At 71.0% G+C, this 57671-nt stretch carries 45 protein-coding genes and 1 other RNA gene (1 of these 46 running past the window's edge); 14 read left to right on the top strand and 32 right to left on the bottom strand.

Annotated features, from left to right (window positions below):
- Window positions 1–683 (bottom strand): nitronate monooxygenase (locus AB0H84_RS26885; RefSeq protein ID WP_357609603.1); only part of this gene is annotated, 683 nt, incomplete at its 3' end.
- A 161-nt stretch (window positions 684–844) separates the two neighbouring features.
- Complete coding sequence (locus AB0H84_RS26890; protein ID WP_357609605.1) at window positions 845–1762, bottom strand: DUF3068 domain-containing protein; 918 nt, start codon at window positions 1760–1762, stop codon at window positions 845–847.
- A 167-nt stretch (window positions 1763–1929) separates the two neighbouring features.
- Here AB0H84_RS26890 and AB0H84_RS26895 point away from each other — a divergent pair, with 167 nt between their 5' ends.
- Window positions 1930–3078 carry an acyltransferase gene (locus tag AB0H84_RS26895; protein WP_357609607.1) on the top strand — a complete coding sequence of 383 codons (1149 nt, stop codon included), beginning with the start codon at window positions 1930–1932 and terminating at the stop codon, window positions 3076–3078.
- Here the strand turns inward: AB0H84_RS26895 and AB0H84_RS26900 are convergent.
- The 5 genes from AB0H84_RS26900 to AB0H84_RS26920 all read right to left on the bottom strand — a co-directional run bounded on the left by AB0H84_RS26900 (window position 2999) and on the right by AB0H84_RS26920 (window position 11130).
- Window positions 2999–7456 (bottom strand): alpha-(1->3)-arabinofuranosyltransferase family protein, encoded by a 4458-nt coding sequence (locus AB0H84_RS26900; protein ID WP_357609610.1) that lies wholly within the window; start codon window positions 7454–7456, stop codon window positions 2999–3001. The two genes, AB0H84_RS26895 and AB0H84_RS26900, sit on opposite strands and share 80 nt — an antisense overlap.
- Entirely contained in the window at window positions 7453–8547 is a 1095-nt protein-coding gene (locus AB0H84_RS26905) for a glycosyltransferase family 4 protein (protein WP_357609613.1), read from the bottom strand. The genes AB0H84_RS26900 and AB0H84_RS26905 overlap by 4 nt, the downstream gene beginning before the upstream one ends.
- Window positions 8544–9347 carry a glycosyltransferase gene (locus tag AB0H84_RS26910; RefSeq protein WP_357609615.1) on the bottom strand — a complete coding sequence of 268 codons (804 nt, stop codon included), beginning with the start codon at window positions 9345–9347 and terminating at the stop codon, window positions 8544–8546. Before AB0H84_RS26910 ends, AB0H84_RS26905 begins: the two co-directional genes overlap by 4 nt.
- Before the next feature lie 11 nt (window positions 9348–9358).
- Window positions 9359–9493, bottom strand: coding sequence for a hypothetical protein (locus AB0H84_RS26915; RefSeq protein ID WP_357609617.1), 135 nt, complete (start codon window positions 9491–9493; stop codon window positions 9359–9361).
- A gap of 104 nt (window positions 9494–9597) precedes the next feature.
- Complete coding sequence (locus AB0H84_RS26920) at window positions 9598–11130, bottom strand: hypothetical protein (RefSeq protein ID WP_357609620.1); 1533 nt, start codon at window positions 11128–11130, stop codon at window positions 9598–9600.
- Window positions 11131–11215: 85 nt separating this feature from the next.
- Between AB0H84_RS26920 and AB0H84_RS26925 the strand changes: the two genes are divergently transcribed.
- Window positions 11216–13048 carry a hypothetical protein gene (locus tag AB0H84_RS26925; protein WP_357609622.1) on the top strand — a complete coding sequence of 611 codons (1833 nt, stop codon included), beginning with the start codon at window positions 11216–11218 and terminating at the stop codon, window positions 13046–13048.
- Here AB0H84_RS26925 and AB0H84_RS26930 read toward each other — a convergent pair.
- Complete coding sequence (locus AB0H84_RS26930) at window positions 13045–15207, bottom strand: acyl-CoA dehydrogenase (RefSeq protein ID WP_357609625.1); 2163 nt, start codon at window positions 15205–15207, stop codon at window positions 13045–13047. The genes AB0H84_RS26925 and AB0H84_RS26930 overlap by 4 nt on opposite strands.
- 63 nt (window positions 15208–15270) lie before the next feature.
- On the bottom strand, window positions 15271–16278 hold the full coding sequence (locus tag AB0H84_RS26935) for a hypothetical protein (protein WP_357609628.1): 1008 nt from the start codon (window positions 16276–16278) through the stop codon (window positions 15271–15273).
- A gap of 47 nt (window positions 16279–16325) precedes the next feature.
- Here AB0H84_RS26935 and AB0H84_RS26940 point away from each other — a divergent pair, with 47 nt between their 5' ends.
- Complete coding sequence (locus AB0H84_RS26940; protein WP_357609629.1) at window positions 16326–17756, top strand: AMP-binding protein; 1431 nt, start codon at window positions 16326–16328, stop codon at window positions 17754–17756.
- Between the two features lie 17 nt (window positions 17757–17773).
- On the top strand, window positions 17774–18853 hold the full coding sequence (locus AB0H84_RS26945) for a trypsin-like peptidase domain-containing protein (RefSeq protein ID WP_357609632.1): 1080 nt from the start codon (window positions 17774–17776) through the stop codon (window positions 18851–18853).
- A gap of 13 nt (window positions 18854–18866) precedes the next feature.
- Here the strand turns inward: AB0H84_RS26945 and AB0H84_RS26950 are convergent, their stop codons facing one another.
- The 3 genes from AB0H84_RS26950 to AB0H84_RS26960 form a co-directional block, all read right to left on the bottom strand.
- Window positions 18867–19409, bottom strand: coding sequence for an OmpA family protein (locus AB0H84_RS26950; RefSeq protein WP_357609635.1), 543 nt, complete (start codon window positions 19407–19409; stop codon window positions 18867–18869).
- Window positions 19393–19989, bottom strand: coding sequence for a hypothetical protein (locus tag AB0H84_RS26955; protein ID WP_357609638.1), 597 nt, complete (start codon window positions 19987–19989; stop codon window positions 19393–19395). The genes AB0H84_RS26950 and AB0H84_RS26955 overlap by 17 nt, the downstream gene beginning before the upstream one ends.
- A 91-nt stretch (window positions 19990–20080) precedes the next feature.
- Window positions 20081–21043 carry a GlxA family transcriptional regulator gene (locus tag AB0H84_RS26960; RefSeq protein WP_357609641.1) on the bottom strand — a complete coding sequence of 321 codons (963 nt, stop codon included), beginning with the start codon at window positions 21041–21043 and terminating at the stop codon, window positions 20081–20083.
- Between the two features lie 98 nt (window positions 21044–21141).
- Here AB0H84_RS26960 and AB0H84_RS26965 point away from each other — a divergent pair, with 98 nt between their 5' ends.
- Window positions 21142–21549, top strand: coding sequence for a hypothetical protein (locus AB0H84_RS26965; RefSeq protein ID WP_357609644.1), 408 nt, complete (start codon window positions 21142–21144; stop codon window positions 21547–21549).
- Here the strand turns inward: AB0H84_RS26965 and AB0H84_RS26970 are convergent.
- From AB0H84_RS26970 to prfB, 10 genes are all read right to left on the bottom strand, one after another.
- Window positions 21494–22657: a hypothetical protein gene (locus AB0H84_RS26970; RefSeq protein WP_357609647.1), complete on the bottom strand. Its 1164-nt coding sequence runs from the start codon at window positions 22655–22657 to the stop codon at window positions 21494–21496. The genes AB0H84_RS26965 and AB0H84_RS26970 overlap by 56 nt on opposite strands.
- Window positions 22654–24033, bottom strand: a complete 1380-nt coding sequence (locus AB0H84_RS26975) for a hypothetical protein (RefSeq protein ID WP_357609650.1) — start codon at window positions 24031–24033, stop codon at window positions 22654–22656. The genes AB0H84_RS26970 and AB0H84_RS26975 overlap by 4 nt, the downstream gene beginning before the upstream one ends.
- A gap of 151 nt (window positions 24034–24184) precedes the next feature.
- Window positions 24185–24835, bottom strand: a complete 651-nt coding sequence (locus AB0H84_RS26980) for a hypothetical protein (protein WP_357609653.1) — start codon at window positions 24833–24835, stop codon at window positions 24185–24187.
- Window positions 24832–25695, bottom strand: coding sequence for a hypothetical protein (locus AB0H84_RS26985; RefSeq protein WP_357609656.1), 864 nt, complete (start codon window positions 25693–25695; stop codon window positions 24832–24834). Before AB0H84_RS26985 ends, AB0H84_RS26980 begins: the two co-directional genes overlap by 4 nt.
- 213 nt (window positions 25696–25908) lie before the next feature.
- Window positions 25909–26292: a transfer-messenger RNA gene (ssrA, locus tag AB0H84_RS26990) on the bottom strand.
- 289 nt (window positions 26293–26581) lie between these two features.
- Complete coding sequence (locus AB0H84_RS26995; RefSeq protein ID WP_357609659.1) at window positions 26582–28441, bottom strand: penicillin-binding transpeptidase domain-containing protein; 1860 nt, start codon at window positions 28439–28441, stop codon at window positions 26582–26584.
- A 19-nt stretch (window positions 28442–28460) separates the two neighbouring features.
- The gene (smpB, locus tag AB0H84_RS27000; RefSeq protein ID WP_357609662.1) at window positions 28461–28928 is read right to left on the bottom strand and encodes an SsrA-binding protein SmpB; all 468 of its coding nucleotides are present in this window, start codon (window positions 28926–28928) and stop codon (window positions 28461–28463) included.
- Window positions 28929–28953: 25 nt separating this feature from the next.
- Window positions 28954–29862, bottom strand: a complete 909-nt coding sequence (gene ftsX / locus AB0H84_RS27005; protein WP_357609665.1) for a permease-like cell division protein FtsX — start codon at window positions 29860–29862, stop codon at window positions 28954–28956.
- A gap of 21 nt (window positions 29863–29883) precedes the next feature.
- Window positions 29884–30573 carry a cell division ATP-binding protein FtsE gene (gene ftsE, locus AB0H84_RS27010; protein WP_091079803.1) on the bottom strand — a complete coding sequence of 230 codons (690 nt, stop codon included), beginning with the start codon at window positions 30571–30573 and terminating at the stop codon, window positions 29884–29886.
- 392 nt (window positions 30574–30965) lie between these two features.
- Window positions 30966–32090, bottom strand: coding sequence for a peptide chain release factor 2 (gene prfB, locus AB0H84_RS27015; protein ID WP_357609668.1), 1125 nt, complete (start codon window positions 32088–32090; stop codon window positions 30966–30968).
- Between the two features lie 339 nt (window positions 32091–32429).
- On the opposite strand from prfB, the gene AB0H84_RS27020 reads away from it, so the two are divergent.
- A complete protein-coding gene (locus AB0H84_RS27020; RefSeq protein WP_357609671.1) occupies window positions 32430–33455 on the top strand; it encodes a hypothetical protein in 1026 nt (341 codons plus the stop codon).
- 381 nt (window positions 33456–33836) lie between these two features.
- Here AB0H84_RS27020 and AB0H84_RS27025 read toward each other — a convergent pair whose 3' ends face one another.
- The 4 genes from AB0H84_RS27025 to AB0H84_RS27040 form a co-directional block, all read right to left on the bottom strand.
- Entirely contained in the window at window positions 33837–38711 is a 4875-nt protein-coding gene (locus AB0H84_RS27025) for an NAD-glutamate dehydrogenase (protein WP_357609674.1), read from the bottom strand.
- Between the two features lie 38 nt (window positions 38712–38749).
- Window positions 38750–39553, bottom strand: a complete 804-nt coding sequence (locus AB0H84_RS27030; protein ID WP_357609677.1) for a tryptophan 2,3-dioxygenase family protein — start codon at window positions 39551–39553, stop codon at window positions 38750–38752.
- A gap of 83 nt (window positions 39554–39636) precedes the next feature.
- Window positions 39637–39834: a zf-HC2 domain-containing protein gene (locus AB0H84_RS27035; RefSeq protein WP_357609680.1), complete on the bottom strand. Its 198-nt coding sequence runs from the start codon at window positions 39832–39834 to the stop codon at window positions 39637–39639.
- Window positions 39834–40388, bottom strand: a complete 555-nt coding sequence (locus AB0H84_RS27040; protein WP_357609683.1) for a sigma-70 family RNA polymerase sigma factor — start codon at window positions 40386–40388, stop codon at window positions 39834–39836. The genes AB0H84_RS27035 and AB0H84_RS27040 overlap by 1 nt, the downstream gene beginning before the upstream one ends.
- A gap of 108 nt (window positions 40389–40496) precedes the next feature.
- On the opposite strand from AB0H84_RS27040, the gene AB0H84_RS27045 reads away from it, so the two are divergent.
- The 5 genes from AB0H84_RS27045 (at window position 40497) to AB0H84_RS27065 (ending at window position 46721) form a co-directional block, all read left to right on the top strand.
- The gene (locus AB0H84_RS27045) at window positions 40497–41141 is read left to right on the top strand and encodes a DUF4142 domain-containing protein (protein WP_357609686.1); all 645 of its coding nucleotides are present in this window, start codon (window positions 40497–40499) and stop codon (window positions 41139–41141) included.
- Entirely contained in the window at window positions 41138–42649 is a 1512-nt protein-coding gene (locus AB0H84_RS27050) for a DUF1996 domain-containing protein (protein ID WP_357609689.1), read from the top strand. Before AB0H84_RS27045 ends, AB0H84_RS27050 begins: the two co-directional genes overlap by 4 nt.
- Before the next feature lie 69 nt (window positions 42650–42718).
- Window positions 42719–43567, top strand: coding sequence for a hypothetical protein (locus tag AB0H84_RS27055; protein ID WP_357609692.1), 849 nt, complete (start codon window positions 42719–42721; stop codon window positions 43565–43567).
- Between the two features lie 25 nt (window positions 43568–43592).
- Window positions 43593–45212, top strand: coding sequence for an NADH-ubiquinone oxidoreductase-F iron-sulfur binding region domain-containing protein (locus AB0H84_RS27060; RefSeq protein ID WP_357609695.1), 1620 nt, complete (start codon window positions 43593–43595; stop codon window positions 45210–45212).
- A gap of 87 nt (window positions 45213–45299) precedes the next feature.
- Window positions 45300–46721, top strand: coding sequence for an FAD-binding oxidoreductase (locus AB0H84_RS27065; RefSeq protein ID WP_357609697.1), 1422 nt, complete (start codon window positions 45300–45302; stop codon window positions 46719–46721).
- Here AB0H84_RS27065 and AB0H84_RS27070 read toward each other — a convergent pair.
- The gene (locus AB0H84_RS27070) at window positions 46718–47500 is read right to left on the bottom strand and encodes a L,D-transpeptidase family protein (RefSeq protein ID WP_357609700.1); all 783 of its coding nucleotides are present in this window, start codon (window positions 47498–47500) and stop codon (window positions 46718–46720) included. The two genes, AB0H84_RS27065 and AB0H84_RS27070, sit on opposite strands and share 4 nt — an antisense overlap.
- Before the next feature lie 173 nt (window positions 47501–47673).
- On the opposite strand from AB0H84_RS27070, the gene AB0H84_RS27075 reads away from it, so the two are divergent.
- Window positions 47674–48312 carry a GNAT family protein gene (locus tag AB0H84_RS27075; protein WP_357609702.1) on the top strand — a complete coding sequence of 213 codons (639 nt, stop codon included), beginning with the start codon at window positions 47674–47676 and terminating at the stop codon, window positions 48310–48312.
- A 9-nt stretch (window positions 48313–48321) separates the two neighbouring features.
- Here AB0H84_RS27075 and AB0H84_RS27080 read toward each other — a convergent pair whose 3' ends face one another.
- From AB0H84_RS27080 to AB0H84_RS27090, 3 genes are read right to left on the bottom strand one after another with little or no spacing between them, the layout of a single operon-like run.
- A complete protein-coding gene (locus AB0H84_RS27080; protein ID WP_357609706.1) occupies window positions 48322–49098 on the bottom strand; it encodes an ABC transporter permease in 777 nt (258 codons plus the stop codon).
- Complete coding sequence (locus tag AB0H84_RS27085; protein WP_357609708.1) at window positions 49095–50669, bottom strand: ABC transporter permease subunit; 1575 nt, start codon at window positions 50667–50669, stop codon at window positions 49095–49097. Before AB0H84_RS27085 ends, AB0H84_RS27080 begins: the two co-directional genes overlap by 4 nt.
- Window positions 50666–51583 (bottom strand): ATP-binding cassette domain-containing protein, encoded by a 918-nt coding sequence (locus tag AB0H84_RS27090; RefSeq protein WP_357609711.1) that lies wholly within the window; start codon window positions 51581–51583, stop codon window positions 50666–50668. The genes AB0H84_RS27085 and AB0H84_RS27090 overlap by 4 nt, the downstream gene beginning before the upstream one ends.
- Window positions 51584–51718: 135 nt before the next feature.
- Between AB0H84_RS27090 and AB0H84_RS27095 the strand changes: the two genes are divergently transcribed.
- Both AB0H84_RS27095 and AB0H84_RS27100 read left to right on the top strand, forming a co-directional pair.
- Window positions 51719–53164, top strand: a complete 1446-nt coding sequence (locus AB0H84_RS27095) for a sensor histidine kinase (protein WP_357609714.1) — start codon at window positions 51719–51721, stop codon at window positions 53162–53164.
- Complete coding sequence (locus tag AB0H84_RS27100) at window positions 53161–53838, top strand: response regulator transcription factor (RefSeq protein WP_357609717.1); 678 nt, start codon at window positions 53161–53163, stop codon at window positions 53836–53838. Before AB0H84_RS27095 ends, AB0H84_RS27100 begins: the two co-directional genes overlap by 4 nt.
- Before the next feature lie 31 nt (window positions 53839–53869).
- Here AB0H84_RS27100 and AB0H84_RS27105 read toward each other — a convergent pair whose 3' ends face one another.
- Both AB0H84_RS27105 and AB0H84_RS27110 read right to left on the bottom strand, forming a co-directional pair.
- Window positions 53870–56260 carry a prolyl oligopeptidase family serine peptidase gene (locus AB0H84_RS27105; RefSeq protein WP_357609720.1) on the bottom strand — a complete coding sequence of 797 codons (2391 nt, stop codon included), beginning with the start codon at window positions 56258–56260 and terminating at the stop codon, window positions 53870–53872.
- On the bottom strand, window positions 56260–57671 hold the 3' portion of the coding sequence (locus AB0H84_RS27110) for an N-acetylglutaminylglutamine amidotransferase (RefSeq protein WP_357609723.1). Its footprint extends 388 nt past the window's final position; only the last 1412 of its 1800 coding nucleotides appear in the window; its start codon lies off the right edge, out of view; it ends in the stop codon at window positions 56260–56262. The genes AB0H84_RS27105 and AB0H84_RS27110 overlap by 1 nt, the downstream gene beginning before the upstream one ends.

A 57671-nucleotide genomic window follows, 5' to 3' on the forward strand; every position in this document is an offset into this window, starting at 1 on the left:
CGGCCGTTGCCGATGCCGCCGGCGGCCAGGACGGGCACGTCCACGGCATCCACCACCTGCGGGATCAGCACCATGGTCGAGATCTCGCCCGTGTGGCCGCCGGCCTCCGTGCCCTGGGCGACCACCACGTCCACCCCGACCTCGACCTGCTTGAGCGCGTGCCTGGGCGTGGAGGCGAGGGCGGCGACCTTGACCCCGTGCGCGTGAGCGAGGTCCACCACGTCGGCGGGCGGCGGGCCGAGGGCGTTGGCCAGCAGGGCGATGGGGTGGCGGAGTGCGACCTCCACCTGCGGCCGGGCAGTGGCGTCCGTCCAGCCGAGCAGCACCTTGCCGGGGTCGGCGTCCGAGGACAGCTGCGGGACACCGTGCTTGGCCAGGAGGTTCTCGACGAACGACCGGTGGCCCGCGGGGATCATCGACTGCAGGCGGCCCACCAGCTCCTCGGGCGCGAAGTCGGCGCCCTCGTAGGAGGCCGGCATGACGACGTCCACGCCGTACGGCCTGCCGTCCACGTGGTCGTCGATCCACTTGAGCTCCGTCTCGAGCTCGTCAGGGGTGAAGTAGAGCGCTCCGAGCACTCCCATGCCGCCCGCGCGGCTGACGGCGGCGACGACGTCCCTGCAGTGGCTGAACGCGAAGATCGGGAACTCGATTCCGAACATGTCCGTGACACGTGTCCGCATGGCCCCGACAATACGTCCGCCGGATGGCGAACTGCAACGCGTTCTAGACTAGAACCTTTCGTCTGGTACCGGTGAGTAACCTAGGACGATAACGTGTTCTAGTTCGGCCTTCCTGGGGCATGAAAAAGGGGCCCGCATATCGCGGGCCCCCGAATGCGGGGTTACTCGCCGCGGGGACGCCGGCCGAGGACGACGCCGGTCAGCACCAGCGCGGCGCCCACGATGAGCAGGACCAGCGGGATGATGTTGCGCAGCAGGTTGATCTGGCTCTTGCCCGACTGCGCCTGCTTGACCAGGTCGTTGACGGTCTGCTCGGTCATCTTCGCGGTGCCGACGAAGGCCGGCGACCGCTCGATCCCGTCCTGGGTCTTCAGCACCTCGTGGCGCTGCACCTCCTGCTTGACCGGGGAGCCGGTGACCGGCTCGACCCAGAACGTGGTCTTGCCGTCGTACCACCGGTCGACCTGCACGTCCCCGGTGGTGCCCGTCATGCCGAGCACGTTGGCGGGCGCGCTGCGGGTCTCGGTCTTGGTCGGCGGGACGTTCTGCTCGAAGACGTAGACGGGCAGGCCGTTGACGTTGTCCTCACGCACGAAGGCGGCGTCGAACGCCTTGCCCGCCGTGGCGTTGAACACCTTGTACGTCTTCTTCTCCACGTCGAAGGGGAACTTGTAGATCTGCCCCTCCAGCGTGACCGGCTCCTTGTCGATGCTGTCCCCGCAGCAGTTGAGCGCCACCCCGGTGTAGCGGTCGAAGGCGCTGCGGCGCTCGGAGAGGTCGATCTGCGGCCGGCTGTTGGTCACGTCGTTGACGACCGTGGCCTCGTCCCAGACCACCCTCTTGGAGTTGGCCTCCTTCACGTCCCCGCGGGTGGTGACGAAGATCTGCAGGTCACCGGTGAGCACCTTCAGGTCCTGGAGCGAGAAGTAGCGAGCGCCCTTCGCCTCCAGCCGCGCGATGCCGAACTGGTCCGCGGGAGCGGCGATGATCTGGCCGGCCGCCCAGAATTTCAGCAGCGGAGCCAGCGCGATGAAGAAAGCCCCGAACCCGATGAGGACGAGCGTGGAGATACGACCCATCGAGGCCTCCGGATTTGTAGAACGTGTTGTCGTCTAGCGCGATCGTCGAGCAACAAAGTATGACAATGGGTGATGCGCGTCACGGGCGGCCATACCACCGCAATCAAATCGATAGAAACAGGTTCTATCGTGGTTTCCGCCGGCCGAGCGAGAGGGTGTGAGCAGAGGTGAAGAGCAGGGACGCGGCCCTCGACGGCATCCGCGCGTTCGCCGCGCTGGGCGTCTGGCTGCTGCACGTCGGCAGCAACACCGGCGTCATGTACCGCGAGGGCATGTACGCCTGGATGCTGGCCCGCCTCGGCATCGCCGTACCCATCTTCTTCCTCCTGTCGGGCCTGCTGCTCTACCGCCCGTGGGCGCGCGCGGTGATCGAGAATACGCCACGCCCGAAACCCCTGCTCTATCTGTGGCGCAGGGTGCTGCGGGTGATGCCGGTCTACTGGCTCGTGGTGGTGCCGGCGCTGTGGGCGTGGAGTTCGCCCGACTGGCTGGGCTGGGTCAAGTGGCTGCTGCTGCTGCAGAACTACTTCCCCGGCGAGCAGGCGGCCGAGGGGCTGTACCAGATGTGGACGCTCCCCATCGAGATGGCCTTCTACCTGGTGCTTCCGGTTCTGGCCTGGCTGCTGCACAAATGGGCACGCCGCGGCGGCAACCCGCCGGTCAGGCTGCTGGCAGGCATCGGGGTGCTGCCGGTGATCTCGGTGGCCACCGTGGTCGTGACGCGGGAGTTCGGGCAGCCGCAGCTCGCCCTGCTGCTGCCGTACCACCTGGTCTTCTTCGCCTGCGGCATGGCGATGGCCGTGCTGTCGGTGTGGATCGGGCACAGCAGGGTGATCGACGCGCTGACGCCGCAGCTCCTGGTGCTGGCCCTGCTGCTGTACGCCGTGCTGAGCACCGGGCTGGCCGGGCCGCGCACGCTGACGCTGCCGACCCTGTGGGAGTCGCTGCTGCGGATCAGCCTGGAGGCGGCGGTGGCGATGCTCCTGGTGGCGCCGTTCGCGCTGGCGCCCAGGGGCGACTCGCTCAGGCACCGGCTGGTCGGCAACCCCGTGACCGCCTACCTGGGCCGCATCTCCTACAGCTTCTTCCTGTGGCACGCGCCGCTGATCACGTTGCAGCTCAAGCTCACCGGGGCGCCGCCGTTCGGCGGCGACTTCCCCAGCGTGGCGGTGGTGTCGTTCCTGGGCACGCTGCTGCTCAGCGTCGGCAGCTACCATCTGATCGAGGTCCCGGCGCTCAAGCTCGGCCGGCTCCCGTCAGCACCTGCTCGGCCGCCGGCCGCTCCATCTCCGGCGCCGGTCGCTCCGGCTCCTTGACGAGCTGGCCGAAGAGCACGCCCATGGCCGCGCAGGCGGCCAGCTGCGGCAGCACGTCCAGCAGCAGCTCGCTGCCGGGCCACGTCATGGCCGCCGCCAGCGACAGCGTGGCCGCGCCGAAGGCGGCGGCGGCCGCCCAGTGCGCGGGCCGGCCCCTGTCCCGCAGCACGAGCGTCACGAGCAGGGCGCCGAGGACCGCGAGCATGCCCTGCCAGTTCGCCACCCAGCCGCCGAACGCCAGAGCGAGCACGACGGCGTACGGCGCCCGCAGGTGCCGCAGCCGGGCGGCCGAGGCGGGCGCGGTCTCGAGCACGTGCTCGGGGCGCGGGCCGCGCATGACCAGGGCGATCAGGGTCAGCAGGGCGATCCCGGCCAGGCCGAGGACGAGCGCGAGCCAGTAGGCGCGGTCCGGCACGTATTCAAGGCGCGCGGTCCCCGTGGTCCCGGCCGGCAGCTCCCAGCCCTGCTTCCAGCCGTCGATACGCACTGATTTGAGCGTCTTGCCGGCGATCTGTGCCCGCCAGCCGGCGTTGTAGTTCTCGTTGACGACGAGGAAGGAGTCCTTCGGGGCGGTCACCTTGACCTCGCGTACGGACGGCGTCCAGGTGCTCTGCACGGCCGCGCCCTCCACGCCGCGCGGTTTGACGGGCAGCGCGCCCGCCACGAGGTCGTCGATGACGAACGACTCCCAGCCCGCGACCCGCACCCGGTTGTCGCCGGCCACCAGCCTGGCCTTCGAGCACCCGTAGATCTGCACGGGCCGCTGCTCCAGCAGGTCGGCCTGGGTGCCGGCGACCTTGGTCTGGATGGCCCGCCCGTTCACCTCGATCCGGGGACCGGAGCCGCAGGGGAGCCTGAGCGGGACGCCGGCGAGCCTGCCCACGGGAGCGACGCCGGGCACCACGATCTCGGTCACCTGCAGCCGCTTCGAGATCGGCGTGAAGCGGAGCTGGAGCCGCGAGGTGGACAGCGGCTTGAACGTCAGGAGGCCCCGCGGATCGACCCGTCCCGCGCGGACGGCGCCGCGGTCGCCGGTCAGGACCACGTCGAGCGCCTGCTTGTCGCCCCCGGGGCGGCCGATCCGGAGCTGGGAGATCGTCCGCCGGCCCTTCCAGGCGATGGCGAGCGCGGGCTGGGCGTCGTCGGTGGCGGGAATCCAGGTGGTGCTCGCGTCCCCGTCGAACGCCGACCGGGGCGAGACCACCGCGTCCAAGGTGAGCTGGGACGAGCCGGTCACGCTGGTCAGATCCGCACTGATGCGCGTGTACCGGTCGACGAGCAGCGGATCCTTCAGCACGGCCGATCCCCGCACGTTCACGGTCGCGGCGGAAGCGGCGCTGAAAGTCCGGTCGAACCCGGTCTCCTCCCCCGGCTTGGCCAGCGCCGTCGCGTTGCAGATCCACCGGTACTGATTGCGCATGCAGGCGGGCCGCTCGTCGAGCCCCCGGTCCATGACGAACACGTCGCCGCCCTTTCCCGGCAGCCTGATCGTGCGCTCCGGCGTGACGCCGGGGATGGACAGCTCGACGATGCCGACCCGCTGGCCGTAGCTCCACTCGCCGGTGACCGTCCGCAGCACCTTGACCCGCACCCAGCTCGTGGGCCCGTCGGGGACGCGCAGCCGCTGCGGCTCCGTGATCCGCCGTACGTCCTGCGCCAGGCTCCCCGACTCGGTCTCCACGGCCACCCGCTTGATCGCCTGGCCGAGCAGCAGGTCGGGGGCGAGCATCACCTGCACGTACGGGATCCGCATCCGGCTGGGCAGGTCCACGCGGAGCCATTCGCCCTCCGCGGGCTTCGAGCCGTCGCTCTCCCAGCCGGTCTGCCCGTTGCCGTCCAGGGCTGCCCACGGGCCCCGGCCGGTCGTGCTGAGCCCGGCGATCGCGTACGGATCGGCGACCGAGGAGGAGGCCGTCACGCCTGCGATGCCGCCGTACTCGGCGGTGGCGGTGTCGTCCAGCCAGCCCTTCTCCAGCAGGTCCAGCGCCCTGACGCCGGAGAAGTCCGCCTTGCTGTCGGCCGTCAGCGTGGGCGACCAGTTCGACCTGATCTCGCCGAACGAGCGCTCGCGCAGCCGCAGCGCGTCGCTGACCACAGTCGGCGTTTCCCGCTTGCCCGCGTCGCCGTTCACCAGCACCGGGCCGTCGCCGAGCAGGCCGAGGTCGCCCATCGCGAGTAGCGAGTCCGGCCCGCCGCGCACGGCGAGCGCGTCGGCCACCGGCTGCACCGAGACCAGGTCCGAGCCGCCCGTCACCTCGTACAGGTCCAGCGCGGGGAACGGCGCGTCCAGCGACTCCACGGCGTCGTCGCTCTCCTTGTCGCCGACGAGCTCGCCGAACGAGCGCACCCGCTTGATGCCGGGCGATTCGCGCAGTGCCTCGAAGATCCGCGCGGGCCAGGCGCCCTGGAGGTTCGCCCTGTTCAGGTCGTTCCTGACGAGCAGGTACCGCACGCCCATCCTGCGCAGCACGGCGGTCAGCCCGGCCGAGCCGTGGCCCGCGGTGAGCCGCTGGTCGATGGCGTCGAGCAGCCTGGTCAGGCCCACCGAGCCGGGGGGCGTGATCTGCCTGGTGGTCCAGCGGGCCGTGGACAGCGCCTGCATGGGCTCGTCCAGCGGCCGGCCCCAGACGTACTCGCCGAACTTGGCCCCCGGCACGATGAGGACGCCGTCGTCGCCGGCGTTCTCGTCGAGCCAGGCCGCCGCCTCCCGCCAGTGCGACGGCACCTGCTTGAAGTCTCCGGGCGCGGCCAGGCCCTGGTTGAACACGGGCAGGACGAGGGCCGCGAACGCCACCGCCGACACCGTACGCAGCGGCAGCCTGGCCCGCACGAGCAGATGGGCGAGCCCGAAGGAGAGCGCGAGGCGTACCAGCGGGTCGAACTTCCGCAGGTTGCGCAGCGGCGCGAGCGGGCCGTCGAGCAGCCAGCGCACCGGCTCGGCCACGACCGGCTCCAGGGCGCTGATGTGCCCGGCGACCAGCGCCGTCACGCCGACCAGGAACAGCGCCACCACGAATCCCCTGGCAGGCAGGTCCCGGCGGGAGAGCCCGGCCAGGCCGAGCGCCGCCAGCACGCCGGTGACCACGACCATGGCCGCGGAGGTGGCGATCGCGAAGCCCGGCGGCTGGTCGAAGACGCCGTTGACCGGCAGGTAGCGCACCCAGTCCGAGGCGCCGCGCAGGACGTTCGTGAGCGAGGTGACCTGGGTGGTGGTCTCGGAGGTCTCGGTGTACGGCAGGAACGAGAACGCGTACCGGCCGACGAGCAGCAGCGGCAGCGTCCAGAACAGCGTGGCGACCGACACGGCCGCCGTCCACCAGGCGAGCAGCCGCCAGCGCGGCACCGGGCGCGGCCTGGTGAGGATGTAGACGACGGGGGCGACGAGCACGGCCAGCACGGCGACCGCGTTCACGCCGCCGCACAGCGCCACCGCCAGCGCCGACCTGACGGCCCCGCGGGCCCGCTGGCCCGTCTCCGAGGCGGTGAGCAGCGGGATCAGGATCCACGGCAGCATCGCGGCGGGCAGCCACTCGATCGAGATCTCGCCGAGGATGGAGAGCGTCCGCGGGGCCAGCGCGTACGCCAGCGCCCCCACGATGCGGGTGCCTTCGGTGCCGATGCCGAGCTGCCTGCCCAGCCGCTCCACGCCCAGGAACGCCACGCACATCAGCAACGTCAGCCAGAGCCGCTGCGTCACCCACGGCGTCACGCCTACCAGGTCGCCCAGGGCGAAGAACGGGCCCATCGGGAAGATGTAGCCCGCGACCTGGTTCTGGAGCTGGCCGAAGTGCTGGATGTCCCACAGGTGGGAGGCGCGCTCCAACCAGCCGAGCGGGTTGAGCGCGAGGTCCATCTTGGTGTCGGAGATCAGGTTGCCCGGCTTGGTGGTGAACGCCAGCACGGCGAAGCCGAGGCAGCACACCACCAGCCACCACCGCCGCCGCACCCGCTCACTGACCAGCCCGGGGGCCGCGGCACGCCCACCCCGCTCACCGACCGGCTCCGGGGCCGCAGCACGCCGGTCATCGGAGGGCCGCGCATTCGCGCTCCCATCGGCGGGAGGGAACTCGTCCGGCGGCGTAGAGGCACCAGAGGCCGACGGAGCAGACGCAGGCGCGCCGGGCACCAGCGGCGGCGTCCCGGACGAGTCCGCCATTGGCGGGGTGGCAGGCACCGGCCGCGTGACGGCGGGCACCGGCGGCGGGGTGGCAGTCGGCGTGACGGCGGGCACCGGCGGCGGGGTGGCGGGTGTGTCGGTGGGCGGTGGTTCGGGTTTGGTGCGGCCGGTGCCGGGGCGGCCGGCCACCAGGCGGTCGGTGGCCGGTTGCCTGGGAGAGCGGCCGGCCACGATCCGGTCGATCGGCGGCTTGCGGGTCACCACGCCTCCCAACCCGGCTCGACGTCATGGCCCAGCATCAGCGCGGTGAGGCGCCGCGCGCTGCGGTCCCAGGAGAAGCGGTCCGCCCATGCCCGACATTTCACGGCATAAGTCTGGTCCAGCTCGGTGAGTGCCGCGGCTATGCCCTTGGCCAGCTCCGTGCCCTCGGGCACCAGCCACCCCGTCTCCCCGTGCCGTACGGCATCCCGGAGCCCGTCCACGTCGAACGCCACGGTCGGCACCCCCAGCGTGGCCGCCTCGAGCACGCTCAGCCCCCATCCCTCACCTTGCGAGGCGCTCACGTGTATCCACGCCCGCGCGACCACCCGCGCCTTCTCCTCCTCCGTCAGATAGCCGTGGAGCGTGACGCCCTCAGGCAGCCGAGCGCGCAGCCGCTCCTCCTCGGGCCCGCGGCCGATGATGTCCACGGCCAGGTCCGGCCAGCGCTCCCTGAGCTCGGTCACGGCGTCGAGCAGCAGGTGAACGCGTTTGTGCGCGACGAGCCGCCCCAGGCAGACGAGCCGCGGCGCCGGGCTCTTGGCGACATCGCCGGGCCGGGCGATGCTCACCCCGTTCGGCACGATGTGCACCGGGCCGTCCCACCCGAGCCGCTCCCGCATGGCCCGCACCGTGGACGGCGACACGGCCACGCTCACCTGCCGCCGGTAGCTCCACCGGGCCACCGGCCCCTCCAGGAAGCGCCCGAACGCCGCCAGCCACCGCGGCAGGTGCAGGCCGAACTGCCGATCGTGCACGTGGTGGACGACGCAGAGCACCCGGGTACGCCGCCGCACGACCCACGGGGTGAAGAACGGGATCCCGTTCTGGCAGTCGAGCACCACGTCGAAGCGGCCGCGCCTGAGCAGCAGCCAGCAGAGCACCAGCGGATAGACGGTGAACGCCCCGCCCATCCGCACGATGCGCACCCCGTCAACCCGCTCCCCCCGGCTTTGGCCCGGCGCTCGCGCGGTGACGAAGCACACCTGGTGCCCCGCGCCCACGAATCGGCGGGCCATCTCCCAGGCGAACGTCTCGGCGCCGCCCGCCAGAGGATGCCAGGGGTCACGCCAGTTGACGACAGCGATCTTCACGGATATCCGACGGGGTCGAGCGGCGGCTCCCAGGCCGGGTCGGCGGCGGCCCGCGGCCGGGTGCGCAGCCGCAGCCAGATCCTGCCGAGCTCCATCACGATGCCGAACGTGTGCCGGGCCGGGGAGAAGCGCGAGCCCGGCATGTCGTGCCAGCGCACGGGCACCTCCTTCACCGCCGCGCCCTGCCCGACACAGCGCGCGAGGAGCTCGACGTCGAAGGCGAAGCCAGGGGTACGGAGCAGGACGGCGACCTCGCGGGCCAGCACCCCGTCGAAGAACTTGAACCCGCACTGGGTGTCGCTCACCCCGCGCACCAGCGCGCCGGCCAGCGCGCGGAAGGCGAAGGCGCCCAGCTCGCGGACCTTGCTGTGGCGGTTCTCGACGTGGGAGTCCCGGTGCCCCCTCGACCCGACCACCACCCGCTCCCCGGACAGCAACTGCCCGAAGGCGATGTCGATGGCGTCGAGGTCGGTGGCCATGTCGGCATCGACGAACCCGACGAACGGAGCGCTGGTGCCGAGCAGCCCGGCACGTACGGCGGCGCCCTTGCCGGGAGCCGGACACCGGATCAGCCGGACCGCCACCGGCCCATGCGGCCAGTTCGTGACGATCTCGGCCGTACGGTCCGTGCTGTTGTTGTCGACCACGATGACGGCGGTCGGGAACGGCATGCGGGCAAGCTTCGCGCACAGCTGCAGGAGGCCCCCGGGAAGTCGGCGTTCCTCGTTGTAGGCGGGAACGACGATCTCAAGCAGTGGTGGTCGGCTCGTCCCCCCGTCCCCATGCGGAGAGGGCGGCATGTCGGCTCGGGTTACCGGTCGCCGTAGAAGTAGAGCGGCTGGTTGACCGGCGTGGCGGTGGCGCCGGTGAGAGAGACCGTGGTGACCGTCGCCACGAGCGCCGCCACGGCGATGCCGATGATCGCTGCTAAGAGGATCTTTATCACGGGGGGTTCCTCCTCGAGCGGACAAATGGTGCGGGTCCGTCCCAACCTAGAACCAATTCTTGCTACTCGGAAGTAGCTCTGCGAAATCTTTATAAATCCCCTGATCAGGGCACGTGTCGATGCGGCACGGGCCCGTCGAATCGATAGAGCCGCAGGTCACCCGTACTTATCAGCACTCTCGCACTCCGTAGCCATACGCCGAACCGTTGCCGCTCTTCAACTGTCCCCGCGTTGACTATCACGTAGCGAAATCCCGCCGCGGGAAGATCGGGCGAGGACCCTTCTAGTACGTGTTCTACCGCCTGGGCCCGTGTGTCCTCGCTCTTCACGACCATGTCTCCGACCCGTACGACGTCGTTGGAGAGCACCCTCCGCCCCGGCACGGCGAAGAAGCGCTGCGCGGGATCCAGCACCGCCCGCCCCCCGTTCCACGGGAACCTCCGGTAGGACTCGAACGGCAGCACCAGCACGTCCCCGGGCTCCGGATCCCGCCGGATCACCTCACGCGCGGCGCTCCAGCTCTCCGGATAGGAGACGGCCCCCAGCGTCCCGAGCGACCCCCACGCCATGGTGGGCAGCACGGCCACCGGCACCAGCGCCATCGCGACGACCCACCCCCGCTCGCGCGCCACCGACTCGACGAGCAGCCCGAGCCCCAGAGCCGCCACCAGCGCCAGCGGCGCCACGAACTGCTGGGCGTCCCTGAACACCGCGAACCCGCCCCACACCCCGACCAGCCACGCGAACGCCACCCGCCCGGCCTCGGTGACGCCCGCGCACGCGATGCCCAGCCCGGCCAGGGCCGCCACAACCAGGCCCTTCTTGTACGGCACGTCTCCCCGCAGGAAGAACACGATCCCGGCCAGCGTGAGCAGCAGCCTGGCCGCCGCCCCGGCGAAGGCCCCGTAACCAGGAGGAACCGCGTAGGCGTTCCAGATCCCGCCCAGCGACAGCAGGCTCCCCACCGCGCCGAACGGCGTGTCGGCCCTGGCCGCGAACGCGTACACACCGACCGGGTCGCCGTGGATCCCCTCGGGCCGCAGCGCGGTGGGCACCAGCCACGGCAGGCTGAAGGCCGCCAGCAGCCCCGCCACCGGCAGGACCCGCCGTGCCACCGGAAGCGCCGCGATCGCGGTGACCGTCATCGCCGCGAACCCGCCGACCGCCGCGGGCAGCATGGCCGCCGCCACCCGCCGTCCCGTCCACGCGGTCCGCACCACCCACGGCAGCCCGGCGTACCCGAGCAGCAGCGCCCACTGTCCCATCAGCAGCCGCTCGGCCACGTACGGGTTCCACACGTAGAACGCGCCCGCCACCAGCCGCGGCCCCAGCGACCCCGACGGCAGCAGCAGCGCGGCCCCCGAGCACCCCAGCACGAAGATCCCCAGCAGGATCGCCTTCTGCACCAGCTCGGCGGGGAGCACCAGCGACAGCGCGGTCACCACGGCGTCGCTCGGGACGACCCGCGCGGCCCCGCCCGCCAGCCCGAACGTCCACGCGGTGAACGACGGGTCAGGCACGAACACCATGTCCTGGAGCAGCGTGAAACCCCAGCCCAACGCGGGCCCGAGCGCCAGGCAGCCGAGCGCGAGCCCGAGGAGGGCGGAGGCAGGCCCGGCCCGGGGTGTGTGCGGCATCCCGCTATGACATCACAACCGTGCTACGGCCATTCCACGGCCATTCCAGGGCCGACCCCGACGTGGTTGAGTCGTCGCGGGGGTGATGGGGAGAGTGGTTGCAGCGGGGGCGCGCCAGTGGTCGCGCAGCGGCGACGCCGTGCTCGCCGCGGGCCTGGTGATGGTCGCGGTGCAGCTCGTGTGGAAGTTCGAGCTGGTCAGGCGGACGTACTTCCGCCAGGACGACTTCATGTTCATCGCCAGAGGGCTGGAGAGCCCGCTGTCGTGGGACTACCTCATGCGGGTCGACTTCGGCCACATGATGCCGGGGGCGTTCGCGATCCACTGGGCGATGGGGCGGCTCGGCGTCTACAACGACGCCCTCGCGCACGTCCTCACCATCAGCCTGCAGGCGGCGGCCGGCCTGGCGCTGCTGCGGCTGCTGCGGCTGCTGTTCGGGACGCGTCCGGCCATCCTCGTCCCGCTGGGGTTCTACCTGCTGACGCCGATGACGATCCCGGGGCTGTCGTGGTGGGCGGTGGTGGCCGAGACGCTGCCGTTCCAGATCGCGCTGCCGATGGCGCTGGCCTCCCACGTGCACTACACCCGCACCGGGCGCTTCAGGCACGCCGTGGCGGCGGCCGGGTGGACGGTGTTCGGGATGGTCTTCTTCGTCAAGGCGCCGTTCATCCCGGTGCTGGCCTTCGTGCTCACCGCCGGGTGGCTCGGCGGGCTGCGGCTGTGGCGGGGGTGGCTGCTCTACCTGGGCGTGCTCGTGCCGTACGCGGTGCTGTTCTTCCGGCAGCTGTTCACGTCGGTGCAGCTCACGAACGACACGTTCCGGCCCGTGCTGCCCAGCGCCGAGGTCGCGGCGAAGTCGGCGTGGACGCTGCTGACCGGCTCCCTCGTGCCCACGTCGCTGGGCGGCCCCTGGCGGTGGCAGCCGATCGGCGAGGACTACGCGCTGGCCGCCACGCCACCCGCGCTCATCTGGGCGAGCCTGGCGGTCGCGGGCGTCGCCGTGGGCGTGTCCGTGATCTGGCGGCGGCGGGCCTGGCTGGCGTGGCTGGCCCTGCTGGGCTACTTCCTGCTGGCGGACGTGGTGCCGATCATGCTGGGGCGGGTCGAGCTGCTCGGTCCCGATCTGAGCGGGTTCGAGCTGAGGTACGTCTCCTCCACCGCCACGGTCGTGGCGCTGGTCATCGGGCTGGCGTTCATCCCGGTCGAGGGCGAGGAGCGGCCCTGGCGCCGTCCCGCCCTACGGCTCAGGTGGGCGTGGGCGCCGGTGGCGGCGGTGTTCGCGGCGGGCTCGGTGTGGTCGGTCGCCGCCTACGCCGACCGACCGCTCGGCGCGAACGTCAGGAGCTACGTCGAGACCGCCAGGCAGGCGCTGGCCCGCCTGCCCGCGGGCTCGGTCGTCCTGGACACCTACGTGCCCGCCAAGATCGCGTTCCCCGTCTTCTTCTACGACTACGCGCTGCAGTCCCGCATCCTCGGCCCGACCGCGCCCCGCGAGATCACCTGGGCCAGGAGGCTCGCCGGCCCCCTGGCCCAGCCGCTGATCTTCGACGAGCAGGGCCGGGTGCGGCCGGTGGCGATCGACGGCGTCACGATCCCGGCCGGCGCCTCCTGCACTCCTGTCGGACCGTCCGAGGTGCGCCTGCGGCTGCCCGTCCCGATCCCGGACGGCGAGCACACCGTCCAGATCTCCTACCTGAACGGCGCCCCGACCACCCTGGACGTGCGGCTCGGGGCGGCGCGGAGCACCGCCGTGCCCGCGGGCAGCGACCTGGGCACGACGTACGCGACGATCAGCGGCGGCGGGAGCGAGCTGGCCGTCCGCGCCGTCGGCCCCGGCTCCTGCGTCGGCGAGATCAAGATCGGCGTCCCGGTCCCGGCCCAGAACGTCGCGCCCGTCCCGCCGCAGCCCGTCCGCTAGTCCCTCGGCAGGCCCAGCATCCGCTCACCGATGATGTTGAGCTGCACCTCCGTGGTGCCGCCGTAGATGGTCATCGCCCTGGTGGCGAGCACCGCCCGGTTCCAGTAGCCCGCGTCGCCGAGCTTCATGTCGGCGGCCACGACCGCCGCCGGGCCGAGCAGCTCCACCGCCGTCTCCGAGACGTGCTGGGCGTGGGAGGTGGACAGCAGCTTGCGTACGGAGGCGTCCGCGCCCGGCTCGCTACCGGCCAGCTGCTTGAGCGTGACCCGCAGCGAGAGCGCGTTGATCGAGTGGCCCTCGCAGACCACCTCGGCCACCTGCTGCTCCTCGGCCGGCGTCAGCTCGCGGCCGAGCCGGCCGATCAGGCCCAGCAGGTCGGGCACGGAGGCGCCGGTGCCGCCGGAGCCGGACGACAGCGAGACGCGCTCGTTCGAGAGCGTGTTGCGGGCGACCTTCCAGCCGTCGCCGACCTCGCCCACGACCAGGTCGTCGGGGACGAAGACGCCGTCGAGGAAGACCTCGTTGAACAGGTTCTCGCCGGTCATCTCGGTCAGCGGCCTGACGGTGACGCCCGGGGCCTTCATGTCGACCAGGAAGTACGTGATGCCTTCGTGCTTGGAGCCCTCGCTGGAGTTGCGGGCGATGCAGATGCCCCACTCGGCCACGTGGGCGACGGAGGTCCAGATCTTCTGCCCGGTGAGCGTCCAGCCGCCCTCGACCTTCTCGGCCTTCATCTGCAGCGAGGCCAGGTCCGAGCCGGCGCCCGGCTCGGAGAAGAGCTGGCACCAGATCATCTCGCCGCTGAGCGTCTTCGGCAGGAAGCGCTCCTGCTGCTCCGGCGTGCCGTACGCGGCGATGGACGGCACCACCCACGCACCGATGATCATCGCGGGCAGCTTGACCTTGGCGGCCTTGAGCTCCTGGGCGATCAGCACCTGCTCCAGCGGCTTGGCGTCACGGCCCCACGGCCTGGGCAGGTGTGGCATGACGAAGCCGCGCTCGGCCAGGGCCCGCTTCTGCTCCTTGCCCTCCAGCCGGGCGATCTCCGCGATCTCGGCGCGGATCGACTCGCGCAGCTCCTCGGCGTCCTCGGGCAGGTCGATCACCATCTCGCGGGAGACGCCCTGCAGGGCCAGCTCGGTCACCTTTGCCGCCCACTCGGCCGACGAGCCGAGCAGGGCACGCAGCGTGAGGGCGCGGCGGTAGTAGAGGTGGACATCGTGCTCGAAGGTGTAGCCGATGCCGCCGAACGTCTGGATGGCGTCCTTGGCACACTGGACGGCGGCGTCGGGGGCCATCACCCCGGCGATGGCGGCGGCGTAGTCCAGCTCTTTCCCATCCGCTCTGGTGGCGTCCCACACCGTCGCGCGGGCCTGCTCAAGGGCGACGAGCATGCGGGAGAGCTTGTGCTTGATGCCCTGGAACTGGCCGATCGGGCGGCCGAACTGGACGCGTACCTTGGCGTATTCCGCGGCGGCCGTGACGCACCAGGAGGCCAGGCCCGCCGCCTCGGCGCCGAGCAGGATCGCGGCGATGTTGCGCACGTCGGAGCTCTGGACGCCGCCCAGGATGCCCTCGGCGGGCACGACCACCTCCGACAGCTCCACCTTGGCCACCGGCCTGGTCAGGTCGAGGGACCTGACCGGGGTGACGGTGGCGGAGGAGGCGTCGACCAGGACCCACTCCTCACCGTCGGCCGTGGAGACCGGCAGCACGAGCGCGTCGGCCAGCGAGCCGCCGAGCACCGGGTCGGCCGTGCCGGAGACGACCAGGGAGCCGTCCTCGGTGCGGGTGCCGCTCAACGAGCCGGTCAACGCGACGGCGGCGGTCAGGGTGCCGTCGGCGAACGACTCCAGGTGCTCGGGGCGCTTGGAGGCGTTGATCACGGCGCTGGCGAGCACGGTCGGCAGGTAGGGCCCCGGAGCCATGCGCTCGGCCAGCGCCTCGACGGCCACGGCCGTCTCCAGCAGCCCGTAGCCGGAGCCGCCGTGCTCCTCGGGCACATGCAGGCCGAGCAGCCCCTGTTCGGCGAGGCCCGGCCAGAACGCGGGGCGCGTGTCCGCCCCGGCACGCAGCAGCTCCGACGGGATGTTCCGCTCGGCCCAGCCGCTCACCGACTCGCGGAGCGCCTCGTGCTCCTCGCTCAACCCGATCGCCATGCTCATCCTCCATGCCAGGTACGGCCATCACCCAGAACCATATTCTAGAGGATGCTTCTGGGCCTAGAGCGGGCGAACCCGTTCCACGAGGGTGTTGATGTCGCGCCAGTGCTTCTTGTGCGTCTCGGGGATGGAGGCCAGGAGCATCGCGGGCTTGGTCCTGCCCACCTCGACGACCGTCACCATGCCCTGGGCGACCTGCTGCTCGCCGCCGGCCGGGTACGTGACCTGGTAGCCGAGCGTCCAGCCCGTGCCGACCGGGATCTTCCCGGACGCGGTCCAGGCGAGCGTGGCGCCTTGGGGGTACTGGGTGGCGACCGCCCAGCGGGCGGCCTCGACGGCGAGCCGGCGGTAGTCGGCGTCCTTCGAGGGCTTCTTCGCGGGCGAGTCGCCCGGGAACATGGCCGAGGCGATCACCGTGGGCGGGACGGCCACCTTGCCGATGCGCTGCGCGATCGAGAACGGCTGGACCGACTTGGCCTTCCACGGCGCGGCCAGCCGGGGATAGCTGATCCCGGTGTCCTTGTCACTGACGATGCCGATGACCACGGATGCCGTGCCTGACAGGGTCGGATACTTCCGGCTCGCCGGCGCGGGCGGCAGCGCGATGGGGCTCACGGTGCCGCTCGGAGCCGGGGGCGCCACGGAGGAGGCGGAGGCCGGTGCGGGGGCGACGGAGGCGCTCCGCTCGGCGGCCTTCTTGTTGGCGGGCACGTCACCGGAGAAGAGCATGAAGATCAGGAACACGGCAAGGACCGTGCCGATGATGGCGGCGACAAGGTAGACGACCTTCATCGGGATGTCGCCGATGCCACGCTTCGGCGGCTCCGGGATGGGCGGCAGCGAGGACAGCGCACTGCCCGGCGGCGGCCGTTCCGGGGTCTGTGACTCCGGGGTCTGCGGCTTCGGGGCCCGTGATTCCGGGGCCTGCGGCTCCGGGGTCTGCGGAGCGGGGAGCCGCTGTGCCGGCGGGCGGGGGATCTGGACCGTCTCCTCGGACGGCAGGACGATCTTACGGAACGGGGTGGTGGGTGAATCGTGCGAGGGCACCTGGTCGCCGACATCCGCCATGACCTCGAGATTACGTCACAAGAGAGCATTCTGTAGGGTCTGCGGATATGAGGGGTTTCTACGAGATCGCTGCCAACGACCCCCAACGTCCCGCGCTCCTCGGCGACGCGGGCGCCACCTACGGAGAGCTGCTCGCCCGGGTGAACCGGGCCTCCAACGGCCTGACGTCCCGCGGAGTCGCCCCCGGCGACCGCGTGGTCACCGTGCTGAAGAACGGGCTCGACGCGCTCACCATGATGCTCGCGACGTACCAGACCGGCGCGCACCTCGTCCCCGTGAACTGGCACTTCACGGCCGAGGAGATCGACTACATCGTGGCCGACTGCGGGGCCGCGGTGGTGGTCTCGCCGCAGGCCCTCACGGTCGGCGAACTCGTCTCGGGGCAGCCCGCCGACCCGCCCGCGCACCGGCGGGCCGGGTCCATGATGCTCTACACCTCGGGTACGACGGGGCGACCCAAGGGAGTGCGGCGGCGGCTGCTGGACCTGACGCCGGAGGAGCTCTACCCGATCCTGATGCGGAAGAGCTGGCGCCATTTCGGGCTGCCCTTCGGCGGGGTGCACCTGGTGTGCTCGCAGCTCTACCACTCGGCGCCGTACGGGCAGGCCATGATGGCGCTGCAGTTCGGGCACTCGATCGTGGCGCCGGAGCGGTTCGAGGCCGCCGAGACGCTGCGGCTGATCGAGCGGTATCGGGTGACGAACGCGTTCATGGTGCCCACGATGTTCCACCGGCTGCTGGGGGTGCCGGACCGGGAGTCGTACGACCTGTCGTCCCTCACCCACCTCTACCACGGGGCGGCCCCGTGCCCGCCGGCCACCAAGAAGGCCATGATCGACTGGCTCGGTCCCGTGCTGTGGGAGTACTACGGCTCCACCGAGGCGGCCGTGGCGACCATGGTGTCGTCACAGGAGTGGCTGGCCAGGCCCGGCACGGTCGGCAGGGCGCTGGACGGGAAGAGGTTCACGATCGTCGGGGAGGACGGCCGGGAGGTGGAGCCCGGATCGCCGGGGCTCGTCTACATCGGCGGGATCAGCCGGTTCGAGTACCACGACGACCCGGACAAGACGGCGGCGGCGATGCGCGGGCAGGCGTACACCCCGGGCGACATCGGCTACCTCGACGAGGACGGCTACCTGTTCCTGCTGGACCGGCGGACCGACCTGATCATCTCCGGCGGGGTCAACATCTACCCGGCCGAGATCGAGGCCGCGCTGCTCGAGCACCCTTCCGTGGCGGACGTGGCGGTGATCGGCGTACCAGACCCGGAGTGGGGCCAGCAGGTCGTCGCGCTCGTGCAGCCGGCGGCCGGGATCGCGGGCTCGGACGAGCTCACGCGTGAGCTGCTGCGGCACTGCGAGCCCCGGCTGGCCCGGCTCAAGCACCCACGCGTGATCGAGTACCGCGAGTCGTTGCCGCGCACGCCCACAGGCAAGCTGAGCAGGCGTGACGTCCGGGAAGCGTATCTTTCTGGCTGAGGGGGCACACTCCTGCCATGAAGAGGATCGTCGCGGGATTGGCCACCGCCGCCGTGCTGCTCGCCGGCTGCGGCTCCCCTCCCGCGCCCAGAGCCACATCGGCGGGCTCCCCCACTTCATCGCCGGCCGCCTCGTCGCCGTCGCCGTCGGCCTCCCCGTTGTCGCTGGCCTCCCTCGAGGCGGCGTACGAGGACGTCATCGCCAACGTGCTGCCGTCCATCGTGCAGATCAACACCAAGGTCGGGCTCGGTTCCGGCATCGTGTACGACACCGCCGGACACATCATCACCAACGCCCACGTGGTCGGACAGTCCACCAGCATGGAGGTCACGATCGCCACCGGCGGCGCCCCGCGCCAGGCCAGGCTGGTCAAGTCCTTCGACGCGGGCGACCTCGCGGTGATCAAGGTGGACCACCCCGACGGGCTGCGGCCCGCGAGGTTCGGGGACTCGGCCAAGGTGCGGGTCGGGCAGATCGTGCTCGCCATGGGCAACCCGCTGGGCCTGTCGGGCAGCGTGACGAACGGCATCGTCTCGGCCATCGGCCGTACCGTCTCCGAGCCGCAGGAGGAGGGCTCGCCGGGCGCCACGATCGCCGGCGCCATCCAGACCTCGGCCGCGATCAACCCGGGCAACAGCGGCGGGGCGCTGGTGGACCTGTCAGGCCGGGTGATCGGCATTCCCACGCTCGCCGCCACCGACCCCGACCTGGGCGGGGGCACCGCGCCCGGCATCGGCTTCGCGATCCCGAGCAACACCGCCACGGACATCGCCGCCCAGATCATCAAGCAGGGCAGGGTCACCAACAGCCACCGGGCCGCACTCGGCATCAGGGGCAGCACGGTGATCGGCTCGGACGGGAGGCCGACCGGGGTGGGCGTCGTACGCGCCGAGCCGGGCGGGGCCGCCGCCAAGGCCGGGATCCGCGCCGGTGACCTGATCGTCTCGATCAACGGCAAGAAGACGCCGACGATGGCGGTCCTGGCGGAGACCATCGCCACCCTCAAGCCCGGCGACCAGGCCAAGATCGGCGTCCTCCACCCCGACGGGAGCACGAAGACGGTCACCGTGACCCTGGGCCAGCTGCGGGGCGACTGACAACGGCACCCGGTCACGCTTTGGCGGTGAAGATGACCTCCACGCGCCGGTTCTGGGCGCGGTTCTTCTCGTTGGGCTTCCCGTCCACCAGGTTGGGCCGCTTGGGCCGGCTCTCGCCGTACCCCCGTGCCTCGAGGGTCACGCCCGCGCCGGCGAGCAGCCCCCGCATGGCCGCCTCGACGGCCTGAGCCCGCCGCTGCGACAGCCTGACGTTGTACGCCTCGCTCCCCTGGTCGTCCGTGTGCCCCTCGATCCTGACCGCCCCGCCCGCGCCATCGGCCTTGACCTTCTCGGCCACCTTCGAGAGCCGCTGCCTGGCCCTGGCGGTCAGCTGCCACTTGTCCAGCGCGAACAGCACGTCGCTGGTGAGCGCGACCGTCACCTGGCGTCCCTGCTTGGTCTCGCTCTCGGTCCCGTCCAGCGACTCGACCTCGCCGATGATGTCCTCGACGGGCAGCACCAGGTCCTCCACGGCCCCGGTGGCGCCGGCGGGCGGGCTGGGCGCGGGGGTCGGGGACAGGACGAGGGCGAGGGCGACGCTAAGAGATCGGAACATCGGTCAGCACGCCGATCATCGGCAGCTCAATGTTGATCTTCGTGACGTCCGCCGGAGGCGCGGCGAAGACCGCGTACAGGGTGGACGCCTGCCCCCTCTCCAGCCACTGGCCCTGGGTGCCGGAGCAGACGCACGTGGCGTCAGCGTCCGTGCCGTTGCGGGCCACCCGGTAGCGCTTGGCGTTCACCGGGTCGATCAGGGAGACGCCCGCGACCGAGAAGTCCAGCGGGGCGGTGCCCATGCCGTTGTGCAGGTTGACCTTGCCGTCGAGCGAGGTGACCGTCCAGTTGAGTGTGAGCAGCCTGCCCTGGCGCTTGAGCGCGGTGATGTCGGCCCGCGCCTTGCCGTGCGCGCCACCGGCGGACACCTCGGCCTCGCGGGAGGCGATCACCTTGGTGTCCTGCGGGGGCGCGCTCTGCTGCGCCTGCGCGGGGGCCGTGTCCGGCTGCTTCCCGGTGGGAGTCTCGGCGACGGCCTGCGACGGCTGCCTCTCCGCGCCGCCACCGCCCTGCCGGCCGGGGAGCACGCCGCAGCCCGCCAGCGTGACGGCCGCGACAGCAAGCGCGATCGTCTTTCGCATTCTGTGATCACCTTCGTCGTCCGGATCGTCACTGAGGCGGTCAAACTCTCCCATAGCTCGCGTAAGCGCCTCAACTGCTGATCCTGGAGCCCTACCCGGCCGCCTGCGTCAGCCGGTAGCGCGACGGCGGGATCCCGTACCGGTCGATGAACGCCTGCCGCAGCGTCTCCGCCGTCCCGAACCCGCACCGCACGGCCACGGACGCCATCGGCAGCGACGTGGAGGCCAGCAGGTGGGCGGCGGCCTCGGTGCGGACCTGCCGGACGTACCGCCCCGGCGTGAGCCCCAGGTGCTTGAGGAACAGCCGGGTGAGATGCCGCTCGCTCACGCCCGCCTCGGCCGCCAGCGCCGGGGTGGTGAGGTCGTCGCGCAGGTGGGCGGCGATGTACGCGACGGTCCGCTTGACCAGGCTGTTCGCGGGGGCGGGGGCGCTGACGAACATGCTCATCTGCGCCTGGTTGCCGGGCCGCTGCAGGTAGGTGACGAGGTGCCGGGAGACCGTGCGGGCCAGCTCGGTGCCGTTGTCCTCCTCGACGAAGGCCAGGGTGAGGTCGAGAGCGGCGGTGACGCCGGCGGACGTGGCCACGTTCCCGTCGCGGATGAAGATGGGGTCGGCGTCCACGACCACCTCGGGGAACCGGGCCGCCAGCGTCTGCGCCTGCTCCCAGTGGGTCGTGGCGCGCCGCCCGTCGAGCAGCCCGGCCGCGGCGAGGATGTACGCCCCCGTGCAGACGGACGCGACCCTGCGGCTCTCCCTGGCCAGCCTGCGGACGTGGCCGACGATGAGCGGGTTGGCCGCAGCGTCCTCGTGGCCGATCCCGCCGGAGACCACCAGCGTGTCGAGCGGTCCGGTGACCCGCTCCAGGGCCTGGTCGGCCTGGAGGTTGAGGCCGGTGCCGCAGGTGACGGCGTGGCCGCCGGGCGAGACCACCTGCGTCTCGTAGTAGGGCTTCGCGCCGTGCCAGTTGGCGACCACCAACGTCGTGGTGATGCAGGCGATGTCGAGCAGTTCCGCCGCCTCGTACGCCACCACCACGACCCGTCGCGCGTCCATGACACCGACTGTAGGTCCGAAAGACGAAGAACCCAAGTTTCCGGACCTCCCCGGCCGCCTTCCTTGGCACCCGGCGGCGGCCCGGAGAAGGTCGAGGCATGACAACGACAAGCACGAACACCGGTCGCCGCTGGGGGCGGTTCGCCCTCCACTACGTCGAGATGATCGTCGCCATGTTCGTGGGCATGTTGGCGCTCGGCATGCTCGAGTCGGCCGTCGGGCTCAGCGTCTCCCACGACCGGCAGCCTGACCTCGCGTACCTGCTCATGGCGGTCAACATGTCAGTCGGCATGGCCGCGTGGATGCGGTTCCGCCGGCACGGCTGGGCCTCGACGCTGGAGATGTGCGCCGTGATGTTCCTCCCGGTCGTGCCGCTCTTCCCCCTGCTGTGGCTGGGCGTCATCGACGGCGGGGTGCTGATGATCGTGGCGCACGTGGCGATGTTCCCGCTCATGCTGGCGGCGATGGCGCGCCGTCTCGACGAGTACGCCGGCTGCGCTCACTGAGCGCCTTGCGGTAGCCGTCGAGCACGTCCTGCCGCAGCAGGTGCCCGAACCCGGCCCGCTCCAGCCGCAGTCCCAAGGCGGCCGCGCTGATCCGCAGGGTCGCCGCGGCGGCGGGCAGGCTCCAGCCGTGCCCGGCCAGCGTGCTCAGCAGGTGACCGCGCCTGACCTGCGCCTCCGACAGCCTGAACGTCTTCAGGTAGGCCAGCCGCCCGTCCGCGTCCGTGATCGTCTCGCCGATGTGATTCTCGCTCTTCCGCTCGAACGCCGGCAGGAACCGGCTCAGCGTGAAGCGGCCCAGCCGGTAGACCTGCTCCACCTGCGCGGGGGCGCGGAGGAGGTCCGCGGCCATCACCGAGTCGTGGAAGCCGGCCCAGTCGCGTTCGGCCCGCACGGCCTCGGCGCGCAGGTCGTCCAGCGAGGAGACCCGGCTCTCGTCGATCACCGCGGGGAAGTCCCTGACGGGATAGAACAGGGCGTAGTCATAGATCAGCTCACCGTACATGTCGCGGACGAGCGTCGGGTGCAGCGCCCGGTAGTCCTCGGGGTGTGGCACCACGAAGGCGCTGGCCAGCGCGTCACCGGCGTACAGCAGCAGCCCGCACTGCCCCGGATAGATCTCGAACACCTTGAGCGCGTCCTCCAGCCCGCGCACCTCCGCCCCGATGTACGCGTCCTCGGCGCGGGCCGACAGCCCGTGCGCGAGCGCCTGCCGCGACCACTCCTCCCACGCGATCACGGGACCGCCGAAGTGCAGCGCCAGGAACCCCTCCACGGCCAGGTGCAGCGGCAGGAACCTGAGCCGGCCCTTCTCCGTCCGCCTGGCCATCCTGCGCCTGGCCCTGATGCACATGTGCTCCAGCGGCCGCCCGAGCTGGGTGCCGTACGCCGCCGCCGGCGTCCCGTCGTCGCTCCACGACGCGACGAACGCGTGCGGGACGTACGCGGTGTAGACCGTCTTGTCCGGCAGGTACACCAGGGACGCCTCGTCGCCGTACACCTTGGCGTGCAGGCGCAGGTCCTCGATGGGCTCGCGGCGCACCAGCGGCACCAGCCGCAGCGCGCCCCAGGTCTGCGCGGGCCGCGTGTCCAGCCCCGTGAGATCGATCATCGCCCTGCCGCCCTGTCCTCGAGATACGCCCTCAGCTCCCCGAGCCCCGCCCGCCCCTCCGCGAACCTGGCCAGCTCCACGAGCGCCGGCAGGTCCTCGGCGTCGCGGATGCCGACCGTCGGCACCATGGGCGACAGCCGGCGCACGTCGAACTGCTCGGCGTCGTAGACCGGGTTCACGTGCACGATGCCGACCTCGCCCGCCGGGTCGAGCTTGCGCCGCCAGACCCGCAGCACCTCGCCCGCCAGTCCGGGCGGCGCGTTGTCCCAGCCGTCGGAGACGATGACGAGCAGGCCGGGCCGGTGTTCGAGCGCGTCGATGACGCGCTGTCCCAGCGGCGTGGGCCCGGACGGCCGCGCCTGGAGCGGGTCCGTCCGGCGCGAGAGCCACCGGCCGCGGTACTCCCCCGCCAGGGCCTCCAGCAGGAAGTGGCAGGCCAGCGCGACCGCCAGGGGGCGGCGGCGCTTCACCGGCGAGCCGAACGAGGAGAAGCTGTCGTCGAGCACCGCCGCGACGCTCCCCCACGTGCCCGCCCGGGTCCCGGCCGCGCGCGCCGCGGCCGCCCGCAGCGCGCCCACCAGCTCGGCGCGGCGCCGCGTCCGCACGTCGGCACGGAGCGAGAGCACGTACGAGGCCAGCCTGACCAGCGGCATCGCGGCCAGGTCCGCCTCGGTGTCCAGCCCGCCCGCCTGCGCGGACTCCGCCAGCCGCAGGCGTTCCAGCCTGGTCAGCCGGGGCGCGATGCGCTCGAGGAAGAGCGCCCTGCTGATGCCGTGGCGGGCCGCGAACCCCTCGGCGACGGTGTACGGGAGGTCGTACAGGGCGCTCTTGTCGTAGTGGGCGCGGCGCCAGGCCTCCAGGAGGGGCGTGTCGTACCGGGCGCGGCTGAACGGCGCGAACAGGAAGTCGCCCAGCTCGTCCGGGAGCCGCAGGTGGGCGTGCCGGACCGCCGACTTCAGCTGCGTGCGGTACTTCACCGCGTCGAAGGCCAGGTCGGGGCGGCCGGCGAGCCAGTCGCGGATGAGTCCCCTGGTGCGCCGGTTGTTGACGCCGTCATCGCGCAGCCGCTGGAAGAGGCGGTAGACCCGGGGCGGGCTCATCCTGTCCAGCCGCCGGGCGATCAGCCCTCCGTCGCCCTCCGACCCGCTCAGCAGGTTGGCGATGATCAGGGCGGCGTTGTGGTCGTTGATGTCGAGCGCCAGCGTGGCGGCGTACAGGTCGGGATAGTTGCCCTGGATGTAGCGGTGCAGGAAGTCGAGGGAGAGCCGCTGGTCGCCGGCCGTGCTGTGGAACTCGCGCTGTCCTGTGGAGGTGATGGCCGCGTTCGCGAAGAGCAGGACGTCCTCGCACTCGATCAGGTCAGCGTACGTCTCCATGGGCTCCCCCGGCGGTCGGAGGACTGGCCGGGGAATGGGGGCACGAGCTGCGAAGTATCGCGGTAAAGGCGGATTCCGGAAGTCGCACCGGAGTCCCGCGGCCAGTCTGGTTCCGGACCCTACCGGGCCTTTCGCACCGACGCGACGGGATTTATCCCACCGCTTGCCGCTCAGGACTCGGCTCGGGCGCCGATCCCGCCTGGATCTCGCGGAGCTTGGCGCGGCTGTCCCTGATGACGGAGATCAGCACGTACGCGACCAGCAGCAGCCCCAGGCAGAGGGCGTCGGCGGCCCACCAGGGGATGGCGGCGAGCAGCAGGTAGCCCTCGCTGTCGCTCAGCCACCTGATCACCGCCGTGACCACGGTCACCACCGCGGTCACCATCAGCCAGCTGCGCAATCGCGGCAGATTGCCCTCGTTCCACAGCCGGATCCGCCAGCCCATGAACACGGCGAGCACGCCGAGCAGGGCGCAGAATCCGATCAGCCACCACGGCAGGGCGAAGGCGGTCTGCTCGGCGATCTTCGACTGGGCGGTGCGCAGCTGCGCCTGGGTGGTGCGCAGCTCCTCCTCGGCCTTCTTCTGCGCCTCGACGGCGGCGTCGAGCTGGTTCCTCAGCTGGGCCACGCTCTGGCGCGTCTCCTGGCGCGGGGGCGGCGTGGACGCCTCCGTCGGCAGCATCCGCGCCACGACGGTCAGCATGATCGCGACGAACGACAGCGCCAGGACGATGGCCATGAACAGGTCGATGAAGCGCAGGTCTAGCGGCGGAGCGAACGACCTGGTGGCCCGCTTCCTCACGGCTCCCTCACCAGGGTGTACTTCTGTGGCCTGCTCTCGACCGCGCTCAACCGCTCCACCGCGGTGCGCAGCGCGTCCAGCCCCTTGACGAGCTCCTCGGTCCTGCCCCTGGACTGGGCCAGCTCCTGGGTGAGCCCCTGCATGGCGGGGGCCGCCTGCTTGGCGGGCAAGCGCGCGATGTAGATCAGGAACACCTCGTCGGCGGCCACCACGCCGGCCCGCTCGGCCCGCTCGACGAAAGCCATCGCGCCGAACGCGAGCACGCTCAGGAACAGCGCGATCAGGGTGACGCCGAACGCGGACGCCAGCTCGGGCAGCACGTGCTGCTTGAGCGCGGCGATCAGCACGCCGGGGTCTCCCTTGCTGTCCAGGGCGTTGGAGAACGAGCTGACCATCGCGCCCATCGTCAGCGCGGTGCCGATGAACCCGAAGACCGGCAGCGCCCAGATGAGCGCGTGGTCGAGGTGGTGCCGGTTGGCCATCTCGCTGTCGTCCAGCGCGGACCGGGCGCTCAGCACCGCCTCGCAGTCGTTGCCGGCCTCGGCCGCCTCCTTGAACAGCTTGAGCCGCCGCGCCACCAGGGTGTCCTCGCTCAGCCGCACCGCCTGGACGTTCGCCACCGCCTTCGCCGTCGCGGCGTTCTCCCGCTGGATGTCGGGGATGGCCCTGACGATCCTGAGCACGGCCGTTAAGAAGACCGCGATGATGAGCGCGACCACGAGCTCCGCGGCCGTCGGGGCCGTGCTCGCGCCCACGGCCTGCAGCAGGGACTCCACCAGTCCGGCCGCCATGAGCAGCGCGGAGATCACCAGGCCCACCACAGGCGCGAACGCCGAGTGACGCCAGCCGTACCTTGACACCCTTCAACCTCATTCCGACCCACAATTGTCAGAGGACCACCTAAGCACATACAAAGCACTCATTGGTGGCAGAGAGGTGTCGAATGTGCACCGAGTGTGCCCCCCGGACACACGAAAACCGCCCCTGCCGACCGAATAACGGCAGGTCAGGGGCGGCTTGACAGCACAGAGGCCCGCGAGGAGGAAGCGCAGCTTCCGACCACACGGGCCTTCCAGTGGAGGTGGCGGGAATCGAACCCGCGTCCTTCAACCCCAAGTCAGGGCTTCTCCGGGCGCAGCCTGCTGTGCTTTTCTCGGCCCCGGCGATCACGCAGGCGAGTCGCCGACGGGCTCAGCCACTGTTTGGTTTCCCGATCTCCCCCGTGGCCGGGTCGATCGGTTGAGCCTTCTAGCGATGCCAGACACCGGGCCGAAGGCACTCCCGGGCTGACAGTGGTTTCGCTACTTAGGCAGCGAGGCCCAGGGAGTCCTGGGCGACCACAGTGCGCTTGGAATTGGCACTTGTTGTTTGCGGTCACAGGATTAACGAGGTTATGTCCGCAGTCCTCGGCCCGCTTCACCTGGCTTGCAAAGTCGAAGTCGAAGCCAGTCACCCCCTGTGCAGTTGTCAACACACCCGCGTCACGGGTGAGCAACATGAATCTACAAGAGAGAACGCCCTCAACGCCAACTTAATTCCTCATGCCGAAACCCCCGGGAGCGTGGCACAGCAGCACGCGCTCCCGGGGGCCGACCGGCAGGGTCGAGCCGGTCCGGACGGCAGGACTTCCCCCGAGATGAAGTCCTGTCTCATCACGGCGACTGGATCCGCAACCCCCCGAGCGGGCCCAGTCATTCAGTAAGACGCAGCCGGAGCCCCGAACGGTTGCTCAGCGTGACGACAATTTCACGATGAGTTCTGAAGCGCGGAGAAGAAGCTGCCCGCCTCGGCCGCGGCGTCGTAACTCTTCGCCAGCACCGCGACGGCCACCTCTCCCCGCCAGCCCACGAACCACGTGTACTGGTTGCCCACCGTGGCCTTGACGCCGTACACCGCGTCCTTGCCTCCCCCGGCGTTCATGCCGGCCGCGCCGGCCCGCATCATCGAGGTCAGCGCCGTGCGGACCTCGGGGTCCAGGGGCACGGGAGCGGCCTGCGGAGGCTGCACGGCCTCCGCCGTGGGGTCGGGCGAAGTGGGGTCGGTGACCAGCACCGGCGGACGCCAGGTGCCCGAGGCGACCGCCGCGGCCACCAGGGCCATGCCGAGCGGGCTGACCTCGACGTTCTCGCCGGCGATGGCCCTGGCCTTGTCGGCGTCGCTGGACAGCGCGGGCAGCGAGCCGCTGAACGACTTGAGCGGCAACCGCCACGACTGCCCGATGCCGAACGTCTTGGCGCTCGCGGTCAGGTCGGCGGCCGTGACGCGGCGGGCCAGCGACGCCAGGGCCGTGACGCAGCCCTTCGCGAAGTTCTCCTGGAAGCTGGCCGACGCGGTCACCCCGGTGGGCTGCCCGGCCTGCTGGAACTTGGCACCGCCGACCGTGCGCTCCTCCGGACACGACAGCCGCTGCTTGGGGCTGACCTTGCGCTTGATCAACGCGTCCGCGGCCACGATCGAGAACGCCGTGCCCGCCGGGAACTTGCCGGCCAGCGCGTGCTTCTCCTGGCTCATGTCGCCCTTGGCCCCGACCGCGAGGATCTGGCCGGTGTCACGCTGCACCGCCACCAGGGCGCTCGTGCCCGTGTCGGCCACCGCCTGCTCGGCCGCCGCCTGGACCTGCCGGTCGATCGTGGTCTTCACCGGGACGTTCTGCCGGCCCGGCCACTCCTTCAGCAGCGCGACCTGCTTGCCGGTCTTGAGGTCGAGGGTGATCACCTTGGTCTGCGTGGAGCCGGTCAGGTAGTCCTGGTAGGCCTGCTGCAGGCCGGTCCTGCCGACCGAGTCACCGGCCTTCTCGGGGCCGCCGAGCCGCTGCTCGAGGTCGGGGGTGAGGGCGCTGACGCTGCCGACGATCTGCCGGGGCGGCTCGGGGTTGACCCGCTGGTCCTGCTGCTGCGTCTCGATGCCCTCGATGGTGTCGAGCTTCGACTTCATGGACTGGTAGCGCGAGCGCCCGAACGTGACCAGCGGCACGAACTTGTCCGGCGGCGACGACCTGATGCGGCTCAGCAGCCGGTCCTGCGCGTAGCCGGTGTACTCGGAGAGTTTCGCGGCCACCTCTTCCGCCTTGTTGCCGATCTTGGCCGGATAGACGCCCGCGCTGTAGAACACGCTCGCACTCTGCAGCGGCTCATCCGTGCGGTCGACTATGGGCTTGCGTGCCTTGGGCTCGATGTCGACCGCGAAGCGCTGCCCCTCCTTGAGCTGCGGGTGCAGCACCGAAGGCGACCAGCGGACCTTCCATGAGCCGTCCACGAGGTGGAGCGGGAGCATGCCGTCGTACTCCCAGAGCGGGTTGTTCTCGCCCAGGTCGACCTCGGCGTGGAAGTCGGCCTTGGCCTCCTCGCCCGTCATGCTGAGGCTTTTGATCTTGAACCGGAACGAGGCCGCGTCGAGCTCCAGCTTGGTGTCGGACAGCGCCTTGCGCACCACGGCGCGGTCGCCGTCGGCACGGCCCGCGGCCAGGTCGTAGTCGCCCGACTGCCAGCCCACGAGGAAGTCGCGTACCGCGTCGTGCGGGGAGGGCTCCTCGAAGCAGCCGGTCAGAGTGGTGCTCGCGACCGCCAGGGTGGCGGTCGCGGCAAGTATGCGGCGAGCGCGTCTCATCGGGTGAGTGCCGCCGCTCTCATCGGTTGCGGTGCCGCAGCGCGCGGGCCATCTCCCGCTTGGCCTGCTGCTCCGCCAGCGACTGACGCTTGTCCCAGTCCTTCTTGCCTCGGGCGAGGGCGATCTCGACCTTGGCCCTGCCGTCCTTGAAGTAGAGCGTCAGCGGCACGATCGTGAGCCCGCCCTCCTTGGTCTTGGCGGCGAGCTTGTCGATCTCTTTACGGTGCATGAGCAGCTTGCGCTTGCGCCGGGCTGCGTGGTTGGTCCACGTCCCCTGGGAGTATTCGGGGATGTGGACGTTGAGCAGCCACGCTTCGCCGCCGTCGATGCTGGCGTAGCCGTCGACGAGCGAGGCGCGGCCCTCGCGCAGCGACTTCACCTCGGTGCCCTGGAGCACGAGACCCGCCTCAATGGTGTCCTCGAGGTGGTAGTCGTGCCTGGCACGCTTGTTTTGGGCGATGACCTTACGCCCGGTCTCACGTGGCATGCTTCGACTTTACCGGTGATTCCGCCTACACCCTGAGGTAGCGGCGGAGGGTCACGAACGAGGCAAGCACACAGATGACCACACCGATGATCATGGTGATGCTGATGGTCTGGGCCACGTCGTTCCAGCCCAGCTGCGCGGTCGCGTTGCCCAGGTAGCGGACGATCTCCTCGAAGAGGAAGACCTTGGTCACGATCAGGATGATCGCTGCGAACACCCCGCCGATGAGGCCGGCGATGACGCCTTCCATGACGAACGGGAGCTGGATGTAGAGGTTGGAGGCGCCGACCAGCCGCATGATGCCCGTCTCTCTACGCCGGTTGAACGCGGAGAGCCGTACCGTGTTGCCGATGAGCAGCGCCGCCGCCAGCACCAGGATGATGGCCACCGCGAGGGCGTAGAAGGCGAGCTTGTCGAGCAGCTGGAAGAACGGCCCGATCAGCTGCGCGTGGTCCACCACCGATGACACGCCCGGCTTGCCCTGCAGGGCCTGGACAACAGATTGGTAGTTGTCCGGGTTTGTCACCTTGACGCGGAAGGACGTGGGCATGTCCTCCATCTTGGTGGCGCTCAAGAGAGCCTTGTTGGTGGAGTACAGCTTCTGGAAGTTCTGGTACGCCAGCGACTGGTCCTCATAGATCACCTCCTTGACGCCAGGCGTGCCCGAGATGGTCTGCTTGAGGGCGTCCGTCTGGGGCTGGGTGATCGCCTTGCCCTTGCAGTTGTCCATGGCGGAGCCCTTGGTGCAAAGGAAGACCGAGACCTCGACCTTGTCGTCCCAGTAGCCCTTCATCAAGCCGACCTGGGCGTTGATCATCAAGCCGACGCCCAGCATCGCCATGCCGACGGCCACGGTGATGACCACCGCGATCGTCATGGTCAGGTTGCGGCGGAGGCCGATCCAGACCTCGGAGAAGATGAAATTCGCCCGCATGATTGTGTTTGCAGCTCCCTGTCAGTACGCCTGGCCGTAGACGCCACGCGACTGGTCACGGACGATCTTGCCGTCCTCCAGCTCCACCACGCGCTTGCGCATGGAGTCGACGATGGCCGCGTCATGCGTGGCCATGACGACCGTGGTGCCAGTCCGGTTGATGCGGTCGAGCACCTTCATGATGCCGATGCTCGTCGCGGGGTCGATGTTGCCCGTGGGCTCGTCGGCCAGCAGGATCATGGGCCGGTTGACGAAGGCGCGGGCCATGGCGACGCGCTGCTGCTCGCCACCGGACAGCTCGTCGGGCATGCGGTGGGCCTTGCCTTCCAGGCCGACCAGCTCGATGACCTCGGGCACCACCTTGCGGATGAACCGCCGGGGCTTGCCGATGACCTCGAGCGCGAACGCCACGTTCTCGTAGACGTTCTTGTTCGGGAGCAACCTGAAGTCCTGGAACACGCAGCCGATGCGGCGGCGCAGGTGGGGCACCTTGAAGTTGGAGAGGCGGGCCAGATCCTTGCCGGCGACGTGGATGGCGCCGGAGTTGGGCCGCTCCTCCTTCAGGATCAGACGCAGGAACGTGGACTTGCCTGATCCCGAAGGACCGACGAGGAACACGAACTCACCCTTGTCCACGTCTACGGATACGTGGTCGAGGGCGGGCCGGTTCTGGTTCGCGTAGACCTTGGTGACATTATCGAAATGGATCACGAGAGCATCACGGCATGCCAGTCTAGGGGTCAGGACGGAAGCGAGGGTGGCACATGCCCACTTCCCGCCACCGGCCACTCGGGGTTACGTCGTCTTTACTGATGATCGACGTTTCGATTGGCCAGACGACAGTCTAGGGGGAAGACTGGGCTGGAAAGTCCATAACGGAAACAAAACGATTGTGCGGCTAGACTTGGGGCTGTCATGAGTTGTGAACATCTCGTATGCGCGCAGTGCGCCCACCCCGTGATCGAGGGCCGCTGCCCCACATGTCGCGCCAGTAGAGAGCGGATGCACCAGCACGGCTTCGCCGGGCTGTCACCCGCCCTCATCGCTCTGCTCCTGGTCGCCCTGCTCTTCGTGAGCCTGGCGGTCAAGCACCTCAGCGGGCTTTAGGAGCCCGCCCCGCTCTCCGACTCCTGCCGGCGCATCCAGCGGATCTCGGACTCGATGAACTCGTCGAGGTCGCCGTCCAGCACCGCCGACGGGTTGCCCGCCTCTGTGCCCGTGCGCAGGTCCTTGACGATCTGGTACGGGTGCAGCACGTAGTTGCGGATCTGCGTGCCCCAGGACGTCGTCGTGGCGCCGCGCAGCTCCGACATCTTCTCCGCCTCCTCCTGCCGCTTGCGCTCCAGCAGCTTGGCCTGCAGCACGTTCATGGCGCTGGCGCGGTTCTGGAGCTGGGAGCGCTCGTTCTGGCAGGAGACGACGATGCCGGTCGGGATGTGCGTGATGCGCACCGCCGAGTCGGTCGTGTTGACGCCCTGGCCGCCCGGGCCGCTCGACCGGTAGACGTCGACGCGGAGCTCATCCTCGTTGATGTCGATGTGGTCGGTCTGCTCGACGACCGGCACGATGTCCACGCCGGCGAACGAGGTCTGCCTGCGCCCCTGGTTGTCGAACGGGCTGATGCGGACCAGCCGGTGGGTGCCGTGCTCACCACGGAGCGTGCCGTACGCGTAGGGCGCCTTGATCGTGAACGTGGCCGACTTGATGCCGGCCTCCTCCGCGTAAGAGGTGTCGTAGACCTCGGTCGAGTAGCCCTTGCGCTCGGCCCACCGCAGATACATGCGGAACAGCATCTCCGCCCAGTCGGCGGCGTCGACCCCGCCCGCCTGGGAGTTGATCGTCACGAGCGCCTCTCGGGAGTCGTATTCGCCCGAGAGCAGCGTGCGCACCTCCATGGCGCCGATGTCGGACTTAAGCGACTCGAGCTCCTTGTCGGCCTCGGCGCGCGTGTCGTCGTCGCCCTCCTCGGCCGCCAGCTCGTACAGGACCGTCAGGTCGTCGAGCCGGCGCGCCACGCCCTCGACACGGTTGAGCTCACCCTGGAGGTGCGAGAGCTTGCTCGTGACCTTCTGAGCCTGGTCGGGGTCGTCCCACAGGTCGGGCGCGGCAACCTGCTGCTCCAGCTCCTCGATCTGCTTGCGCATCGCGTCGAGGTCGAGCACGTCCTGGATGCTGCGGAGCGTGCCCGCGAGCTCGTTGATCTCTTCTGCCGGATCGATGCCTGCCACGTCTCCCTAGCCTACTTCCCCCAGAGAGCAACACCCTCCCACCGCGCCCACCCATCCCCCTTTCGCTCCCGCCCACGCCGAATCCACCCACCCGGCTGCCACGGCCCCCGGCACGCGCCACGCACGCCCGCTCGGCCGCCCCTCGACGCCCTCCGCGATGTCAGGCCGCCGCCCGCGTGGCAGCGCGCCGCCCGCCCGGAACGGCACCGCCCGCCCGCCCGGCAGGGCGCCCGCGCGTGGCACGGCACCGCCTGCGTGCGGGAAGCGCGGCGAATCTTGGGCGGGCGGAAACCGGCATGGGAGGCTTCGGCGTCTCGCGGGCCCGAATAACATGGCGAGGTGCGTGTACACGGGCGGCGGAAGGTGCTGGCGCTCGCCGCCGGCGTCCTGGCCGCGGCGACCGCCTGCACGGGCAATGCCGCCCCGCCCCCGCCGTCCAGGACGGCCACCCCCTCCGCCTCCCCGTCGCCCACCGCACCCGAAGTGGCCATCACGCAGGCCGAGGCCGCCCAGGAGTTCTTCAAGGTCACGGTCACCGACGACCGGCTGCGCGTGAAAAGCCCCCTGCAGGGGCGGCTGAGGCTGGCCGTCGACCTCACCACAGGCGGCCAGACGGAGCTCACCAAGGCCGCGTACCTCTCCACCGACTACGCGCCGATCCGCCACAAGTGGGGGACGCCGACGCTCATCGTGCCGAGATGGGCGCGGACCGAGGCGGCGCCCTGGTTCAGCGCGCTGGCGACGCGCGACGGCAGCCCGGCGCTGCTGACGTTCGCCAAGTCCGACGACCGCTGGCGGCTCAGCTCCGTGGCCCTGCTCCTGCCGGGGCAGCAGCTGCCGGAGATCCAGCGGGACGCCGACGGCTACGCGACCGCGCTGGCGTCCGACGACAAGTCGATCACGATCAGCCCGCAGTTCATGGGTCCCGTGCACGCCAGCGTGGCCGAGACGGGGTCCACCGGGGTCACGGCGGGGCTCGTGGCGGCGGGGCCGTACACGACGGACGTGGCCGAGCAGATCGCCACCCAGCGGGCGGAGGCCAAGAGCACGGGCTACAGCTACGACTCGATCTTCAGCCCCGACAGCTTCCCCGTCTACGCGCTCCGCACCAAGGACGGCGGGGCACTGATCCAGTATTCGCTGTCGCGGACGACGACCACGACCGCCATGACCAAGTCGGCCATGGACGAGGGGGTCCCGGTGCCCACGTCGGCCGGCTGGCTTTTCAAGGAGCCGAGACAGCAGCGCACGCTGCGGCTGATCGAGACGCATCAGTACGCCGCCGTGGTCCCTCTCCTCAAGGCTCCTGCCCCGGCCGCCGTCATCGCCCACGACGGCGCGCTCACCCGAGGCTCCGGCCGCTAGCCCTCCGTCGCGCCCTGTTGTCGTCCTGGCTGCTCACCGCGACGCCGCGCGCGCCCGTCAACCCATCCATCCCGTACGGCTGCGCCTGGTGGGCCGCACGCGCCGACGCCAGTGGCCGTCCGTCATGGCCGGTCGTGAAGGCTCACGGGCCGCTCGCCGCGACCGCGCGCTGCGGCGGGTCGGGTGACGCCGCGAGAGTCACCACGTCGGCCGCCGCTCCCTCGCGCCGGGCCTGGCCCCCGGCTTCATGGCGCGCCGGCCACCGTGAAGGGGCCGAGGTGCTCCTGCGGCGGCTGATCTACCGCCGCAGCACCACCGCGGACCGGCGAAGGTGCTCCTGCGGCGGCTGACCTACCGCCGCAAGAGCACGGGCGGCACGCCCTAGGAATCCGCGTGCGGCAGGTTGCTGGTCGACACCAGCGTGCGGATGGCGCGGAGGGCGACCGAGAGCGTGGCCAGGTCGAAGTGGTCGCTCTCCCAGATCTCCGACAGCGTCTGACGGGCCCGGGAGACCGCCGCCGAGTTGGCCTCCGACCATCTGGCCAGCCGCTCCTCCGGCGACAGCCCAGGCGTGCTGTGGGCCAGCACGTCACGGGTCAGCGAGGCGTGCGCGGCGTAGAGGTCGTCGCGCAGGGCGGAGCGGGCCATCGAGTTCCAGCGGTTGTCCCGGGGCAGCGCGATCACGCGCTCCCTGAGACGCGCCAGCTGGAGCCGGTCCGCCAGGTCGAAGTAGACCTCCGCCACCTCGTTGACCGGGCGGCCCGTCACCGACGCGACCTCGATCAGGTCCAGCATCGAGTACGCCGGCACCATCGCGGCCACCCGCTCGGCCAGCTCCGTCGGCACGCCCCTGGCCACGAACGAGTCGCGGCGCTCCTCGTAGGCAGCCAGGTCGGGACCGGTCAGCAGCTTGGGGATGTGCGACAGCAGGCCGTTGACGCCCTTCACGAAGAAGCTGACGGAGCCGGCCAGGTCCAGCGGCGGGCGGCGGTTGCCCAGCAGCCAGCGGGTGCCGCGCTCGGCGAGCTTGCGGGCCTCCAGCAGCATGGCGATCTGGACCTCTGTGCCGACCTTGTTGTCCAGGGATTCCACGGCCCGGTGGAAGCTGGCCAGGTCGAACACCTCACGCGCCACGAGGTAGGCACGCACGATGTCAGGCGTCGAGGCGCCGGTCTCCTCGCCGAAGCGGTACATGAACGTGGTGCCCATGGAGTTGACCAGCTCGTTCACCACGCAGGTGGTGATGATCTCCCGCCGCAGCGGGTGGTTGTCCATGTAGGGCCTGAAGCGCTCGCGCAGCGCCGAGGGGAAGTACGACACCAGCCAGGAGGCCAGGTAGGGGTCGTCGGGGAGGTCGGAGCCCAGCAGCTCGGCGTCGGCCACCAGCTTGGTGTAGGCGAGCAGCACGGAGAACTCCGGCGCGGTCAGGCCGAGCCTGGCCTGGCGGCGCTCGGCCAGCGTCTTGTCCGAGGGCAGGAACTCCAGCTCCCGGTTGACCAGCCCGTCCCGTTCCAGCCGCCGCAGGTAGCGGGCGTGGATGTGGAGCATCTCCACGGCCTGCGAGCGTGTCGCGGCGAGGACCACGTTCTGGGCGTAGTTGTCACGCAGCACCAGCTCGGCGACCTCGTCGGTCATCGAGGTGAAGACCTGGTTGCGCTGCTTGTCGGTGAGCTCGCCGTCGCGTACGACCTGGTCGAGCAGGATCTTGATGTTCACCTCGTGGTCGGAGGTGTCCACCCCGGCCGAGTTGTCGATGAAGTCGGTGTTGACCAGCCCGCCGTTCAGCGCGAACTCGATCCGGGCGAGCTGCGTGAACCCCAGGTTGCCGCCCTCGCCGATGACCTTGCAGCGCAGCTCTCCCGCGTTGACCCGCAGCGCGTCGTTGGCCTTGTCGCCCACGTCCGCGTGGGACTCGGAGGAGGCCTTGACGTACGTGCCGATGCCGCCGTTCCACAGCAGGTCGACGGGGGCCCGCAGGATGGCGCTGATCAGGTCGTTCGGCGTCAGGGAGTTGACGCCGGCCGGGATGCCGAGCGCCGCGTGCATCTGCGGCGTGATGTGGATGGACTTGGCCGTGCGCGGGAAGACGCCGCCGCCCTGCGAGATCAGCTTGGCGTCGTAGTCCTCCCAGGAGCTGCGCGGCAGCTGGAAGAGCCGCTGGCGCTCCTCGAACGAGCGGGCCGCGTCGGGCGAGGGGTCGATGAAGATGTGCCGGTGGTCGAACGCGGCCACCAGCCGGATGTGCCGGGACAGCAGCATGCCGTTGCCGAAGACGTCGCCGGACATGTCGCCGATGCCGGCCACCGTGAAGTCGGTGGTCTGCACGTCCACGCCCATGGTCCTGAAGTGGTACTTGACCGACTCCCACGCACCGCGGGCGGTGATGCCCATGACCTTGTGGTCGTAGCCGATCGAGCCACCGGAGGCGAACGCGTCGCCCAGCCAGAAGCCGTACTCCTTGGCCACGCTGTTGGCGATGTCGGAGAAGGTCGCGGTGCCCTTGTCGGCGGCGACCACGAGGTAGGTGTCGTCGCCGTCGTGCCGCACCACGTCGGGCGGCGGCACGACCTTGCCGTCCTGGAGGTTGTCGGTCACGTCGAGGAGCCCGGAGATGAACGTCCGGTAGCAGGCCACGCCCTCGGCGAGCATGTCCTCCCGCGATCCGGATGTAGGCGGCTTCTTTACGACAAATCCGCCTTTAGACCCAGTCGGCACGATGACGGTATTTTTCACCATCTGTGCCTTCACCAGGCCGAGGATCTCCGTACGGAAGTCCTCCATCCGGTCCGACCACCGCAGGCCGCCCCGCGCCACCTTCCCGAAGCGCAGGTGCACGCCCTCGACCCGCGGCGAGTACACGAAGATCTCGTACTTCGGCCGGGGCAGCGGCAGCACGCTGATCGCCTGCGGGTCGAACTTCAGGGAGATGTACGGCTTGCGCCTGCCGTCCACGGTCTGGAAGTAGTTGGTGCGCAGGGTCGCCAGGATCATCTCGAGGTACGCCCGCAGGATCCGGTCCTCGTCCAGCGAGGCCACCTCGTCGAGCGCTCCCAGGATCTCCTCGTGCAGCGCCTCGGCGAGATCGACCCGCACGTCCTCGGAGCGCCGCGGGTCGAGCCTGGCCTCGAAGAGGCGTACGAGCAGCCGCGCCAGCCGCACGTTGCCGGCCAGCACCCGCTCCATGTAGGACTGCGAGAACGTGCCCCCGGCCTGCCGCAGGTACTTGGCGTAGACCCGCAGGATCTCGACCTGCTCCCAGGTCAGCCCGGCGCTCAGGATCAGCGAGTTGAGGTTGTCGGCCTGGACCTGGCCCTTCCACAGGGCGGTGAGGCCGTCCTGGAAGAGCCGCTTGAAGTCGTTCTTGTCGACCTCGTCGGACGGGGTGTAGCGCAGGCCGAAGTCGTAGATCCAGGCGTTCTTGGTGTTGGGGTCGTTGTCGCGGTCGATCTCATAAGGCCGCTCGTCCACGACCTCCACGCCGAGCCGCTGGATCAGCGGCAGCGCCTGGGAGAGCGAGATGGGCGAGCCGACCTTGTAGATCTTGAGCCGCCGCTCCCCCTCGGTCGCGTCGTACGGCTCGTAGAGGTTGATGCCCACTTCCTCGTCGTCGCCCGCCGCGACGAGCTCCTCCAGGCGGCGCAGGTCCACCACGGCCACCTTGGGCGGGAAGTCCACCTTGTAGCCTTCGGGGAACGCGGAGGCGTACCGGCGGATCAGCCCCGGCGCCTCCTCCTCCGAGGTCATCTCCCCCAGCGCGGCGGCCAGGTCGTCCTCCCAGGAGCGGGTGAGCGCCGCCAGGCGCGCCTCCAGCTCCTCCACGTCCACGCCCGGCGGCGGGAGCTGCTTGCCGCGCTCGCCCCGCACGACCACGTGCAGCCGGGCCAGCACCGACTCCCCGATCATCGCGCTGTAGTCGAGCGACCTGCCGCCCAGCGCCTTCAGCAGCACCTCCTGCATCTTCAGCCGCACCTTGGTGGTGTAGCGGTCGCGCGGCAGGTAGATCAGGCAGGAGATGTAGCGGCCGTAGTCGTCGCGGCGCAGGAACAGCTTGACCTGCTTGCGCTCGCGCAGCCGCAGCACGCCGAGCGCGATCGGCAGGAGCTGGTCGACCGAGGTCTGGAAGAGCTCGTCGCGGGGGAACGTCTCGAGGATCTCGATCAGGTCCTTGCCGTCGTGGCTGTCAGGCGCCAGCCCGGCCCGCTCGAGCACGTCGGCCAGCTTCCGCCTGAGCACGGGGATCCTGGAGATGGACTCGTTGTACGCCACGTGCGTGAACAGGCCGAGGAAGCGCCGCTCCCCGATCACCTCGCCCTCGGGCGAGAACAGCTTGACCCCGATGTAGTCGAGATAGGTCGCCCGGTGGACGGTGGCCCTGGAGTTGGCCTTGGTGATGATCAGGAGCTGCTTGTCGCGCGCCTTGGCGCGCACCTCGGCGGGCAGCGCCGAGAAGCTGTCGGAGCCCACCTTGTCGTCGCGCAGGATGCCCAGGGCCGCCCCGGGCAGCGCCCGCAGCGCCTCGCCCTCGTCGGTGTGCTCGAGCCGGTACTCGCGGTAGCCCAGGAAGGTGAAATGCCCGTCGGCGAGCCAGCGCAGCAGGTCGAGGCTGTCCTCGACCTCCGCGGGCTCCAGCGGCGGCGGGCTCATGCTCAGGTCTTCCGCGGTCTGCACGGCCAGCGCCCGCATCTTCCTGAAGTCCTCGACCGCGTGGCGCACGTCGGTGAGCACCCGCTGCAGGTCGGCCTCGAGCCTGCCGAGCGCCTCGGGGTCGGCCTGCCGGTCGATCTCGATGTGCATCCACGACTCGACCATGATCTGGCCGGTGACGTCCTCCTGGCCGCGGCCGAGCATCCGGCCCGTCATGTCGCGGCGCACCCGCATCTGCGGGTGGACGACCAGATGGATGCCCAGGTCGTGCCGGTCGAGCTCCATCGTCACCGAGTCGACCAGGAACGGCATGTCGTCGGTGACCACCTCGACGACGGAGTGCCCCGGGTCCCAGCCGTTCTCCTCAAGGGTGGGGGTGTAGGCCCGGACGACCGCCCTGCCCTGGGGGCGGACCTCGGCCAGCTGCCGCTGCGACATCGCGGGGCCGTACACGTCAACGGGGTTGCGGTCGAGCAGGTCCTCGGGTGCGACATGCCGGTAGTAGACCCGGAGGAAGGACAGGGCCTCCTCCGTGCTCACATGTTCGCTGCCGACCGCGCAACTCTCCGCGGCTCTCTGGAGCAGCTCATCCTTGGCCTCGTCGAGGGGCATTTCGGTCTCACTCCTTTGTGAGGGTTTGCCATGGCTTTTCATAGCCAGGCCCTTAGTTCCCACAACAGTGGGAAGTAGTGCATGCGCGTTCTACCGCGCAGATAGGGGGCACCGGTCGAGCCTCCCGTGCCGGACTTGGTGCCGATCTGGCGTTCGACCATCTGGACGTGACGCATCCGCCAGTGCGCTGCGTTCTCGTCGTGCGTCAGCAGGTCTTCGGCCAGTTGCCACAGGTCGTCGTAAGACCTGCGGTCCCTCGCCACGGCCAGCAGCGAGTCCATGATCTCGTCGTCGGAGACCGGCAGGCCACGCTGGGAGAGGGCGGTGAGGTAAGCATCCCACAGCGTGGGCTCCTCCAGCCTGCGGCGCAGCCGCGCGAGCTCCGTGTCGCTGACGTGCCTGAAGCTGCTGAGATAACGCTCGTCCTTCAGCCCCGACAGGAACTCCAGCTCCCGGAACTGCACCGACTGGAAGCCACTGGCCGGCTCCAGCTTGGCCCGGAACGCGAGGAAGTCCTGAGGCGTCATCGTCTCCAGGACGTCCACCTGCTCGATCAGCACCTTCTCGACCGCGTGCACCCGGTGGAACAGGTGCCTGGCCTGCCAGAGCTCGCCCTCGAACATGGCCTCTCTGGCGCTCTCCAGCTCGTGGAGCAGCAGCTTGAACCACAGCTCGTAGACCTGGTGAATGGTGATGAAGAGCAGCTCGTCGGGGGCCTCCGACTCCGGCTGCTGCTGTGCGAGAAGCGCGGGCAGGCGAAGGTAGCCACCGTACGACAGCCGGCCGCCTTCCTCGCCGAACCGCCGATGCGGGGGAACGGGCGCATCACCGTCGATGCCCACCGAACACCTCCCCCTGACCGCCCGGTGTCCTCACCGGACGCGAAGCCTCGCCGTACCGATACCACCCGAAAAGGGCACAGACGTCAACGTGACATCGACATCGGGGGGTCGTCGTCGGAGGCTGAGGGAGTGTTCTTGAGCTCGTCGAGCTGCTCCGGGAGCTCGGCAAGATCAATCAACTCCGCCTGGCATCTCTCGCACGTGTCGAGGTGGCGTTCGAACGCCTCGTGCTCCTCAGGATCGAGGACACCGAGGACGTAGGCGGCCACCTCGTCATGCATCAGCCGGCTACCCCCTTGTCCCGCAACTGCTCACGGAGAGCCCGTATCCCGTAGTAGAGCCGGGACTTCACCGTGCCCGGCGGGATCCCCAGAATCTCCGCCGCCTCATTTATCGTACGGTCTCTGAGGTAGGTCTGCTCTATGACTTCGCGGTGTTCTTCAGAGAGGCTGCGAAGCGCGTCGGCGACAACGATCGCCGAGAGGGCACGCTCCGAGCCGTCGGGTACCGCCATCATGTCGACTTCGGGCGGCTCGACCTCGTGAGGCCGGACGCTCTTCCGTCGACGTCCGTCGATAACGATGCGGCGGGCTACCGTCAGTAGCCACGCCCATATAAGGCCTGGTTCCCATTGCAGTCTTGCCGAGTTTCGCCAGGCTCTGACGAGCGTCTCCTGCACGACGTCTTCGGCCCATTGGAGGTCGTTACCTGTCGATTTGCGTACGTGGCGCAGCAGAGGGCCGCCGAACTCCTGGTAAAGCAGCGCGATGCGATGCTCCGCCTCGGCATCCGCACTCTCGAACCTGCCGTCGAGGTGACCTAGCACGGGGCACATCTTTACACCTTCGTTATCAGTCCGGTAGCCACTCCGATAACTCCAGTCATTTCTAACTATCTCCGGCCATGACTGAACCAGTCCCGCCGGGCCCGCGTACCTCCGACCATGCACAGGCTTTTGCGCGGCGAGCTCTTCATGCTCGGTGGCTTCGTCGTAGCGGCCGCGGTGACGATCGTGCTGGTCATGCCGCCCTCGATCGATCCCGCGGCCGCGTCGTGGACGCAGACGTCCTCAGGACCGCTCACGGCCGCTGACCGCGATCTGCTCATCAAGGTGCGCCAGGCCGGCCTCTGGGAGATGCCCGCGGGTGAGTACGCCCAGACCCGCGCCGAGGCCCAGCGCGTGAAGGAGGTCGGCAAGCTGATCATGCAGGACCACATGAAGCTGGACCTGATCACCCGGCAGACGGCCAAGAAGCTCGGCGTGGCGCTTCCCGACGAGCCCAACGCCGACCAGCAGAGCTGGCTGGCCCAGCTGGCCGCGGAGAGCGGCCCCGCCTTCGACAAGGACTACGCGAACCTGTTGCGTGCCGCGCACGGCAAGGTCTTCACCGTGGTGGCGGGCGTACGGTCCGGGACGCGCAACGCGGAGATCAGGAAGTTCGCCGAGCAAGGCATCAACTTCGTCATGCGCCACATGACCCTCCTGGAGTCCACCGGCCTGGTCGACCACAACCAGTTGCCCGAACCCCCGTCGCCCTCACCCGCTCCACCCGTCGCGATGGCGGTCGAAACAAGGAGACACATATGAGGAGATCCAGACGCATGGCCGCGGCCATGTCTGCTTTGGCCGTGGCGGCAGGCGGCCTGGTGTCCGCTGCTGTCATCGGCGTCGGCCCGGCACACGCCGACCACTGCGACCCGGCCCAGGCCAACCAGACGCCGCAGGCAACCCAGACGCCGCAGCGGAACCGGAACCGGAACCAGAATCAGGACCAGAACCAGCAGCAAGATCAAGACCAGCAGGGCCAGAACCAGGACCAGCAGGGGCAGGATCAGCAGGGTCAGGACCAGAACCAGGATCAAGGTCGGCAGCAGGACCAGGGCCGGCAGCAGGACCAGCAGAACGGCGATCAGCAGCAGAACGGCGACCAGCAGCAGAACGGCGACCAGCAGGACCAGGCTGCCCAGGGTGGCGGCGCCGCCGTGCTGGACCCGGCCCAGTCCCCCGAGTCCAACGACAACAACGGGGACGACCAGTTCCAGACCGCCGATCCGGACCAGAACGCCCAGACGTTCCGCCGCCGCAACCGCCCGACCAGGACCGCCACGCCGGTGCCGAGCCAGGGTCAGGGCCAGAACGGGAACGGCAACGGCAACGGCAACGGCAACGGCAACGGCAACCCCACCGCCTCGCCCACGGCCCCCAACGACGACGATCACAACGAGTGCGCCGACCTCGGCCCGTTCGTCCAGGACTTCGTCGACATCCGCCAGGTGCAGCCGCGTCAGCTCGACGCCCGCATCGGCAGGAACGGCTCGCGGGGCAGCTTCGTCTCCGCGTGCGGGACGAACCGCAACGGCCACAACAACCCGGACAACTTCATCGTGGCCCCCGGCGTGAGCAACGGCGCCCACCACCTCCACGACTACGTGGGCAACCTGTCGACGAACGGCTTCTCCACGGACGAGAGCCTGGCCGCGGCGGGGACCACGTGCCGGTTCGGCGATAAATCCACCTACTTCTGGCCGGTCCTCAGAGACCGCAAGGTGGACGTCAACACCGAGGACGCGGACGGCAACGTCGGCCAGGTGCTGCGTGCCCGCTCCGTGACGCTGCAGTTCCGCGGCAACGCCACCTCCAGGGTCGTCGCGATGCCGAGGTTCCTCAGGCTGATCACCGGTGACGCCAAGGCGGCCACCAACGGCGGCGCCAACGCCAGGGCCGCCTGGACCTGCACGGGATTCCAAAATCGCATAAGTCCCGACAAATATCCGCTTTGCCCGCGCGGCAGCCAGGTCGTTCGTATCCTGGATTTCCCTAGCTGCTGGGACGGCCAGAACACCGACAGCGCCAATCACAGAACGCACGTGGTCTTCCCTGGTCAGGATGGCGCCTGCCCGCAGGGCACCAGGGCGATTCCGGCACTGCGCATGACCCTCACGTACTCCGTGCCGCAGGGCCCGTCCTTCGCCGTGGACGCCTTCCCCGAACAGAAGCACAACCCGGTCACCGACCACGCTGACTTCGCGAACGTGATGCCCGACCGATTGATGCAGTTCGTCGTCTCATGCATCAACCGGGGCCGCCGTTGCTGATCTGAACCGCCTTCACGGGCGACCCAGCCTTCCGAGTCGCACCCTCACCCGACCTTGGAGGGAACATAGATGCTCCACAGACGACACCCCCGGCACGCCCCCACCAAGCTGGACTCCAGGAACGTCCGGCTGGGGGCGAGCGCCTCGATCACGGCCGTCCTGCTGTCGGCGTTCGCGCTGACCAGGACGGAACGTGGCGTCGCGCTGCTCGGCCGAGGGGTCAGCTTCCTCGAGTTCTACGCGGGCGTGTTCGCCCTGGTCCTGCTGACCACGACGGTCGCGCTCGGTCTGCTCACGACCGAACGCGTCTTCCTGTCGCCGGCCAACCGGGTCAGGGCGCAGCTCGCGCACAAGGCCACCGCGCTCATCGGACTGGCCTACCTGGTCACGCACATCGCACTCATGATCAGCCTTGGGCACGTACCGCTGGGGGCGGCGTTCGTGCCCGTGTCCGGGCTCTATGTGGGGCTCGGCACGCTGGGCCTGGACCTCATGGTCCTGGCCGTGGCCACGGGAATGCTGAGGGGGCGCTTCGCGGTGCGGAGCAGGCCGTGGATGTGGCGGATCATGCACTCCGCCGCGTACATCGCCTGGCCGGTCGCGATCATGCATGGACTCACGGCCGGGCGCCAGCCGGCCGGTTGGGTGGCCTGGTCCTACGTGGCCTGCCTGGCGGCGGTCGGCTCCGCACTGGTCGTGCGCGTGCTGGCCACGGTGCGCCGGCCGCCGGTCGTACCCGAGAGGATCGAAGGGCCCGCGGTGACGTCGGCCGCCACCGTGGGTGTGCCCGTGGAGCGGCCGCAGAAGGCGGCGGCGCCGGTGGCGGCGGCAGCTCAGGCGGCGGCTCAGGCTGCCGCCAGCCTCAACGCGCCGGTGAGCCTCGCCGACGCCCGCCGCAGATTCCGGGAGGCCGGATGACCCCCGCAACCCTGAAGGAGCAACCGTGATTCCGGCCCGAGTGCCGCGGGTGTTACGCATGGGACCGGCCCGGCTGACCGCCGGGCTCGACCACACCCGGCGGCTGGACCTGCCCGCACACCGCACCCTCCACGGCGCCCCCGAGCCGCGCGAGCTGGGCGAGCTCATCTCGCAGGCCAACGAGGTGGACATGCGCGGCCGCGGCGGGGCGGCATTCCCGTTCGCGCGCAAGCTGCGGGCCGTCGCCGACTCGGCCGGCGCGGGCGAGAGCGTCGTGCTGGTCAACGGCGCCGAGGGCGAGCCCGCCAGCTCCAAGGACGCCATGCTGCTCACCCGCAACCCGCACCTGGTGCTGGACGGCGCGGTGCTGGCGGCAGAGGCGCTGGGCGCCCGGGAGGTGGTCGTCGCGACGGCCGGGGGCGAGGTGGCCGAGGCGTCCGTCGCCGCCGCCGTGGCCGAACGCAGGGCCGCGAACGTCGCGGGCGGCGCGGAGAGCCGCGTCCCGATCCGGGTGGTCGGGATCAAGGAGCGGTTCATTTCCGGGGAGGGCGGCGCGCTCGTCAACGCCGTCAACGGCGAGGAGGGCATCCCGCCCGGCCGCAAGCGGCGGGCCGCGATCAGCGGCGTGGACGGGCTGCCGACCTTGCTGTCCAACACGGAGACGTACGCGCAGTTCGCGCTCCTCGCCGAGCTCGGCCCGGAACGGTACGCCGAGGTCGGCACGAGCAAGGAACCCGGCACCATCCTGCTCACCGTCAGCGGCGGGGCGGCCAACGGCGCGGTCATCGAGGCGCCGACCGGCACCTACCTGGGCGACGTGCTCGCGCTGACCGAGGCCGAGGTCGGCGACGGCGTGCTCATCGGCGGCTACCACGGCGCGTGGCTGTCGGCGGAGGTGGCCCAGAGCGCGGTGCTCTCGCGCGAGGGCATGAAGCAGGCCGGGGCCACCCTGGGAGCGGGCATCATCGTCCCGCTCGGCGAGTCGACGTGCTCGCTGGGCGAGGCCGCCAGGGTCGCCGCCTACCTGGCGGCCGAGTCCGCGGGCCAGTGCGGCCCGTGCCGGCTCGGCCTGCCGGACATCGCCAGGGCCATGTATGCGCTGGTCGAGGGCACCGGCTCGGTGGACGCCGTACGGCGCTGCGTGCGCGGCGTCGAGCGGCGCGGAGCCTGCTTCCATCCGGACGGCACGGCGAAGTTCGTGCTGTCGGCGCTGGACGCGTTCGAGAGCGAGATCGCGCTCCACCTGGAGCACGGCTCGTGCGGACGGCCGGTGCGCGGCGTGCTGCCCATGCCCGAGCGCGAGGCGGACGTGGAGTACCGGCTGGAGGTCGACTGGTCCCGCTGCGCGGGGCACGGCCTGTGCGCGCACCTGCTGCCGGAGTTCGTGGACCTGGATGACTACGGGTTCCCGTCGTTCAGGAACGTCCCAGGATGGATGGCCAAGGAGGCGCGGCGTACCGTCGAGATGTGCCCCGCACTGGCCCTGCGGCTCGTCCAGACCACCGGGGACGGGCCGAAGCCGGTCGGGTCGCCGCTGCGCTTGGTCAAGGACGGGGTGCTCAAGAAGGCCGGGGCGAGCGTGCCCCGGCTCACGCGGGTGGGCGCCGTACCCACCCGGAACGCGCTTGGGGGGACGACCGGGTGAGCCCGAAGTGATGAAGATGTGACCAACCTGGCGGGTCAACCGGACGTCTCACCGATCGGCCGAACACCGATCAGCTGGGGGATGTCCATGGACCGCCGGGACTTTCTGCATGTCGCCGCGCTGGCGCCGCTGGCCGCCGCGGCGTCCCGGACCGGGACGCTCGGGGTCTCCGCGCCGCCGCCCAACTGGGCGCGGCTGCGCACGCAGCTGGCGGGCACGCTCGTGCTGCCCGGCGACGCCGGCTACAACGCCGCGCGCCGCCTCTACAACCCCGCCTTCGACCGCGTACGGCCGGGCGGGGTCGCCTACTGCGCGAACGCGGCCGACGTGTCGGCGTGCCTGACGTTCGCGCGCACCAGCGGCGTGCCGGTCACCACCCGCTCCGGAGGCCACTCCTACGCGGGCTGGTCGACGGGCACGGGGCTGGTGATCGACGTGTCCAGGATGAGTTCGGTCACCTATGCGGGAGGCCGGGCAACGATCGGCGCGGGCGCCAAGCTGATCGACGTCTACGACAAGCTCTCGCGCCACGGCGTGAGCATCCCCGCCGGCTCCTGCCCCACGGTCGGGATCGGCGGGCTCACGCTGGGCGGGGGCATCGGCGTGGTGTCGAGGAAGTACGGGCTCACGTGCGACACCCTCGAGTCCGTACGCGTCGTCACGGCCGACGGCAGGGTGCTGACCTGCGACGCCGCCCGTAACGCCGGTCTCTACTGGGCCTGCAGGGGCGGTGGCGGCGGCAACTTCGGCGTGGCGGTGTCCTTCACGTTCAGGACGTTCGAGGCGCGCGACGTCACCGTGTTCTTCCTGCACTGGCCGTGGTCCAGGGCGGAGGCCGTGGTCAAGGCGTGGCAGTCGTGGGGGCCCTCCGCGCCGGACGAGCTCTGGTCGTCGCTGCACCTGGCGCGCTCGGCGAGCGGCCTGGACGCCTCCGTCGTCGGCACCTACGTCGGCGGCCGGGCCGCGCTCGACCGGCTGCTGGCCCCGCTCGTCGCCAAGGCCGGGCGGCCGTCGTCCCGCTCGGCGCGGACGGTCCCCTATCTGGAGGGCATGAAGGTCATGGGCGGCTGCGCGGCCATGTCGGTCGCCGAGTGCCGGCGGATGCCGCGGGAGGCGTTCTCGGCCAAGTCGCACATGGCGTACGGGAAGCTGCCGGCGGACGGCGTCCGGGCGCTCGTGAACGGGGTGGCGCGCGGCGGACGGCACGCCGTGCTGCTGGACGCCATGGGCGGGGCCATCGGCCGCGTCGGCCCCGCGGCCACGGCATTTCCGCATCGGGCGGCGCTTTTCAGCGTCCAGTATTACGAGGAGGGGACGGATCGGAGGTGGCTGCGCGGCCAACATTCCGACATGTCCAAGTATTTCGGGGACCACGCGTATGTGAATTACATCGACCCCGAATTGAAGACTTGGCGGAATGCGTATTATGGCCCTAACGCGGCCCGGCTCGCCGAGGTGAAGTCCACCTACGACCCCGACCGGCTGTTCCGGCTTCCGCAGGGCGTTTAGGACTTTCCGCGCACATACACCGGCTCTCCTACCTGCACCATTTCGTACAGGCGTACGGCGGTGGGCACCGGGACGCGTACGCAGCCGTGCGAGGAGGGCTTGGTGGGCACCACCGACGAGCCGTGCATTGCGATGCCGCCGTTGAAGTAGAGGGAGTCGAACATCATGCCCAGGGGGCTCTTCTCCCAGCCCGGCACCCGCTTGTAGACCTTGAAGTCACCAACCGGGGTGATGGCGTAGCCGCAGCGGCCGGCCTCGCAGTAGTGCACGTTGGCACCGGTGGAGACATGCGAGGTCAGCACCGGGCGGCGGCGCCGGTAGACGGTGAGGAGTTGGTCGGTCAGGTTGATCTCGACCCGGTTCGCGGGGCCGTCGGGCACCAGGGGGCGCAGCCGTCTGGGTCGCTCGAACTCCTGCCAGATCTTCGGCCCCACCGCGTTCATCGGCCTCATCCGGCGGCTCTTCTGGAAGGCCCAGACCGCGTACCTCGTCTGGACGTCGTACTTGCCGTTCATGGCGCCGTAGTAGAAGCCGCGGTCGTGCAGGCGCTGCTGGAGCAGCTTGACCATGTCGCCCTGGGCGCCCGGCCGCAGAATGGTGACGGCCTCCTCCTCTTCCTCGGCCGCCGGTTGTTCCGCCCGAACAGGCGGTTGTCCCGCTGGAGGCTGCGGCTGCCCCACCTGGCCGGGCGGGTCGTCCGCCAGAGCGGGCAGCACCGCCAGCAGCGGCAGGGCGCATCCTGCGATCAGGGCCGCAAGTACGCAGAACTTTCTCGTCATGAATCGACGGTTACCCAGATCGCCGGGGAATTCATCTCCAGCGCGCGTCCCGCCAAGCAAATTCCAGGAGAATCAGCAACCCCACTAAATACGACAATTTATTTTTTGTCGTACTTCTGTGGGGCGGAAAACGGGTGGCACGGCGGCGGCCACGGATGAAACCATGCGGTGCCATGCGTCACTGGCCGCTCACCGAGCTCTCCATCACGACCCCGCGCCTCGTGCTGCGCTTCCCATCACTCGAAGACCTCGACGAGCTCGGCGACCGGGCCGCCGAGGGCATCCACGAAGAGGGGTTCATGCCGTTCTTCGTCCCGTGGTCGGACGCCGACCCGGCCGAGCGGGCCAGGAACACGATCCAGTACCAGTTCCGCACGTGGGGCGCGTTCACCGCGGCCGACTGGTCGGTGGAGTTCGCCGTCGTCTTCGAGGGCCAGGTCGTGGGCACCCAGGGCATCATGGGCAAGGATTTCCCGGTGACCCGCGAGGTCAAGACCGGCTCCTGGCTGGGGCGGCGCTTCCACGGCCGGGGCATCGGCACCGAGATGCGCCGGGCCGTGCTGCACCTCGCCTTCGCCGGGCTGGGCGCCAGGCACGCGGTGACGGAGGCGTTCGAGGACAACCACCCGTCACTGGCGGTGACGCGGAAGCTCGGCTACCGGGACGACGGGATCTTCATGCACTCCCGCAAGGGCGAGCCGGTCGCCACCCACCGCTTCCGCATGCTCCGCGAGGAATGGACGGAGTCGCCCGGCTTCGAGATCCACAACCTGGCCCCGTGCCTGCCCCTCTTCGGCCTCGACACCCCCTGACGGCGGGAGTCACGCGTCGCGCAGTCGCAGCAGCAGGCCGCCGCCCGCGAGTGCCGCGGCGGCCCAGGCAGCCGCCACGCCCAGGCCGCCCCATGGGCTGATGGGGAGATCGGCGAGATCCACGGTCGTCTGGACGGCCAGCCCCGCGTTGGTCGGAGAGATCGACCAGAGCAGCCGCCTCGACTCCTCACTCGAGACCATGAGGACGGCGATCGGGAACACGTAGAGCAGGCCGAGCACCACCCCGGCGGCCGCCGCGGAGTCGCGTACGGCGGTCGCGAGGCCCAGGCTGAGCAGCGCGATCAGCACCAGGTACAGGACCGAGCCGACGGCGGCGCGCAGAGTGGGCCCGTCGGCCAGGGACAGCGGCGGGTAGCCGTGCGCGGGGACGAAGCCGCTGCCCGGCAGCAGGAGCCGGCCGGCCAGCACGGACCCGAGCACGGCGAGGGTCCCTGCGGCCAGCGTCAGCCCGCCGACCACGACGGCCTTGGCGGCCAGGGCGACGGTCCGGCGGGGCATCGCGGCGAGGCTGGTGTGGATCATGCCCGTGCTGTACTCGCCGCAGATGGCCGGCACGGCCAGCAGGGCGACCATCGCCTGGCCGAGCTGCACGCCGACGAGGCTGATCCGGGCGGCGTCCTGCCCGCACCCCGCCGCCGCGCAGGGCACGACCGCGGCCGCCACCGCACCCGCGGCCACGGTCAGCACGACGAACGCGCCCAGCAGCCACCAGGGCCCCGCCACGGTACGCACCTTGGTCCACTCGGCATGCACTTCGCGCCTCATACGTCGCTCCGGCGCAGCCGGTGGGCGGCCAGGGCGAGGGCCAGGGCCGCGTACGCGCACAGGACGGCGAAGCCCGCCCACGGCGGCAGCGGGAAGTAGCCCTCGGCCGGTGCGTAACGGGCGGTCACCTGCGCATATGTGGGCATGCTCTGCTGGACCGCGAACCCCGCCGCCGGAGTCACCCGCAGCAGCCACCGCGACACCTCCTCCGGCAGGATGGAGGCGACCGCGAGCACGTACGGGACGATGATCGTCACGACGACCGCGATGACGGCCATGGCGCTGCGCCGGAACAGCGCCCCGACGGCGAGGGCGAAGACGGCGGCCACGGCGAGCAGCGCGGCCGTGCCCACGATCACGCGGAGCGAGGTGAGCGGCGCCACCGGCGCGAGCACGTTCCCGTTCGCGGCCAGGATCGACTGCCCGACCGGCACGGTCACGGCCGCGCCGACCAGCCCGGCGGCGAATGCGGCGGCGGCGATCACGACGGCCTTGGCCGCCAGCACCCGGCCGCGCCGCGGGCTGGCGAGCAGCGTGGTGCGGATCAGCCCCCGCCGGTACTCCGCGGTGACGAACAGCACAGCCACCGCCGTCATCGCGACGAGCCCGGTCAACACCCCGGTCAGCACCCGCTCGACCGGCATGCCCTCCGCGGACGGCGCGATGTCGCCCACCCCCGTGACCTTGAACGTGCCACCCGACTGGACGAGCCCGCCCGGATGGTGCGGGGTGACGCCGTCGGCCTCCATCGTGACGCCGATGTCGTCGCGGCCCCACGTGCCCCCGGCCGCCACGCCTCGCACGCCGACCTGGTCCATGACGGCGGTGACCTCGGCGAAGCGCGAGGCGACGGCGGCCCCGCCCATCACGTTCGGGGTCACGGTCAGGTCGCCGGGAGAGGCGGCGAAGAGCCCGATCTCGACCTTCCCGGCGAGCCCGGGCGGGCGGACGGTGCCCACCGTGGTCCAGTGCGAGCCGTCCGCCGACTCCTCGCCGGTGATCGTGTCACCGGTACGGGTCAGCCGGAGCCAGCGCGGCGACGCCGCCGAGACGCCGCCCGGGCGCCCCGCCAGGTCCTCGGTGAAGTTGTACTGCATGTGGACCCCGTGGCTGCCGGTGACCATCAGGGCCGCGTACGCGGTGCCCTGCCGGACGCTCTGCTTGATCATGACCCCGGCCTTGGCCCACGGTGTGACGCCGGGGACGACGTTCCTGACTCCGGGGGTGACGTCGGGCTTGCGGATCTGCCCGGTCATGGAGCTCACGCGTACGGTGACGCTGCCGTCGCCGGCCAGCGGCTGGTGCGCGAAGTAAAAGCGGTCCTGCACGGGCACGCCGCCGGGACCCGTCAGCGGGGCGGGACAGGGCACTTCGATCGGCCCCTTGCTGCACGAGGAGTGGCTGCCGGCCGCGAACAGCACTCCCAGCCCCACGATCAGCAGTGCCACGAGCGCCAGGCCGGCCGTCCAGCCGCGTACTGTGCGGATCTTGGTCCACTCGGCGCGGAGCAGCTGCGCGAAGCCGTCGCGCCCGGTCCGCAGCCCCGAGCGGTAGGGGGTGACGGCGGTCATCGCGCCGCTCCCCTGAACTCGACCGCGTCCCTGGTGAGATCCAGGTACGCCTCCTCCAGCGTCGCGCGGTGGGCGGCCACCTCCGAGAACGGCACCCCCTGCGCGCCGAGCAGCCGCACGATGTGCTCGGCGGCCAGCCCGGAGACCACGAGGGTGTCCCGCTCGGTGACGGTCACGGTGGCGTCCGCGCCGGCCAGCACCGACATCGCCTCGGCGCGGGCCGTCGTACGCAGCGTGACCCGGTCGCGCGAGGCGGTCGTGATCAGGTCGGCCACGCTGGTGTCCGCGACGACCCGGCCCCTGCCCACGACCACGAGATGGCCCGCGGTGTCCTGCAGCTCGCTCATCAGATGGCTGGAGACCAGCACGGCGCGCCCCTCCGCGGCCAGCGACCGCAGGAAGCCGCGGATCCAGACGATGCCCTCGGGGTCGAGGCCGTTGAACGGCTCGTCCAGCATGAGCACCGGCGGGTCGCCGAGCAGCGCGACGGCGATGCCGAGCCGCTGGCGCATCCCCAGCGAGTAGCCGCCCGCCCTGCGCCGGGCCGCGGGGGTCAGCCCGACCTGCTCGATCACCTCGTCCACCCGCCTGGCCCCGAGGCCCTGGGAGTGCGCCAGCCACAGCAGGTGGTTGCGCCCGGTGCGGCTCGGTTGCAGCGCGGCCGCGTCGAGCAGCGCGCCGACGTGGCTCAGGGGGTTGCGCAGGCTCGGGTACGGATGCCCGCCGACCAGCGCACGGCCCTCGTCGGGCGCGTCCAGGCCGAGCACCACCCGCATGGTGGTGGATTTGCCCGCCCCGTTCGGCCCCACGAACCCGGTGACCCGGCCAGGCAGCACGGTGAACGTCATCCCGTCCAGCGCCTGGGTCTGGCCGAACCGCTTGCGCAGGCCGGTTACTTCGATGGTTGCTTCCACGCCAGGCAGACTAGGCAGCGGCCCCTGCCGCGGTCGTCACGCGGCGGAGCGATCTCCGCCGTCGCTGGCGTCAGCTACGTCACGTCCCTCTTGTGAGGGATGCCAGGATCGCCGGCTCCCGGGGACAATGACCTGGTGAGACGAGCGCAGGACCGCGCCGCGCGGCTGGTCGGGGTGGCGTACGGCTGGGGGTGCCGGGTCGCCTCGGCGCCGTACGCGCCGGTCGTGGCGGGCGTGGTGCTGGCGCTGCTCGCGGTGGCCGAGTCGGTCGCGCACGCGGGGAGCGTGTCCGCCTTCAGCGAGACCGTGAGCGCTCCTGTGAACGGCCCAGTGAGCGGCGCTGTGAGCGGCTCGATGAACGGCGCTGTGAGTGGCTCGATGGACGGCTCGATGGACGGCTCGGCCGTGCGGTCCGAGGGGGCGCCGCTGATCCTCGTGGTCTTCTCCCTGCTCGCCCTGGCCACCACGCTGCCGATGCCCTTGCTGTGGGCACAGCCGGCCGTGGCGGCGGTGCTGACCTCAGGGGCGTGCCTGCTGTCGATCAGCGCCTTCCACACCCTGACCGTGGCGGGCGCGGTGGCGCAGCTGGTCACCGGCTACCGGTTCGGACGCCACGGCTCGCCGGTGGCGGCCGTGCTGGTCACCATGCCCTATCCGGTGCTGGCGGCGGCGCTCGGGCCGGGCGACCAGGTGCGGCGGCTCACGCTGCTGCTGGCGTTCCTGGCCCCGGCGGCGGCGCTGGCCGGGATCGCCGTACGGACCCGGCGCACGGCCAGGGCCGACACCGCCGCCCGGCAGGTCATCGCCGACAGCCTGCTCGAGCACACCGCCCGCGGCGAGCGCGCCCGCATCGCCCGCGAGCTGCACGACGTCGTCGCGCACCACATCTCCATGGTGGCCGTGCAGGCGGAGACCGCCCGGCTGGCCGTTCCCGGGATGCCGGCGGCGGGCGCGGAGCGGCTGCTGGCGATCGGTGACACGGCCAGGGCGGCGCTGACCGAGATGCGGCGGCTGCTCGGCGTGCTGCGCGAGGACGCCGAGGCCGAGGCCGCCTGGCGTCCCCAGCCGGGCCTGCGCCTGCACGAGCTCAACGAGCTGGTCGACGAGGCGAGGGAGGCGTCGGGTACGAGCACCCGGCTGATCCTGCGCGGCTCGCCCGTGGAGCTCGACCCCGGCGTGGAGCTGGCCGCGTACCGGATCATCCAGGAGGCGCTCACCAACGCGCGGCGGCACGCGCCGGGGGCGGCGGTGGACGTGGAGCTCGACTACACCGGCGACGACCTGCGCCTGCTCATCCGCGACAACGGCCCGGGGACGCCGAGCGCGGCGGCGGCCGGGCATGAGGCGCCCGGCCTGCGGACGGCGGAGGCGGCCCGGCACGACGTGGCGGGCAGGCGGACGGCGGAGGCGGCGGGACGCGACGCGCCGGGCAAGGGGACAGCGGAGGCGGCCGGGCACGGGCTGGCCGGGATGCGGGAGCGTGCCGCCGCCGTCGGTGGCGAGCTGCGCACGGGTCCCGCGCATGGCGGCGGCTTCCTGGTCGAGGCCCGCCTGCCGGGAAGGGACGGGACGGGCGGATGAGCGGCGGGACCTCCAAGATCAGGATCGTGATCGCCGACGATCACCTGGTCGTGCGGACCGGGTTCGGGGAGCTGCTCGACACCCAGCCCGACTTCGAAGTAGCGGGCACCGCCGCCGACGGGGCCGAGGCGGTGCTGGCCTGTCGCGAGCTCTCCCCCGACGTGGTGCTCATGGACGTGCGCATGCCGGTCATGGACGGCATCGAGGCCACCCGGCGCCTCGCCGGCGGGCCGAAGGTGCTCATCCTGACCACGTTCGACCTCGACGAGTACGTCTACGACGCCCTGCGCGCGGGAGCCAGCGGCTTCCTGCTCAAGGACGTCACGGCCGAGCGCCTCTTCGACGCGGTCCGCGTCATCGCCGCCGGCGAGGCGCTGCTGGCCCCGGCGGTCACCCGCCGCCTCATCAGCGAGTTCGCCCGCCTGGGTCCGAAGCCCGGCCCAGAGCTCGGCAGGGCGGCGCTCTCCTCGCTGACCCCACGGGAGACGCAGGTCCTGCGGCTGGTCGCCGAGGGCCTGTCCAACCCCGAGATCGCGGCCAGGCTGGTGGTCACGGAGGAGACGGTCAAGACGCACGTGAGCCGCGTCCTGGGCAAGCTCGGCCTGCGCGACAGGACCCAGGCCGTCGTCGCCGCGTACGAGTCGGGCCTGGTCGTGCCGCGCGGCCGGACGTGAACGTCCAGCACATCCTCCGCGAGACCGGAGGCTAGTGGTGCGGCGCGAGGAGGTGGTGGGTGAGCCAGCCGACGACCCTGCCGACGAAGACGGCCCGGTTGGCCGCGCGCCGGATCTCGTGCCCCTCGTCGGGGAAGAGCAGCTCCTCGCACATCACCCCGCGCGCCCGCGCCGCCCGAACGGCCTGCTCGGCCTCGTGCACGGGCACGTTCGTGTCGTGGACTCCGTGGACCACGAAGAGCGGGGCCTCCAGCCGGTCGAAGCGCCGCAGCGGCGACAGCGCGCGCAGCAGGTCACGGTCCTTCTCGGGGTGCCCGTACTCGCCGACCGCCGCGGCGGCGATCCACGGCTCGGTATGGGCATAGAAACTCTCAAGATCCGACATGCCGGACACGTCGACGCCTGTCCGGAAGAGCCGGGGATGGGTGACCAGGGCGGCCAGGGTCAGGTAGCCGCCGTACGACCAGCCCATGCACGCGAGCCGGCCCGGGTCGGCGACGCCCCGCCGTACCAGCTCGGTGGCGCAGTCGGCGACGTCCTCGACGGCGTGGAAACGCAGTTCGCGGTCGTCGGCCTCGCGGAAGGCCCGCCCGTGACCGGACGAGCCGCGCACGTTGGGCGCGAGCACGCCGATGCCGGCCGCGAGGAGGTTGTGGTAGAGCGGGTTGAAGGTCGGCCGCTCCTGATCCTCGGGGCCGCCGTGCAGGTACACCAGGTAAGGCGCGGGCCCCTGGACGGACGGGGGCCGGTAGAGCCAGGCGGCCAGGTCGAGGCCGTCGTGCGCCTTGATCTCGATCAGTTCGGCCCGGGGCGCGTGGGCCAGCCGTCCCAGCCCGGCCACCTCCTCGTAGCGCCCGGTGGCGAGGTCGCAGAGCAGCACGTGGGAGGGCTGGTCGGAGCTTTCGGCGGCCATGAAGGCAGTGGCGCCGTCGAGGCTCATGCGGATCGAGGTCACGACGTCGGCCGGCGGCGGAGGGAGCGGGGTCACGGCTCCCGTGCCGGTGTCCAGGACCGCCAGGGTGGAGCGGCCGTGTTCGTTCCACACGAGCACCGCCCGCCGCCCGTCGGGGGTCAGGGCGAACTGGTCGAGTTCGGCGTCGTCCCGTTCGGCCAGCAAGACGTATTCCCGCGCGTCCGGCCCGCCATGCTCAAGCCCGGTCGGCACGACATGCCGTCGTCCCCCTGGCACGGCATCCTTCAGTCCGGCCGCCACGGCATCACCCACCTCGACCACCGCGGAGGGCTCTGCTGCCGCCGAGGCATCACCAGGCTCGACCGCCGGCTCCGCTGCCGCCACGGCATCACCATGCTCGATCGCCGGCTCCGCTGCCGCCAGGGCATCGCCGGGCTCGAACACCGCGGAGGGCTCTCCCGCCGCCACGGCATCGCCGGGCTCGACCGCCGTAGCGGGCTCTCCTGCCGCCACGGCATCACCCGGTTCGACCGCCGCGGCGGGCTCTCGTCCGGCCGCCACGCCGCTCGACCGCGACCCGTCTCGGAGGGCCGGCCAGGCCAGGCGGCGACGACCGTCCTCCGGCGTCACACCGTGCCGTCGCGCGGTCGTGCCGGACGAGACCGCCACCCGCCGCCGTACGGCCAGGAGGGCCGGGCGGTCGCGGCCCGCGTCGGAGAGCAGGTAGGCCGTCTCGCCGTCCGGCGACAGGATGCCGTAGTCGGTCGAGCCCGGCAGGTCGGCGAGCAGCGGCCGTTCGTCGTCCGAGCCCGGACCGCGGCCGGTCAGCGACATCCGCCGCGCGCCCCTCGGCCCCCGGCGCAGCAGCAGCGTGGCGTGGTCTCGGCTCACGGCGGCCGGCCGCAGCAACGGCCCCGCCGCGACGACCTCGCGGCTCCCGGTCGCGGCGTCCACCAGCACGGCCTCGGTCACCCCCGAGACCGACGTCTCGGCGACGAGCAGCACCTCGCCGCGCCCCGTCCACCGGACGAACGACGCGGAGCCGCCGGGCGGCATGGCGAGCGGGCGGAGGTCGTCGCCGTCCGGGCGTACCGTCCACACCTGGGTGTGCTCGCCGCCGCCGGGTGCCACGAGGACGGCCAGCCGCTCGCCGGTCGGCGCCCACGAGACGTCGCAGACCGGCTCAGGACCGGTCTCGACCGGCCACGCGGACACGCCACACGCCAGGCGGGCCTGGGTGGCCGCCCCCATCGGCTCGAAGTTCACACCTGTCAGCCCGGAGCCCGGGCCGGACCAGGACGCGCCGAGGTCGGCGCCGTCTCCCCCACGCGCCGGGGCCGGCATCCGGCCTGCCGACGCGTGGCCCGGCAGCAACTGGATCCACACGCGGGGACGTCCGTCCCGGTCACTGACGTACGCCACGGAGCCCTGGTCGGGCGCCGGCGACGGGTTCCAGCACCCCCAGGCTTGCAGGCTCTCGGGGGAGGGCAGCGCGGGGGACGGGGCCATCAGACTCCTTGGGCCTGCAGCCACAGTTCCAGCAGCCCGAGCTGCCACAGGGTGTTGACGCCGGTGGTGGCGCGGTCGCGGTCGGGGTCGTCGAGCAGCGTCTTGACGTACTCCGGCCGGAACAGGCCGCGCGAGCGGGCCGCCTGCGCGGTGAGCGCGTCACGGACCAGGTCGAGCACGGGCCCGTCGAGGTGGCGCACGGCCGGGACGGGGAAGTAGCCCTTGGGCCGGTCAATGATCTCGGCCGGGAGCAGCCGACGGGCGGCGTCCTTGAGCACGCCCTTGCCGCCGTCGGCGAGCTTGAGCCCGTCGGGGCAGGCCGCGGCCAGTTCGACCAGCTCGTGGTCGAGGAACGGGGTGCGCGCCTCCAGGCCGTGGGCCATGGTCATGTTGTCCACGCGCTTGACGGGGTCGTCGACCAGCATGGCGGTGGTCTCCAGCCGCAGGACGGCGTCCAGCGCGGTGTCGGCGCCCGGCCGGGCCGTGTGGGCGCGCACGTACGCGGAGCTGACGTCGTCGTCGAGCAGGTACTCGGGGCTCACGATACCCGCCAGCTCCTCGTGCGGCCGGTCGGCGAACGCGGCCAGGTACGCGTCACCGGCCTGCTCGCGCGGCACGCCCGCCAGCGGCTGGAACCAGCTGTAGCCGCCGAACACCTCGTCGGCGCCCTGCCCGGACTGGACGACCTTGACGTGCCGCGCCACCTCGCGCGACAGCAGGTGGAAGGCGACGCAGTCGTGGCTGGCCATCGGCTCACTCATGGACCGCACGGCCTCCTCCAGCCCGGTCACGAGACGGCTGTCCGGAATGCGGATGCGATGGTGGTCCGTGCCGAAGCGCCGCGCCATCAGGTCGGAGTAGTGGAACTCGTCGCCGCGCTCGCCGCCCGCCGTCTCGAAGCCGATGCTGAACGTGGCGAGCCCCTCCTGCCCCTCCTCGGCCAGCAGCGCGAGGATCAGGCTGGAGTCCAGGCCGCCCGAGAGCAGCACGCCGACCGGCACGTCCGCGACCATCCGGCGGCGCACGGCCGCACGCAGCGCCTCCAGCACGGCGTGCCGCCACTCGCCGTCGCCCAGGCCGGCGTGCTCGGGCAGGGCCGAGCGGGTGTAGGCGGGGTCCCAGTAGCGGCGGTCGGTGCTGGTGCCGTCGGGTTCGAAGGTCCGTACGGTCGCGGCGGGCAGCCTGCTGACTCCGTTGAGTATGGTCCGCTCGCCGGGCACCAGGGAGTGGAAGGTCATGTAGTGGTGCAGGGCGACCCGGTCGATCGTGGTGTCCACGTCGCCGCCGGCCAGCAGCGCGGGCAGGGTGGAGGCGAAGCGCAGGCGGTCGCCGCTCCGGGAGAGGTACATCGGCTTGATGCCGAGCCGGTCGCGGCCCAGCATCAGCCGGCCGGTGTCGCGCTCGGCCACCG

Origin of the sequence: Nonomuraea sp. NPDC050786 (genome assembly GCF_040654115.1) — a bacterium.
In the GTDB taxonomy this organism is placed as follows: domain Bacteria; phylum Actinomycetota; class Actinomycetes; order Streptosporangiales; family Streptosporangiaceae; genus Nonomuraea.

Excerpts from the sequence above, each read along its gene's own strand:
- AB0H84_RS26890 (WP_357609605.1), bottom strand. The coding sequence starts at position 1,762 with ATGGGTCGTATCTCCACGCTCGTCCTCATCGGGTTCGGGGCTTTCTTC.
- AB0H84_RS26910 (WP_357609615.1), bottom strand. The coding sequence starts at position 9,347 with ATGCCGCCCTCTCCGCATGGGGACGGGGGGACGAGCCGACCACCACTG.
- AB0H84_RS26920 (WP_357609620.1), bottom strand. The coding sequence starts at position 11,130 with ATGCCGCACACACCCCGGGCCGGGCCTGCCTCCGCCCTCCTCGGGCTC.
- AB0H84_RS26925 (WP_357609622.1), top strand. The coding sequence starts at position 11,216 with ATGGGGAGAGTGGTTGCAGCGGGGGCGCGCCAGTGGTCGCGCAGCGGC.
- AB0H84_RS26930 (WP_357609625.1), bottom strand. The coding sequence starts at position 15,207 with ATGGCGATCGGGTTGAGCGAGGAGCACGAGGCGCTCCGCGAGTCGGTG.
- AB0H84_RS26935 (WP_357609628.1), bottom strand. The coding sequence starts at position 16,278 with ATGGCGGATGTCGGCGACCAGGTGCCCTCGCACGATTCACCCACCACC.
- AB0H84_RS26940 (WP_357609629.1), top strand. The coding sequence starts at position 16,326 with ATGAGGGGTTTCTACGAGATCGCTGCCAACGACCCCCAACGTCCCGCG.
- AB0H84_RS26945 (WP_357609632.1), top strand. The coding sequence starts at position 17,774 with ATGAAGAGGATCGTCGCGGGATTGGCCACCGCCGCCGTGCTGCTCGCC.
- AB0H84_RS26950 (WP_357609635.1), bottom strand. The coding sequence starts at position 19,409 with ATGTTCCGATCTCTTAGCGTCGCCCTCGCCCTCGTCCTGTCCCCGACC.
- AB0H84_RS26955 (WP_357609638.1), bottom strand. The coding sequence starts at position 19,989 with ATGCGAAAGACGATCGCGCTTGCTGTCGCGGCCGTCACGCTGGCGGGC.
- AB0H84_RS26960 (WP_357609641.1), bottom strand. The coding sequence starts at position 21,043 with ATGGACGCGCGACGGGTCGTGGTGGTGGCGTACGAGGCGGCGGAACTG.
- AB0H84_RS26965 (WP_357609644.1), top strand. The coding sequence starts at position 21,142 with ATGACAACGACAAGCACGAACACCGGTCGCCGCTGGGGGCGGTTCGCC.
- AB0H84_RS26970 (WP_357609647.1), bottom strand. The coding sequence starts at position 22,657 with ATGATCGATCTCACGGGGCTGGACACGCGGCCCGCGCAGACCTGGGGC.
- AB0H84_RS26975 (WP_357609650.1), bottom strand. The coding sequence starts at position 24,033 with ATGGAGACGTACGCTGACCTGATCGAGTGCGAGGACGTCCTGCTCTTC.
- AB0H84_RS26995 (WP_357609659.1), bottom strand. The coding sequence starts at position 28,441 with ATGAGACGCGCTCGCCGCATACTTGCCGCGACCGCCACCCTGGCGGTC.
- smpB (WP_357609662.1), bottom strand. The coding sequence starts at position 28,928 with ATGCCACGTGAGACCGGGCGTAAGGTCATCGCCCAAAACAAGCGTGCC.
- ftsX (WP_357609665.1), bottom strand. The coding sequence starts at position 29,862 with ATGCGGGCGAATTTCATCTTCTCCGAGGTCTGGATCGGCCTCCGCCGC.
- AB0H84_RS27025 (WP_357609674.1), bottom strand. The coding sequence starts at position 38,711 with ATGCCCCTCGACGAGGCCAAGGATGAGCTGCTCCAGAGAGCCGCGGAG.
- AB0H84_RS27035 (WP_357609680.1), bottom strand. The coding sequence starts at position 39,834 with ATGCATGACGAGGTGGCCGCCTACGTCCTCGGTGTCCTCGATCCTGAG.
- AB0H84_RS27040 (WP_357609683.1), bottom strand. The coding sequence starts at position 40,388 with ATGTGCCCCGTGCTAGGTCACCTCGACGGCAGGTTCGAGAGTGCGGAT.
- AB0H84_RS27045 (WP_357609686.1), top strand. The coding sequence starts at position 40,497 with ATGCACAGGCTTTTGCGCGGCGAGCTCTTCATGCTCGGTGGCTTCGTC.
- AB0H84_RS27050 (WP_357609689.1), top strand. The coding sequence starts at position 41,138 with ATGAGGAGATCCAGACGCATGGCCGCGGCCATGTCTGCTTTGGCCGTG.
- AB0H84_RS27055 (WP_357609692.1), top strand. The coding sequence starts at position 42,719 with ATGCTCCACAGACGACACCCCCGGCACGCCCCCACCAAGCTGGACTCC.
- AB0H84_RS27065 (WP_357609697.1), top strand. The coding sequence starts at position 45,300 with ATGGACCGCCGGGACTTTCTGCATGTCGCCGCGCTGGCGCCGCTGGCC.
- AB0H84_RS27070 (WP_357609700.1), bottom strand. The coding sequence starts at position 47,500 with ATGACGAGAAAGTTCTGCGTACTTGCGGCCCTGATCGCAGGATGCGCC.
- AB0H84_RS27075 (WP_357609702.1), top strand. The coding sequence starts at position 47,674 with ATGCGTCACTGGCCGCTCACCGAGCTCTCCATCACGACCCCGCGCCTC.
- AB0H84_RS27080 (WP_357609706.1), bottom strand. The coding sequence starts at position 49,098 with ATGAGGCGCGAAGTGCATGCCGAGTGGACCAAGGTGCGTACCGTGGCG.
- AB0H84_RS27085 (WP_357609708.1), bottom strand. The coding sequence starts at position 50,669 with ATGACCGCCGTCACCCCCTACCGCTCGGGGCTGCGGACCGGGCGCGAC.
- AB0H84_RS27100 (WP_357609717.1), top strand. The coding sequence starts at position 53,161 with ATGAGCGGCGGGACCTCCAAGATCAGGATCGTGATCGCCGACGATCAC.
- AB0H84_RS27105 (WP_357609720.1), bottom strand. The coding sequence starts at position 56,260 with ATGGCCCCGTCCCCCGCGCTGCCCTCCCCCGAGAGCCTGCAAGCCTGG.